Source organism: Planktothrix prolifica NIVA-CYA 540, from assembly GCF_963864145.1.
GTDB lineage: Bacteria > Cyanobacteriota > Cyanobacteriia > Cyanobacteriales > Microcoleaceae > Planktothrix > Planktothrix agardhii.
The window spans coordinates 192,144-249,814 of the sequence record NZ_CAWLTW010000001.1 but is presented as its reverse complement, the minus strand read 5'-3'; the positions used below and the strand labels follow the sequence as shown (position 1 = coordinate 249,814).

The window sequence follows — 57,671 nt, the reverse complement described above, 5'->3', positions numbered from 1 at the left end:
CTTTAGGAAAATAGCCCCGTTCTATAACATTTTTCAGATCAAGCATTGGATCAGGCATTGTTAGGTGAATTTAAGGTAAAATAATTTTCCGATTTTAGCATACGTTGAAGTGGGAAAGAATTCTTACGGTATCCAATAAAGCGGAGATATTCTGACAGATAAGAGTTTACGAGGCGATCGCCTCAATTATCCATCTGCTAAAGGGTTTACTGAAGGCGATCGCTATTCCTGTGAGTCGTGATTATTAGCCGATCGCCGATCAATTGTATGTTTTGCAGTATTGTGATCGCTGGTTGATTTTTTGCGAAATTGCGATATAAATGTTATGTTTAACGTAACGCATAACACTTGCCTATACCTCAAAAATATAAAGACAAACGCACAGCCAAATTTGCTGCTGGTGATCGTGTCAAAGAATTTCAGGCATTTGAAAGACAAGCATACAAGCGCTTAGAAATCCTAGAAGCCGCACCTAATAAAGAATCCTTGAAGGCTTTGCCAAGTAATCGTTTTGAGGCACTAGGCGGAGATAGAAAAGGACAGTACAGCATCCGCATAAATGACAAATGGCGTATTTGTTTTGAGTGGACAGAAACAGAAAATCGCCCATTTAATATCGCAATTGTCGATTATCACTAAAGGAGAAAATAACTATGGTAAGACCCGCAATTCACCCTGGTGAAATCTTATCTGATGAACTAGAAGAACTGGGAATTAGTGCATCAGAACTAGCGCGATCGCTCCATATACCCACAAATCGGATTACGCAAATTCTCAAAGGGCAAAGAGGTATTACTGCTGACACGGCATTACGTCTAGGACGATGGTTTGGCACTGGTGCAGAACTATGGCTTAATTTGCAAAAAGCTTATGATTTACGCCTAGCCCAAGAGTTAGCGGGAGAAGAAATTCATTCATACGATTCAACCTCGTTCATCTATCAACAATCAGCCGTTAGTTCAAGTTTAGATAGATAAATTTTGGGTATGGGGAATGCGATCGCTGGTTGATTTTTTTGAAGTGGCGATCGCTATTCCTGTGAGTCGTGATTTTTAGTACACAGTCAAGCATAAATCAACTGATACTGTTTACGAGTTTAAACTGACTATATTAGGTTGATAAGCCTTTTATCCTGTCTGTTAAACGACGGTTCACGGTCTAATATATAGTACATCTTACTGACTGAGAGGACTGATAGTTAAGGCTGAGGGAGTTGATATATCTTGTGATGTCTTTCCCACCAAACCAAATAAAAATGTCCTTCTAGCCTTACACCCCAAGCTCTGACTGTATTAGCAAATCTAAAGCGAAAAGCCGTGTCGTACTCCTCTAAACCTATTTCAATCCACCTATTCTGAGCTTCTTTCACCAAAGTAATTAGCTCTTGAGAGTGATGCTTAGGTACGCTTTTGCCGCCCTTTGCAGGTGTCTTTTGCTCAAATAAAATTTCAGACCAAGTTGATTTTTCTAACGAACTGAGATTTGGAAGTATTTGAGTTTGCCATTCTTCCTCAGTCCAACACCTTTGCTCTTGCCATGACCACTCTCCCTCTAAATCAGATATAGTCGTACACCACGTCAAATGGCAGGCTTTTGAAAATGCTTCTTCGTTAGGAAGATATACAAACTTGTTTCTACTTGGATTTTCCTGAACCTTAACGACCTTCAAGGCAAGCTCAGGTATTGGCGCTATTTTCACAGTTTTAGTCGCCAAGTTTTCCACGCTAGACGAAAATTTTACTGACTTTGCTCTGTGCGCCTGAGCTTTTTCCTCTTGCCTTTGTCTCCTCTTCTCAGCTTTTGAAGGTTTGTCCGTCATAGGCTGGAATAATATTCATGTATTGCAGCTAAGGGGATAAGGTTATCACCCCTTTCTGTAGGTTTCAGATCGCCTCTAGCGTCTTTCCAAGGAGACTCCATGTGAGTTAACTCGCTTAACCACTGCCCACTCTTGTCTTGAAGTGCCTCTAGCACTTTGTCAATAGAGTCTTTCTGATTAGGAGTTAAAGCGTCAACATTTCCATCGGCAAAGGTATCCTTATTAACCTTAAATTGACCTCGATGATAAGAATACAGAACTTGCACCACAGGTCCATTAGCCCAAGCCTGAATATCTTCCTCAAATAAGGGGCTTTCATCCCACACAAGAGACCAAGCCTGACTGTAATAAACAAGCTTTTGAAGCTTCATCGCAGTCATCTCTCCTGTTTTGGTTAGGATATATTTCGCCACATCTACAGCGCGTGCCATATTGTTTCCCTTTTAGCTTTTAGCGAATTATTCCATAATTATAGCACACAAGAACATTGGGCTTTGGTTGCGATCGCATCAACAATCTATCTTCTAAAGGCGATCGCACTTAGTTTGATTATAAATTGCTCATTAGAGAATAACGCATTTTACCAGACTCGTCTTTTCGCCATATACAGATCGGAGTCCAAATGACTGTTACATAATTATTGAATTGATCGCGATAGTCTTGGGAAGAAATTCCCATTTTTCTTGCCGCTTTGACCAGCATCCTTCCAATTGAAAATCCAATTTTACGAATAGCTTCATCTTCATCATCTTCTTCAGACTCCATCAGTGCATCCATATAAGCATCAAAGATGACCGACAATGAATCTTTTAGGCTAAGATCGAACTGAAAAAAATCTGCCGTGTGCCAATAAACTTCACTGCCTTTGAACTTTTTCAGGAGTTCTAAATTTTCATCAGTTGGCTCAAGAATAAACTTATTCATTAGACATCTCCAGAAATTAGGATTTGGTTACGGTATATCAAGGCTTCTAACATAATTCTTGGAGATGTCTATTCAATAACCACATAGTTAAATAATAGAATTAACCCCAATAAATCCAAAATCATTTATCTGGTTAAATAAATACCTATATAATGTTACCAAATCATCCCCAAATTTAACACAAAACCCTTTAAAACATCTTCCCCTGAAACCGTAGCAGGAGAATCTAAAACCTCAACCTCTTTTCCTGATCTATAAATCTCTACTTGACGAGATTTACGATTAATTAATATACCCAAACCCACACCATTATCTATATATTCTCTCATCTTTTCCTGTGTAGTCTTCAAACTATCACTAGGAGAAAGTAACTCAATCACAAAATCAGGATTAATAGGGGGAAACTTTTGTTTTTCCTCATCGGTTAAAGCATCCCATCTTTCTAACTTAATCCAAGAAGCATCAGGAGAACGATCTGCACCATTTGGTAATTTAAAACAAGTGGAAGAATCAAAAGCAATGCCAGTACTATCAGCATCAGTCCAATTAAATAATTGTTGATTTAGTCTACCGTTACGATTTCCCGTTTCTCCTCCCGTTGGTGGCATAATTATTAATTCTCCATTTGCATTTCTTTCAAATCTCAATTCGCGGTTGTTTTGACATAGCTGAAAAAACTGCTCATCAGTCATTTCTATTAATGATTTCAAATTGACAGTTAAAGCATTCATAGTCCTATCCTCATTGAATGTTCGGGGAGAAATTTTAACTATCTCATATCCTATTCTATATTAAGTAGTTGCACAAAATAAATTACCTAGTTGAGAAAGGGAACAGCCCCCAAACCCCCCGTGCACGGGGGGCTAGGGGGGAGGGAACAGGGTAGAGGATGTGTAATTAATTTTGTTTAGGTACTTATTAGTTAACAATTAATAATATAGCAATCTTAAATGATTTGCGATCAGAATATAGAACCCCACCCTAGCCCTCCCCTTACTAAGGTGAGGGTTGGGAGGGGTCGAGATAGATGGAAATATTACAACTGATTTAGGATTGCTATATATCGCTAGTTTTTCATCAACGCCGCTTGGGTCAAAAGTGACTCGGCAAAGGCGATCGCTTCTTGGGCCGATTCCCCACTGGCCAATTGAGCCAATTCTTCCCGACGTTGGGGGGAAGTTAACTGAGTCACCCGGACGACGGTGCGGGTTTCTGGAGCCTGGGAATTGGGTTCTAAGTCGGTTTGGATAGTTTCTTTGATTACCCGAAAATGATGATCTCCCATGGCCGCAACTAGGGGCTGGTGGGTGACACAGAGGACTTGATGGCGTTGACTAAGTTGGTGGAGTTTCTGAGCGATCGCCGTGGCCACTCGTCCCGATACCCCGACGTCAATTTCATCAAATACCAAGGTTCCTGACCCGGCAATTTGGGAAAAACAGGCTTTCAAAGCTAAGAGAAACCGACTCATTTCTCCCCCGGATGCGATCGCTCCCAAGGGTTGCAGGGGTTCTCCGGGGTTGGGACTAAAGCAAAATTGAATCTGATCCGCCCCCATAGCAGTCGGGGAAATCGGATGAATTTCGGCTTGAAATTTAACATTATTCATCGCTAAAGGTTTGAGTTCTTTGAGGAGATGGGTTTCTAATTGATGGCCGGCTTCTTGACGGAGGTTAGTCAGATGTTGACAGGTTTCTTTTAGGGCTTGAACTGCCTGTTGATAGGTCTGTTCTAAGGATTCAATTGATTGATCTTCATCTTCTAAATCCTTTAATTCTTCTTGAATGCGATGATAATATTCGATCACTTCTTCTAAAGTTTGTCCATATTTGCGACAAATTTGTTTTAAGTCTCGAATCCGATCTTCTACTTCTTCTAAGCGTTGAGGATCGGATTCTAATTGTTCACCATAACTGCCAATTTGTCTTCCGGCTTCGGTAATTTGAGCCACCGCTTCACTGACTATTTCTAAAATGGTTTGGAGTTGGGGATCATATTCGACTAAATCACTGAGTTTGTTTTCCGCTTGGCTTAATAAATCCGTTGCCGCTAACCCGGTTTCACTTTGATAAAGGGCTTGATAAATTTGATAACTTTGTTGTTGAAGTTCAACAATATGATTTAGCCGTTGATGTTCTATTTGTAATTGTTCTAATTCTTCGGCTGTGGTTAAATTAGCTGTATCTAATTCTCGAATTTGATAGGTTAATAAGTCCAATCTTTGTAACCGTTGTTGTTCAAATTGACGGCGTTTTTCTAAGGCATGGCTACAGGTTTGAGCTTCGCTATAAGTTAATGCTACAGCTTTTCTAGCTTCGATTAAGGGTTGACCTCCATAGAGATCTAACCATTCTTGTTGAAGGTCGGGTTGACCGAGTTGTAAGGTTTGTCCTTGGGCGGTAATTTCAATTAAGCGATCGCGGAGTTGTTCAATTAATTTGCGATTAACTAATACCCCATTTACCCTAGATCGGCTGCGAAGTTTATCTCCGGTAATTACCACTTCTCGACTACAAACAATTAAACTGCCATCGACTAAATCAATTTCTTGTTCTGTTAACCAATTAAACCATTTTTTTTCGATCTCAAATGTTCCTTCTAATAGGGATCTTGTAGCTCCTGTTCTAATGGAACGACGGTCTACTTTTCCCCCTAAAATTGCATCAACAGCATCTAAAATAATTGATTTTCCGGCTCCGGTTTCTCCGGTAAATACATTTAAACCAGTACCTAAATCTAAATCTAAATGATCAATTAAAGCAAAGTTTTCTATTTTTAGGGAAAGTAACATATTAATCAGTTATCAGTGATCAGTTATCAGTTTTAGGAGTAATTTTTATATTCATTACTTCAATCTTGAGCCACCCGTCCGTACAAGTTATTAGTAAATCATTGATCTAACTTGCTGGAGCTAAAGTTAAAATAATCCGAGTTATAATTTGTTGATTTTCTCCTGATTCTATTAGGAATTTTCCTGCCATTTTTTCTAACATTTGTTGACAAATTAAAAGCTGTTGACCTGGGGGAGAAGCTAAGGGAGAGGGAGCAAGTAAATCGGGAGAATGACCCACTTTTAACTCCAGAATCAGTTGCGGATTGATTGTACCATAATCTGTAATCATTAGTTGTAATTGATGATCATTTAAAGGTTGAGTGATCATCTCAATGACGCCACCTGGTTCAGCGCGGTGACAGGTGGTTAATAATATTTCATAAAAAACCAGTTCTAATTTAATATGATCGCCAATAACATTAAAATTTTCCTGTTGTTTAATCACTAATTGGATTTGTTTATTTCTAATAATAGCATTGATTCTTTCTCGCACCCTTCGCAATAAATTAGTAATTGGAATAATATCATTTTGATGATGAAGTCGCCATTGTTCCTGTTTAATTAAAGAACTGGTAGAAGCTAAAGCACTTCCCATTTGACGGAGTAATTGTTGATAGCGTAAATGGGAAAGTTGGTTTTTTTGTGGATCGGTTGATTGAAATGGAGATTGATTTAATTCGTTTAATTGTTTCAGTCCTCCGCCCACGGTTCGATACAATTCTTCTAAGCGCCGTTGTTTGTACCAATTTAGCCATTGTAATTCTTCGTGTTGAGTTTTTAAGACCTCTTGAATTCGTAAATAGCGCCGTGACCAAGAAAATTGTGTCACTAACAAATTAAGCATAGTTAAAGATATTCCTGCTTCTGTTTGAATTTGCTCAGGATCAGCAATAATTAAAATACCTGTGGGATTATGTTCAGAAGCGGTATAAAGGGTGGTAACTAAAATTTTCTTAACCGGGCTAGTAAACCATTGTTGAGTGTATATCGACAACTCCTGTACGGGCCACCAAAACAATTCTTTTGTTGATAATGCGTGTTGAATTAAAGGATCTTTGGCAATAGAAATTAACCGATCAGAATTAATTAATAATTCCGATTGACGGGCAACACAATTAACGATTTTTGCTTTTTTTGTCCCTTCAATCCATGTTAATAATACAACTAAAGGACTTTGTAATAATTGTGCTATTTTTTCTGTAAATTGTTGTTCTAGGTGTTGTAATTGATGAGTTTTTTGTAGGGCTAACCAACAACAATCTAAAGCCTGATGAAATTCTTCCTGAGATTTAATTTGTTGATTTAACTTCCATTGACGTAAAATCACGCTCAATTGTTGACTAACAATTTTAACTAATTCCTGTTCGGCTCGATCCCAAGTTCTAGGAGATTCATGACCTATTAATAACAACTCTTGAGGCATATTTTCCTGTTGATATTTTTCCGAAGTCAAACAAGAATTAATCGGGCAAAGAATTAGCGATCGCACTCCGGCATCTTTGAGTTGATTGCGCCAAGATTTTAATTTTTCATCTTCATCATAATTTTCAATTAGCAAAATTTCATTCTGATTTTTTAAAGATTGCCAATCTTGGAAAGTCAGAGAATCTAAAGGCGAAAAAATTGCGTTTCTATTTAAAGGATAATATTGATAAATAATCTCAAATTTTGCCGTTTTAAGATGACGCTTAATTAATAAAAACCGTCCCGCATTTAATCGCTGACACAATAGATTAGCGGTAGTTTTTAAAGAAAGTTGCCAATCTTGATCATCAACAATAGCACGGGTAACTTTAGCAGTTAAGGATTGATCTAATTCCGCTTGTCGAATTTTAACTTCCATTTCCGCTAAGGGAGCAGTTAGGGAAATTAATTGTCCCACACCCCGCAAAAATTGTTTTTCATTTTCCTGCCAAATCCTCGGATTTTGACCTTCAACGGCAATAAATCCTAACATTTCTTGATTAAAAAGAATCGGAACCGCTAATAGGGAACGGGCGCGAATTTTCTCCATTAATCGTTCCGTTGTATCCGCTCTTAAGGAACTATAAGACTCTCCAATAGACACTAAATGATCGGAAGTTAACGCTTGATAAAATTCCCCTAAATCCTGTACTGTTACCCCCGAAGCCGATTGTTTCATTAAACTGACACTGGGAAGTTTTTGTTGATTACTCGCCCGCCGCCAAAAATAACGACCTTCTCGATAATACCAATACACATTGGTGCGCGTGGGTTCAATAAATTCATGGGTTGTTTCTACCGCTACTTCCAAACATCGATCTAAAGTATTCAGGGTTCTAAATTGAGTTAAAAGTTTCAAAAAAGGTTGGTCAGGTCTTTTGGTTTGTTGATACATCCAAGTGGTTTCAATTTGAAATAAAGAAGTCGCTAAGGTTCCTAAAACCATCGAAATTAGTTCTTTTTCCGTTGAACTCGGAGAAATTCCCCACTCGGTTGATCCTAATAAAACCACACCAAAACAGCGATCTTTATAGCGCATGGGGAATAAAATTGACCCCTGAATATTAAAGGCTTGGGCAGCTTTTTGCCATCCTCCAGCGCGAGTTTCTGACCGCAGATCGGGGACAACTAAAGGTCGCATTTGAATTACTAACTGTTCGAGTAAATCTCCAGGAGATAAGACAAATCTTTGTTTGATTAACCAATTATCTTCCGTTGGGGTAACTCCTCCTTTGCCAATTAAACGATGATCTAAACGATCATATAAACTAATCCAAATTAAACTATAATTAAACTCGGTTTTTAAATAGTTTAAAATCGTTTCGATTAAAACATCAACATTGTCTTCATCTTGTAGGGTCTGGAGAACACGCCCCAATGTCATGATGGGTTGCTCTAATGCGGTCGATTCTTCAAATTGACCCATAATAAACTCCCGAATTGTATATTTTAATTAACATTAAAAACTAAAATTTTAATTAAGATCCTAAACCTGTGCAGTTTTCTGGTATAGGGGAAGAAAAATACTCTACCCGTTGATCTGGCTGATGCTTCTATCTTACCCTTAATATTTCACCATTTTGCTCAAAAAATAGACTAAATTTAAAACTGGGAATTAAGACCTAAGCATAGGAGACTATTTTGGATATTTACCGCAGCGCCGTTAAACCCCTTTTATTTTATGGACTCAAAATTGATCCAGAATGGGCCCATCATCGCGCTTTAGAAGTCTTGAGTTGGATTGACCAAAATCAGTCTAATTCACCCCTAAATTGGCTAGAATCTCAACTTAAACCATCATTCTGTTTACAGGATATCCGTTTACAGCAACAATTGTGGGGTTTAAATTTTGCTAATCCCGTGGGTTTAGCCGCCGGGTTTGATAAGGATGGAGTTGCTGCTGGAATTTGGCAAAGTTTGGGTTTTGGATTTACGGAATTAGGGACAGTTACCCTCCATCCGCAACCAGGAAATCCCCAACCTAGATTATTTAGATTAGTTGAGGATGAAGCCATTTTAAATCGCATGGGATTTAATAATCAAGGGGCGGAAATATTGGCGCAACGGTTAGAGGAAAAACATCAACAAAAATTTATGATTCCAGTCGGAATTAATTTAGGAAAATCTAAAATTACTCCTTTAGAAGAAGCCGCCGAAGATTATTTAGGGAGTTTTAAACTGTTAAAAGACTATGGGGATTATTTTGTGGTTAATGTTTCTTCTCCTAATACCCCCGGATTGCGATCGCTCCAAGATGCGGAACAATTAAGTAAAATTATAGCGGTTTTAAATACTGAAAATACAGATAATAAACCAATTTTAATTAAAATAGCACCGGATTTAGAATGGGATGCGATCGCCGATGTTGTTAATTTATCCCAAACCCATAAATTAGCCGGAATTATTGCTACTAATACTACCATAAAACGCGACGGATTAAAAACCCAATGGCTACCCCAAACCGGAAGTTATATTACCCAAGAAGCGGGAGGAATTAGTGGTGCACCCCTAAAAGAAAGATCAACAGAAGTAATTCGTTGGATTCATCAAAATACCCAAGGACAGTTACCTATTATTGGGGTTGGGGGAATTTTTACCGCCGATGATGCTTGGGAAAAAATTACAGCAGGAGCTTGTTTAATTCAAGTCTATACGGGTTGGATTTATGAAGGGCCAGGAATGGTAAAAAGCATATTAGCAGGACTGTTAAAAAAATTAGATCAATATGGGTTAAATTCAATTTCTGAGGCCGTTGGTTTCAAACCTTAACTAAAGGCAAGATTGCCTATTCTTTATTTCCTATACCCTCGCTCAAGCCGCTAATATTGCCGAAAAACTTAAAGATTTAGTGCATCAGTTTCGGTTTATTTGGAATCACAAAACCTTTTAACTTTAATGAATGAAATTTGGGATATAAATTTATGCTCAAACCTCAGATTTCTCACCAATGGAAAGTTCGCTATCGCCTGATTTTATCGGCTTTATTTTCTTTAATAGTATCATTTTTTCTGCCATCTTGGTTTAGTTTATCCACTCGGATTCTATCATTATGGAATGCGGGAATGATCTGTTTTTTAATCTCAACTTGGGTATTAATGGTGCAAGCAATCCCCAAAACAATGCGCCGCAATGCTCAAAGCCAGGATGAAGGACGATTAGTAATTTTGAGCTTAATTACGGCTTCTGCCTGTGCTAGTATATTAGCAATTACTTTTATATTAAGAGAAACAAAAGATCAGAATATTAATATAATTATTACCCATATAATTTTAGCGGTGATCACAATTATTGGATCATGGTTACTGGTTCATACAATTTTTGCGATTCACTATGCCCATGAATATTATCAAGACCATAAAACTCTCAGTAATTCTCCAGCAGCAGGACTAGATTTTCCCGAAGATATAGAGCCTGACTACTGGGATTTTTTATATTTTGCTTTTGTAATTGGCATGACCAGTCAAGTTTCAGATGTACAAATAACTTCCCGGTCATTAAGGCGTTTATCGCTATTTCATGGCATTCTTTCCTTTTTCTTTAATACCGTAATTGTGGCGATGAGTATTAATATTATTGCGGGTTTAATTTAATATAATCCCATAGAAAATTGATGCGATCGCCTTTTAAAAAAAGCGATCTTACCTTCATTCCCTAAAAAATTTCCTGAAAAAACACCTTCATTGCTTCAAAAGAACGACGATCAGAATCGGGATTATAAGCTACTCCTTTAGAGGGATCATTCCCCGATTTTGGATTAGTAAAACTATGCACCGTTCCACCATAATTTACCATTTGCCAATCTACATTTCCCTCCCGCAATTCCTGCTCAAATGCCTTAATATCCTCTTGAGAAACTAACGGATCATCCGCCCCATGTAAGACTAAAACTTTGCTTTTAATTCGTTTACCATCCTGGGGATTAGGACTATCTAAACCACCATGAAAACTCACCACCCCATCAATATCTGCACCACTTCTTGCCAATTCTAAAACCGTTGTTCCTCCGAAACAATATCCAATCGCGGCTAACTTTTCAGAATCAGTTTGAGGTTGTTTACGAAGTTCTGTTAAAGCAGCATTAACCCGTTCCCTTAATAGTGCCCGGTTACTGCGATAAAGGGTCGCTTGAGTTTTAGCTTCCTCTGCGGTTTGGGGTCTAATTCCTTTGCCATAAATATCCGCAGCAAAAGCGACATAACCCAGACGTGCTAGTTGTTCTGTACGACTTTTAGCATATTCATCTAAACCTTTCCATTCATGTACAACTCAGAATGTTCATAAGCATCGGAAATAGACTATTAACTCAATTTTGGTATTATAGCAACTATAGTGAATCTCAATTAGTTGTATAAATCACCTAAAATCACAAAAGAGTAGAAGCGAGGTCTTCTCGCCCCAACAATAGAATCTAGGTTTTTTTAGGGTTTATAATCTTGACTATTCTATTATCTTTCGTTCTGCTAATCTTAATTTAGCTGAACGAGAACGGTGATTATTATTCAGTTCATCGGGTTGGGGTTGAATCGGTTTTTTAGTTAATACCTGTAAAATAGGAGACTCTTTAAACCGATGTTTAACGATTCTATCTTCTAAACTATGAAAACTAATCACTCCAATTCTACCCCCAGGTTTTAACCAATATTGCGCTTGGTCTATAAATTTTTCTAAACAAGTTAACTCTTGATTCACCGCAATTCTTAATGCTTGAAATACACGGGTAGCCGGATGAATTCGTCCGTGACGATAACTCGCCGGAACACAACCGCCGATCGCATAGGCTAAATCCGTTGTGGTTTGAAACGGCCGTTTTTCTACAATTCGTTTAGCAATTCGTCTGGATAACCTTTCTTCCCCATAATGATGAAAAATATCCGCTAATTGCTTCTCATCCCAATGGTTAATAATCTCCGCCGCTGTTAAAGATTGTTGTTGATTCATTCGCATATCTAAAGGCGCGGTATGGCGAAAACTAAACCCACGTTCTGGCTGATCAAACTGATAGGAACTCACCCCTAAATCTGCTATAATTCCATCAAATTGTTTAGATTTGGGGTTATATTGAGTAAAGTTCCCTTGCCAAAACTGCACTCTTTCCAAGAAAGAAGGATCTGTTTGTTCAAATTTAACCCGGGCGGCAGCGATCGCTTCTTGATCCTGATCAATTACTGTTAACTGGATATTCTCCCCCGCTTGTAACAATAACAAACTATGTCCGCCACCGCCAACGGTTGCATCCAGATATTCCCCCCCCGCACAAATTTCTAACCCCGCAATTAATTCCCGACTCAACACAGGAATATGGACAAAGCCTGTCCTGAGCTCTGTCGAAGGGGGGGTTTGAGTATTTTCTTCCACTGTTTCGATTTCAGACAATGTAATTATTCCTATAGAATGGTTATTATCAATATAGCGTTTTATACAAACTGATATAAAATTTTAAAGAAAACACTCAGATGATATTCAGCATCACTATGTTCTGAATAAAATTTTCCTATCTCTAATAGTAATTGATCTCTGTAAACTTCTGGTGAACGACTCCAATCAGGAGGGGGTTCAATTTTACGCCAAAAGTTTTTAGCTTTTATTAGGGTTAACAACGCATAAATTAATTCATTTTTGCAAGTTAGATCTTCAGTAGAGTTAAATTTTTGAATCCATGAAGTTTTTAATTCGGTGGTATCAGTACAGTTTAAACCTGGACAATAGTTGATTCTTTGACAGGCGGTTATCAGATGATTTTTTAAATCAGGATCTTGATTAATTAATTCAGCCATATCTTTATAGATATCTGTTAGTAAAAGATTGTTTCCTTTATAAAGGGGAACAGGAAGCATCACACAACTATCAAACGTTTCTTGCAATTCAGGTATAATAAAATAGGATTCTTTATGAATTAAGCCTGTTACCCAAATTCGATGCTTTGGTGCAGTTTGCTGATTAACTTTTAATCCTTGATAAAGGTCATAAAAGATGGTTTCAGTATCTGGAAATTGATAATTATGACCAATCTCTTTAGATTGAAGGTCTAAATCAACAATAGAAAATAGTTTTGTAGGGTCTAAATAGGAGTTAATCGGATTTTGTTCATGTAAATCTAATAAACTAAAATAAGTATTAATCACATCTTGGCGATCGCCACAATTAAAAAATTGAGGTCGGTATTGACTCCATCCTTGAGGGATACAAGCTTTATAAAAGTTCGCATCAGGTATCCGCTCCATTTCTTTATAGCTTTCCGGTGAACGTCTCCCCCCAAGTTCGGGAATCTTCCCTTCACACAAAACTAAAATTTTATTTTCAATCCTGTTAGATTTAAGAATAATTTTACAATGTTCTTGTAATTCCTCTGGGTTCAGACTCATGTTACTCAATACTAATTTTTATTTTTAATTAATTTCAGCTTAATTGCTTTAACGTGAGCAGGGGTTAATGCCTCACATAAGTCGTAAGAGTGGGTTGCTAAAATATATTGGTTGCTGGGTTCCCATTTTTCTAAATCTGAAATAATTATATATTGCCAGTCTGGATGTAATGTAATTTCAATTTCATCCATTAAAACAATAGCATCTTTTATTTCATTATGTTTTAGCCAAACATAAATACTGAGTCTTTTTAATTCGCCACGACTAAGATCTTCGGGATATAGGTCTACTTCTTGACCCTGTTTATCTAATTTAAAGGTTATTTGGTTTAAATCTGGAGAAAAATAGATTTTTTTATTAATCAAAATTGAATTTATATCCTGCTTCAATAAAGTTTCATAGTAATTACTGTCTTCTCTATCTTTTATTGCATTTCCATCTTTGTTTCTAGCATCTATAAATAATTGATTTACCAGATCTACTGCGAGAAAATCATAAGTAAAAAAACCTGGGATTTTTGTTTTTAAGGAATTTATGTTAGAACAGTCTTTTTTTTCATAATCATCTTTTTTTTCAGAAAATAACTTTCTATATTCTCCATTCATAAATAGAAAATCTTGTGTTATATGAGAAGCAAGAAATACTTTTCTTGACAACTTATCCAAAAAAAATCTAGCTTCATTAGAAGACAAATTCCCTATTTTACAAAGTAATGATTTGTCTTTAACTAATTGATCTTTAGTTGAAGAATAAGTACAAATAAACAATAAATTTTCTCGTTCCCAGTCATCGTCATCTAGCAGCCTGCTTATTGATTCAATAGGTAGTCGTAAAAAACGATTATTTTTAGAAGAAATAGAAATCGGCAGTTTTTTGTTGTAATCCTTGGAATTTATTTTGGCATTTATTGCATCAATGGTTTGATGAGAAAAAAACTCGATAGTGTGGATCTTAGAACCGTCCCAAATATCGAAGATAGCTAAAATAGTTTTCTCTGATGACTGATTAGGATTGAATCTATGAAGTAAATTTTGTAAAAAAATCGTTCTCTCGTCAGAAGCAGAACAGTGGAGAAGGGTAAAAATCAACTGTAAGAGTGTACTTTTCCCCCCTCCATTCTGACTTCCTAGCGGAAAAATTTGAGGAAAGAAATCTTTTTCAAAGGTAATATCTACTTGATTTAAAGCCCTAAAATTAGGAACTTGAACTCGTAGTAAGTGCATACTAGACTCCTGATGAATGTGGAGTTAAAACGATACCTTAATAAAATATAGAATACAACATTGCGATCGCCAACAACCTAATCATATATCCTATAATTAGAACAAAAATCCCCAAAAAGCCATAAATCCGCGTTAGGGAACACCGATAAAAGTATGAGTAGAATTGAAACCCGCACAGAACCCATGGTCTTGAACATGGGGCCACACCATCCCTCCATGCACGGGGTCTTACGGTTAATTGTCACCCTGGATGGGGAAGATGTGGTGGACTGTGAACCCGTGATAGGGTATCTGCATCGCGGTATGGAAAAAATCGCCGAAAGTCGCAGTGTTGTCATGTATGTCCCCTATGTTAGCCGATGGGACTATGCCGCCGGAATGTTCAACGAAGCGGTAACGGTGAATGGCCCGGAACGATTGGCCGGAGTTACCGTCCCCAAACGGGCGCAATATATTCGAGTGATTATGCTGGAACTCAACCGCATTGCTAATCACCTATTATGGCTTGGCCCATTCCTGGCCGACGTCGGCGCCCAAACACCCTTTTTCTACATTTTCCGAGAACGGGAACTCATTTATGACCTCTGGGAAGCGGCCACCGGATACCGGATGGTAAATAATAACTATTTTCGGATTGGGGGAGTAGCAGCCGATTTACCCTATGGTTGGGTGCAGAAATGTCGAGATTTTTGCGATTATTTCGGGCCAAAAATTGACGAGTACGAACGCTTAATTAGCAATAACCCGATTTTCCGACGTCGGATTGAAGGTTTAGGAACCATTACCCGGGAACAGGCGATTAACTGGGGATTATCCGGCCCAATGTTACGCGCCTCTGGGGTGAAGTGGGATTTACGCAAAGTTGACCACTACGAATGTTACGACGAGTTGGACTGGGATGTGCAGTGGGACACGGGAGGAGACTGTTTAGCCCGCTATTTTGTGCGGATTCGGGAAATGCGAGAATCCCTCAAAATTCTGTATCAAGCCCTCGATGCTCTCCCCGGTGGCCCCTACGAAAATTTAGAAGCCCAACGGATGATGGCCGGGCCGAAATCCGAATGGAATGGTTTTGATTATCAATTTATTGGTAAGAAAATCGCCCCCACTTTCAAAATTCCTAAAGGGGAACATTATGTAAGAATTGAAAGTGGCAAAGGGGAACTAGGTATTTATATCATTGGAGATGATAATGTCTTTCCCTGGCGGTTCAAAATTCGGGCGGCGGATTTCTGCAATTTACCGATTCTCTCGGAATTAGTTCGAGGGGAAAAAATCGCTGACTTGGTAGCCATTCTCGGTAGTATCGATATTATTATGGGTTCGGTTGACCGTTAGGAATAATTTGTTTCAAAGTTGGGTCAGAAAGAATAAAAAATTAGCGATCAACGAATGATTTTATCATCCGGCGATCGCTAATTTTTTTGAAAAAATCTAATCTTAATCAATCTAATAGAAAAGGGAAACTACTTCAGATATTTTCAGTCCCCGAACCACTGTTGGCTCCCGAATATACAATCCCGCGCTCCATATCTAAGGTCAGAATCACCCCATCTCGAATTAAGCGGGTGGCATTATTTACCCCAACAATCACAGGGACTCCTAACCGTAAACCAATTACCGCCGCGTGACTGGTCAAACTATCGGCTTCGGTGACCACACCCCCCGCCTTTCGCATCACATCCACAAAATCGGCACTGGTTTGAACCGTGACCAAAATTTCCCCGGCATTAAAATCAGCCAACTCTCCAGCACTACGGGCAACCCGCGCCCGTCCAGTCACGCAGCCCTGACCCACGGCCGTTCCCTTCCCCAAAGCAGCCGTCACCACTTCTACCTTAATCAAATCCGTAGATCCGGCAACCCCCTGTAGAGTTCCCGCCGTGGTCACAACCAAATCTCCATCGGCCAGGAGATTTTTTTCCCTAGCCACATTCACAGCAGCTTGAAATGTTTGGTCAGCCGAAGGTAAATCCAAAACCAATAGCGGTTTCACCCCCCAAACTAAACTCAACTGTCGGGCTACTTCAACGTGGGGGGTAATGGCTAAAATCGGGGTTTGGGGTCGGAACTTCGAGACATTCCGAGCCGTAGACCCAGTTTTAGTTAAGGTCATAATCGCCGCCGCGTTCAACTGGTGAGAAATTTGTGCTACCGCCTGACTAATGGCATTAGGAATAGAACGTCCGGTATCTTCTACTTTAGAAACATTGCGGGTCGCCCCCTCCTGTTCAATCCGCACCGCAATCCGGGCCATGGTCGCCACCGCTTCCACCGGATAGTTACCCACGGCGGTTTCATTGGAGAGCATCACCGCATCGGTACCATCTAAAATCGCATTAGCCACATCGGAAATTTCCGCCCGGGTCGGTCGGGGATTATTCACCATGCTATCTAACATCTGAGTCGCGGTAATCACCGGAATTCCCATGCGGTTAGCGGTGATAATTAACCGTTTTTGTAAAATCGGCACATCCTCGGCGGGAAGTTCCACCCCTAAATCGCCTCTGGCCACCATCACCCCATTACACAAAGCCAGAATTTCTTCCATTTGTTCAATGGCTTCGTGTTTTTCAATTTTGGCAATCACGGGAACATCTTTCCCCGCACTCGCAATTAATTCTTTAATTTCTAAGACGTCCTGGGGATTTCTGACGAAACTTAAAGCTACCCAGTCCACTCCTTGGTCTAAACCAAACATTAAGTCCTTGCGGTCTTTTTCGGTCATGGCTTTAATGGAGAGATAAACCCCAGGAAAATTCACCCCTTTACTATTAGAAAGAGTCCCGCCTACAACCACACGACAATATAAGCGTCCTTTTGATGGTTCGACTTTCTCTACGACCATTTCCACTTTACCGTCATCGAGGAGAATCACCGCCCCATTTGGGACTTCATCGGCTAAAGGTTTATAGGTCACAGAGGACATTTCTTGGGTTCCCACCACGTCTTCACTGGTGAGAATAAACTGATCATCCCGGTTCAGAATAATCGAACCCGTCTCAAATTTCCCTAATCTGATTTTTGGGCCTTGGAGATCTTGTAAAATCCCCACGGGTTGATTCAGTTCAAAGGCGGTTTGTCGAATCATCCGAATACTGCGTTGATGATCCTCATGGGTATTATGGGAAAAATTTAAGCGCAGAGTCGTTGCACCCGCTTCAATCAATGCGCGGAGAACTTCAGGCTTCTGGGTAGCAGGGCCGATTGTAGCGACTATTTTAGTTCGATGCAGTAGATTTTGCGGTTGCATGACTCAATTAAAGATCTAGGGGATTGTCCGTAGAGACGAGCCACGGCACGTCTCTCTCTCTACAGATCATAAACAGAATTTAACCATGTCAGGGACACATCAGGATCAGGAATTACGAATTGGTAATGGGTAATTGGTAATTGGTAATAGGTAATGGGTTTTGGGTAATAGAAAGAGTTTACCTCCCCTGTTCCGGTGTTCCGGTGTTCCCTCTTAATCTATTTAGGAAAATAACGGGGGTTTAAGCGTGATCCGGTGCCGCCATCGTTGGGGTCGAGGAATTGACGTAGGGGAATACCAGTAGAACGAGTTCTTGGCCGTCCTAAAGCCCCTCGAATGATGTCTCCGGTACTTTTTTCATTCACCAGGGTATTGATGCCTTGGGTGCTTTGGCCACTGTCGGCAATTACGAGGTTTTGGAAAATCCGATCGCGCACAAATAGGGGATCTTCCCCAGGGGGCACGGTTAAGACAATCCGACATTGGGGAATATCTTCGGTCGTGGCGCAGAGGGTATTGTAACCATTCTCAATTGCTGTGCTGATTTCTGCTAATCCATCGGGACGATAGGACTCTAAACGGCGACTAATCTCTCCACAACGGCGTTCCGGTGTCCATCCGCCCCCCATATTGCTAGGAACTGCCCAAGCATAGCCTTGATTGGGTTGGCTGACGGGATAATACATGACCGTATATTGACCGCCAATTACTTCACATCGAAACCGAGCAATTGCCGTGTCCCCGGTTTCCACTTCCACTTGAGGAATTAGGGGGCCTTGATCCGTGGGCTGAGGTTGGGGGGCTGGCGGTTGGGTGGTATTGGTAGGGGGAACCGGAATCGGTTGGGGCGGTTGGGTTGTGTTGCGGGGAAGTTGCAGCAGATCGGTCAAACTGGGTAAAGATGGCCACCGAGGTTTGGCGTTAGCCCCGGTCGCAGAACCCAGGATTGATAGGGTAATTGATAAACCAACAAATCCGACTAAGGATCTACGCAGTAGTAAGCTAGACATAAATATTTTCTCCTGGGGATAAAATTGTGGTATTTTAGGCAATTACGTTCGGGTTTAGTGATTTTATAAATCTTTACAATTTGTTACTTTTCTCATAAAATACTCAGGTGTGAAACTTCAAGGAGTGCAAACTGTAATGTCGGAGGCAAGCAAGCCACTGACAGTCCCCAAGGAATACCTCGCCGCAGAGGATGGTTTTAACACCACGCTACTGATGTTTTTCGGTGCGGTAGTAATGGTGATCTGTTCCACATTGGGATACTGGCTTTGGGGTTGGCCAGATTGGTGTTGTTTTTTGATTAATGTTTTGGCGCTGCACCTTTCGGGGACAGTGATCCATGACGCATCCCATAATTCTGCCCACAAAAACCGGATTTTGAATTCGGTATTAGGACACGGTAGTGCTTTGATGTTAGGGTTCGCTTTTCCCGTATTTACACGGGTGCATATCCAACATCATTGCCATGTTAATGATCCAGACAACGATCCTGATCATTTTGTTTCCACAGGTGGCCCCTTGTGGTTGATTGCGGCACGTTTTTTTTACCATGAAGTGTTTTTTTTCAAGCGCCGACTTTGGAAAAAATATGAGCTTTTGGAATGGTTTTTGAGTCGCTTATTTGTAGTGACTATTGTTGCTATATCTATTCATTATGACTTCCTTGGCTATATTCTGAATTTCTGGTTTTGTCCGGCTTTGGTTGTGGGAATAGCTTTGGGTTTATTCTTTGATTATTTACCCCATCGTCCATTTCAAGAACGGGGTCGCTGGAAAAATGCTAGGGTGTATCCGGGTTCGGTTTTAAATCTGTTAATTTTGGGGCAAAATTACCATCTGATTCATCATTTGTGGCCGTCTATTCCTTGGTATTATTATAAGCCAACCTATGAATTTATGAAGCCCCTGTTAGATGAAAAAGGTTCTCCCCAAACCTTGGGAATATTAGAAGGAAAAAAAGACTTTTGGGGTTTCCTCTATGATGTCTTTTTGGGAATCCGTTTTCATCATAAATCCTCCCATGAGAATTAACAATTTATCCCTGAAATTCAATGGATTAATGATTGAGAATTAAGAATCGTAATTCCGCTATGATTCTTAATTCTTAATTTGTTTTTATAGATAAAAATGTTATAGAGGTACGAATTACAGTTAGGACACTTCTAAATCCAGCAAACTCATTCCCTATTCCCTGTTCCCTACCGCTAAAACCATGGAAAAACCAGCTATTCAAAAGCCACAACCTACTATTCCTGAAAAAAGTCTCTGGAATCAAATCCGAGAGAATATTGTAATTTTAGCGATCGCACTGGGATTATCATTATTAATTAGAACTTTTGTGGCTGAACCTCGATTTATTCCTTCGGATTCGATGTTTCCGACCTTAGAAATAAATGATCGCTTAGTCATAGAAAAAGTATCCTATTATTTAAAATCTCCCCAATTTGGTGATATTATTGTTTTTACTCCTCCTTCGCAATTACAAGAAATTGGCTATGGGGCTGATCAAGCCTTTATTAAACGAATTATTGGTAAACCGGGTCAAATCATTGAAGTTAAAAATGGTCGGGTTTATATTGATAATGAACCCCAATTTGAACGTTATATTGCTGAAGAACCCCATTATCAATTATCCCCAGTCAAAGTTCCTGATAATTCCTATTTTGTCATGGGAGATAATCGCAACGATAGTAATGATTCCCATGTTTGGGGTTTTCTTCCCAAGGAAAATATTATTGGTCGCGCCGTCTTTCGTTTTTGGCCAATTGAAAGATTTGGCGGAGTTTAGAATCAGCGTGCTTCGATTTTCTGGGATATTTTAGATTATAGCAACCGCCAAGGCAGTTAAGACACCAGACGGATCTTGGAACCCAGACGGTAAAGTGTTTTCCCCCTGTTCCCTCCCCCCTAGCCCCCCGTGCACGGGGGGTTTGGGGGCTGTTCCCTGCTATACCACAGATTAAAATCCGTGAAATCCGTGAAATCCTCTTAAATCAGTGATCCCAAATATTTAGAAATAGCATCGTTAAAATCTTCAATCATGATCGGTTTACTCAGATAATCATTCATTCCTACTTCTAAACATTTTTGACGATCGCGCTCCAAAACATTAGCCGTAACCGCAATAATCCAGGGTTGAGTTTGGGAAGATTCACGAATCATTTTGGTGGCGGTTAAACCATCCATTTCCGGCATTTGCATATCCATTAATATTATATCATAGGATTGTTTTTTTAACAATTCTAATACTTCTAATCCATTGTTAGCAATATCAGCATCATAGCCAAAAGTTTTCAGCAGTAATAATCCAAATTCTTGATTAATCTCATCATCATCGGCGATCAAAATTTTTAATTGCGATTGATCATAAATTTTTTTGATTTGAGGTAAAGCGGGATTTGTTAGTAAATTAATCTCGCTCTCAGAAGCAAGTTTTAATTGTAGGGTAAAATAAAAGGTTGAACCTTGGGTTTGAGGTTCTTCGGGCTCTAGGAAAAAATCTGGGGGAGGATTTCCGCCAATATTCCCCTGACTTTCCACCCAAATTGTTCCTGACATTAAATTCACTAAATTTTTACTAATTACTAATCCTAAACCCGTACCGCCATATTTACGATTAATAGAGGTATCTGCTTGGTTAAAGGGTTGAAATAGATCATTGATTTTATCGGAATTAATCCCAATTCCTTGATCTTGAATTGAGATAATTAACTGATATTTCTGATCAGAAATAGGTTGACCAATTATATTAATATAAATACTGCTATTATCAGTAAATTTAACCGCATTTCCTAATAAATTTAAGAAGATTTGTCTCAATCGATCACTGTCTCCTAAAAAACCATCAGGAATATCAGGATCAATCGAATAGGTGAAGTGAATTTTTTTATCTAAAATTTCTCTCTGGAGGAGATCAGAGACCGACTGAATGACAGTTCTTAAAACAAAAGGATGTTCTTCTAGTTCAAAATTCCCCGATTCAATTTTTGATAAGTTAAGAATATCATTAATAATAGTTAGGAGCAGATTCCCACTATCCCGAATCATATCAACTAATTTTTTTTGTTCCGGGGAAAGATCGGTCATTAATAAAAGTTGAATGATCCCAATCACGCCATTCATCGGGGTACGGATTTCGTGACTCATATTAGCTAGAAAATCAGCTTTGGCTTTAGTTCCAGCTTCCGCGCCTTCCTTGGCTTCGGATAGGGCGATTTCGGCTTGTTTGCGATCGCTAATATCTAGCATTGTTCCATAAATATTTGTGATCTGATTCTCTTGATTATAACCGGGCTTCCCAATAGCATTAATATGCCGAATTTCCCCATCATGACAACGAATAATTTTTATATCTATATCATAAGCAATCCCTTGGGTTTTGAGTTGTTCTAAAGCCTCTAAAAATCTAGCTTGATCTTCAATATGAATGCGAGTAATTAACTGGGCTAAGGTGGGTTCTCCTAAATTAAAATCAAAACCAATAATCCTAAATAATTCCTTGGAACTGAGCATTTTTTCAGTCTGGAGATTCAATTCCCAATTTCCCAGATGGGAAATACTTTGAGCTTCTTCTAGGCGATCTTTTGCTCTTTTTACCTCTTTTTGAATCTGTTGTTGTTCGGTAATTTCTGTAATTACCCCCCCGACTCCAGACTGTCCATCTTCTAATAAAACCGGATAAAGACTACCGATCCAATATCGAGTTTGTAAAAACACCGGGGTTAGGGTTTTAAATTCTACATTTCTCAGGGTTTCACCCGTTTCTAAGACTTGACGCATCAAAGGTTCATAAATATTTGCCCATTCAGGAAATAACTCCTGTACGGTTTTGCCAATATGTTCTACTGCGGACAAATTATTAATCTTGGCGAAGTTTTCATTAACTTTAACAAATTTTAGATTTTGATCCAGTAAACATAATCCCACGGGACTATTAATATAAATATTGTCTAACCAATTATTACTGGCTTGGAGTTGATTTTGAAATTTTTTTAACTCATTAATATTGACAAAGGTAACAACTACTCCATCATTGTGATTATTTTCCCCTTTATAGGTGTGCGCTCGCATCAAGAGTTGTTCTTGAGTCTTTTGGTTGATCACTTCTAATTCTATGGGAATTTGAGATACCACAAAATTCGATAAAATTTCAACTAAGTTAGGACAGTCTAAATTATGGGTAAAATGGGTTAGGGGGCGGTTAATATCAGTGGGAAGAATATTAATAATATTACTGGTCGTCGGGGTAAATTTTCTAATATTCAGATCATTATCCAGAAAGATGACTCCGATATCGGTACTGCGAAGTAAATTATCAATATCGCTGGTTAGTTCGGTGAGTTGTTGAATTTTAATCTGATATTCTGAATTAACGGTATAAAGTTCTTCATTTACCGACTGCAATTCCTCATTGGTACTTTGCAATTCTTCATTAGAAGCCAGTAATTCCTCATTGGTAGCCTGTTGTTCTTCATTGGTTGTTTCTAATTCTTCAATAGTCGCTTGTAAATTTTCTCGGGTTTGTTGCAGTTCATATTCTAATTCAGTGATTTGTTTAACGGTTTCAATATCAACCTGAAACTCAATTTGATTGGATTTGTTTTCTAATGTTGTTTTTACCTCCAATAAAACCAACATAAATTCATTAATGATTGGGTATTTATTGGGAAATGCTATCTTTAAATTTAAGGTCTCATTCACCCCATTTCTAAACAAATTAATTCCCGTATATAAAATATTTTGTTGTTCCCGTTTAGCACGGTGAATAGCTGTTTTCATGGGTAATTTTAAAGGAGTGGGAACCAGTTCCGTAATATCTAATTTAGGCTTGCCCGTGGAAAAGGATAGTAAATCTGCACCATTATGAAAAATATGCAGCAATTGGAAGTCTTGATTGATTAATACACAGGTCAGACGTTGTTCTGCAAAACAAAGATTAAAAACCGAATCTAAAATCCGTTCATACTGAAAAATATTGCAATTAGAGACGGGTGGTATCGTAACTGGAGCTAATAGTGTTGGGTGGGATGCGGGCATTAAACTCAGTTGAACTTCTCGGTGTTTGCGGAAGATTTTCCATCTTTGATTGATATGAATAAATTCTGTTTCCATTTCTCCCAAGGTTTCGGCATTTCCTAAAAATAAAATCCCTTGGGAAGTTAAAGAAAAAAGCAGTAAGCGTAATACTTGTTGCTGAAGTAGAGGCTGCATATAAATCAGCACATTCCGGCAACTAATCAAATTCATTTTAGAAAAACCCGCATTTTTAGTTAAATCATGGGGGGCAATAATTAACATCTCGCGTAAATGCCGTTTAACTTGATAGGAGCCGGATTTATAAGTAAAGTATTTCTCTAAACGTTCAGGAGTAATATTATTTTTAATACTTTCGTTATACGTTCCTTGAGATGCTACTTCCAGGGCTTTACTATCGAGGTCAGTGGCAAACATTTTGACGCTGATCTGTTTATTAGCCGCCTGAATTGCTTCATCAATTAATATAGCTAAGGAATAGGCTTCTTCTCCGGTAGCACAGGCGGGAACCCAGACTCGGACTTGTTCTTGGGGTTCTAAAGATTCGATTAACTCTGGTAAAACCTGCTGTTCCATTAATTCCCAGGCGGGAGAATCTCTAAAGAATTGGGTGACGCCAATTAATAAGTCTTGACGGAGTAATTTTCTTTCTGTTTCTGATTGGTTTAATAAGACAATATACTGAGTCAAATCCGGGGATTGGGTAATACCAGAACGATTCAGAATCCGACGACTTAGGGTACTAATTTTGTATTGACAAAAATCAATTTTTTCGTATTTGGATAAAATACCGAGGATTTGTTCAAATTCTTCGACGGGAATTAAATCTCCGGCTTTGACCTGAGAAATGGGATAGTTGAGGGAATAGCCGACTAAACTATAAACCGCCTGGGCTAAATCCTGCGGGGATAAAATCCCATCCAAGCAATCACAAGGTATGACACTACTCGGCATACTGGTAAATTGGGCGGTTTCTGGGGATTGAACTAGGGTGATTCCGCCTTTTTGACTAATAACTTGTAATCCTTCTGTACCATCGTTTCCAGTTCCAGATAGCAGGATTCCGATCACTTTTTCTCCCCATTGCGCGGCGAGGGATTTGAAGAAAATATTGATCGGATCATTTATCCGCTCGGAAGGATGTTGTTTTAATCGTAAGTAATCTTTTTCGACTGTTAAAGTGTGACGCGGGGGCAATACATAGATATGATTAGGATGTAATTGTGCCCCATCTTTTATCTGTTCAACTTCTAAGGAGGTACGCCTTTGAATTAATTCTGGCATCAAACTAGGAAAATCGGGAGAAAGATGTTGCAAAATTACAAAAGCCGCACCGGGATTATTCGGTAAGTTGGTAAAAAATTCTTCTAAAGGTTGTAAACCTCCGGCTGATGCACCTATGGCTACCACAAAAAACTTTTCTGGCTGTTCAGGGCTATTATTCTGGGTGTTTTCTTTCATATTAACGAAGGTAATTAAAAGGGATTGGTACAGGAATTGAAATTTTATTTCTTAGTCAGATAATTTTCTATGAACACATAAACAAATGGTTTTCAAAAATTAAAACGTTAACTTAAATAAACACTTTTGTCAATACATTTGAGTTTTTTTAATTATTTTTTAATATTCATATTAATCGCTCCTTACTGATACAACACTCTTGTAGGGGCTTAAATCCCCATCAAAATTATACATAATTTCAGATAATATTTGTCAAATCTAATACAAATCCTGGTAAAATATTTTCTCCCGATAAAGATTGGGGAGATGGGATAATTTCTACTATTTGATTAGGGCGATAAATTTCTACACGCTGATTGTGTCTATCTAGTAACCATCCTAATTTTGTCCCATTTTCTATATATTCTTGCATTTTTGCTTGTAGCTTTTCTAAGGAATCAGTTTTTGAGCGTAATTCAACAACAAAATCAGGAGATAATGGGGCAAATTTTTCCTTTTCTGCTGTGGTTAAAACCTCCCATTTTTGGTTACTGACCCAAGCAGCATCGGGGGAGCGATTTGCACCATTTGGAAGTCTAAAACCCGTTGAAGAATCAAAGGCTAATCCTAAATTATTTTGACAACTCCAGATTTCTAATTGAGTGCTAATTTTAATATTCCGGTTGCCAGTTTCGCTACCTGTAGGGGGCATAATAGTTAAATCTCCCGATGCACTGCGCTCAAATCTCAAATCCCGGTTATTTTGACATAGCTGAAAAAACTGGTCATCTGTTAGTTCAATAGTTAACTCAAAGGGTGTGGGTATTGTAGCAGTTTCCATGATTTTATCCTAATTTAGTCCTCTGTAGGGGGACGGCACGCTTCGCCCTACGATGAATTTGATTTTAAGCAATTTAGACAACTGATTTGGACTGGCACATATAGCAATCCTATTTGAGTTGTGTTCAAAATTCCTGATCAAAAGGGAACACCGGAACAGCCCCCCCAAACCCCCGTGCACGGCAGGGCTAGGGGGGAGGGATCTGGGGTAATACTTCTGGCTGTTTCATATCAGTATTGAAATGTTACAACCTATTTAGGATTGCTATATATATCAAAATTATACATAATTTCAGAGAATATTTGTCAAATCTAATATAAATCCTGGTAAAATATTTTCTCCCGACAAAGATTGGGGAGATGGGATAATTTCTACTATTTGATTAGGGCGATAAATTTCTACACGCTGATTGTGTCTATCTAGTAACCATCCTAATTTTGTCCCATTTTCTATATATTCTTGCATTTTAGCCTGTAGCTTTTCTAAGGAATCAGTTTTTGAGCGTAATTCAACAACAAAATCGGGAGATAGGGGAGCAAATTTTTCCTTTTCTGCTGTGGTTAAAACCTCCCATTTTTGGTTACTGACCCAAGCAGCATCGGGGGAGCGATTTGCACCATTTGGAAGTCTAAAACCCGTTGAAGAATCAAAGGCTAATCCTAAATTATTTTGACAACTCCAGATTTCTAATTGAGTGCTAATTTTAATATTCCGGTTGCCAGTTTCGCTACCTGTGGGGGGCATAATAGTTAAATCTCCCGATGCACTGCGCTCAAATCTCAAATCCCGGTTATTTTGACATAGCTGAAAAAACTGGTCATCTGTTAGTTCAATAGTTAACTCAAAGGGTGTGGGTATTGTAGCAGTTTCCATGATTTTATCCTATATATCAAAATTATCAGATTACCTATTACCTATTCCAAAATTGACTATCGCCCATTTTTGATCGCTCATTGCTCACTACCTATTAATATTTAGCTAACAGAAAAGGTAATCATTAGCAAAATAACAACGAACAAAACCGCCCCCGCTCCTAAGAAAATATATCGTTTTTGTTGTCGGGTTGAGGGATATTCCGAGGGGTAGATATCAGGCTCGACCGCAAAGTTATTGAGCAAACCTTCATCATCTTTAGTGTAGCCCGTTTCAGCGGCAATATCAGGAGATTGGGGATCATTTGTGGGAATTTCAGCAGGATTGAGTTCGCTACCGTCGCTGCGATGCTCTGGGTTGGGGTTAAGGGTTTTCCCTGTTATTTTGGAGTTGGTCATGTTGCCATCTTATTCAATTTATTCTGCCATTATAGTCTATTTGAACAATAACAGGTAATAGGTAATAGGGAATAGGTAATAGGGAATAGGGAATAGGTAATAGGGAACACCGGATAATACTTTTGACTGCTTCATGCCAGTATAATAAATTAACTCCATTTTAGGATTTTAAATGAAAGCACAAGCCTATGATCGGATTAAAACATTAGTGGATATTCCCGCAGATTTGGGAAAATCCCTAATTCCCAAGGGAACAATTGGAACAGTAATCGAATGTTATGAACATCCTAAAGAGGGATATGCGGTTGACCTGACTATTCTTAGTGAAACCGGAGAATCGGGTTTTGAATATGAAAATGTAATTCTGTATCCTGAGCAGTTTTCTGTAGTCAATGATACCCCGGAAATGGGGAATTTTATTTCGGTTTTTGGCGATATTAGTTATGAAGTCCCCCAAGTAGTTCATGAGCAATCAAATTCACCAGAAACCCCAGTAGAGCAAACGACTCAGGAGTAACATAAAACTCAAATCACAACTTGTTAAATTTTATCTAAAACTGTCTCATAATTATGCTATATTTCCCTATGGAGTGTTTAAAATCATTCATTCCGTAGGGAAATATCAATTTCAATCAAACTTATGAAACGAATATTAAAATACAGTTTTATCTTATTTTTTGTCGGAATAATTTTAGCGATCGCACCCCCCAGTTTAGGATTATTCAATCCTGAATTTAACCTAAGAATTATCCATAGCAATGATCATCATGCCCACTTAGAACCCGTTACCGTTAACGACAAGGAACTAGGCGGCATTGTCCGACGTAAAACCCTGATTGATAGTTTAAAAACCAAAAATTCTCAAGAAACCCTCCTCCTAGATGCCGGGGATATTTTTCAAGGAACTTTATATTTTAATCAATATTTAGGTCAAGCGGATTTACCCTTTTATAATCAGATGAATTATCAGGCAGTTACCCTGGGAAACCATGAATTTGATCGAGGACAAACTGTTTTAGCTAATTTCATTAAAAAAGCCAAGTTTCCTATGCTTTCGGCTAATCTTGAAATCGCGCCTAATTCTCCCTTGGCGGGGTTAGTAAAACCTTGGGTAATTCTATCGGTTAAAGGTAAAAAAATCGGGGTATTTGGCTTAACCACAGAAGCTACAGCTAATATGTCAAGTCCAGGGGAAGGAGTACGTTTTACTGATGCTATTCAAGCAGCAAAAAAAGCGGTTTCTGAGTTAAAAAAACAAGGAGTGAATAAAATTATTGGGTTAACCCATATTGGCTTAGAATCGGATTTAGAACTGGCTAAAACCGTCAATGATATTGATATTATTATCGGCGGACATAGCCACACACCGTTAGGTTCGATGCCCAATGCTAAACAACCCTATCCTATTGTTGAAACCACACCAAAGGGTAAAAAAGTTTTAGTAGTCACGTCTTGGGAATGGGGGAAATATTTAGGGGATTTAGAAGTTAAATTTAATCGCCGAGGAGAAGTAATTTCTTGGAAAGGAACACCCCATGCTATTGATGATCAAATTCAACCGGATGCCAACTTTGCCAAACAGTTAGAAAAATTTTCCGCTTCCCTAGAGGTCTTACGTCAAACTATTATTGGAAAAACCTTAACTCCCTTAGAAGGAAGTCGAGATTTAGTTAGAACTCAAGAAACTAATTTAGGTAATTTAATTACCGATGCCATGTTAAATAAATTAAGACCCGATGGCGCTCAAATTGCCCTATTAAATTCTGGAGGAATTCGGTCTAGTATTCCCGCCGGAAATATTAGTGTTAGTCAAGTGATTGAAGTCATGCCTTTTGGGAATACAATTGCTCGTTTAGATTTAACCGGAGAACAACTCAAACAAGCCTTAGAACATGGTGTCAGTCAAGTGGAATTAGGAGAGGGAAGATTCCCCCAAGTGTCAGGATTAAGGTTTATTTATGACCCCAAAGCTCCGGCGGGTGATCGCGTTATTTCCGTTACTATTGTTGATCAATCGGGACAAGAAAAACCCATAGATTTAACTGCTACCTATCGAGTCGTTGCGAATAATTTTATGTCGATTGGGGGAGATGGTTATGAGGTGATGAAATCGGGTAAAAATCAAGTTGATACGGGATTTTTATTGGCGGATGTGGTGATTGATTATATTAAAAAGCAATCGGAAATTAATGTGGAATCGGGCGATCGCATTACAGCTAAGGAATGAAAAATCAATAAATGGATTAATGAGTGATTTGAGGTTGGGAAAGTTAAGACGCCATTTAATTATGTTTTCTCCTGGTGATATTTAACCATCAAAAATAGCGTGCTTGCGTAAGTCATGGCAGATATACGCATAGCGCATCTGCGTAAGTCCTGTTGAACTTAAATCTGGACTTCCCTTTGATTGCTGATTTCTGCTATGATCAATAGGTTGAAAACAGTACACCTTAACATAATGCAAGATTTAGGGCATGAATCAACGGAAAACAATAGCACTCAAGAGGAAGAATCTTTAACCATTGAACAAGCGATCGCTAATCTTAGCCATGAAGAATTAGGACATCGCTATTATGCGGCTTGGTGGTTAGGACGTTTTCGAGTGAATGAACAGGGGGCGGTAGATGCCTTGATTTTAGCTTTAAATGATGAATCCGATCGCACTGAAGAAGGCGGTTATCCCCTACGCAGAAATGCGGCTAGAGCTTTAGGAAAACTAGGAGATAAACGGGCAGTTTCGGCATTAATTGAATGTTTAGACTGTGCTGATGTTTATGTTCGAGAGGCGGCGGCTCAATCCTTAGAACAATTAGGGGATGAGCGTTGTGTTCCCGTCTTAATAAAATTATTAGAAGGGGGATTAGAAGTCGCTCAATTTGTCCCTGGAAAACCCTATTTAGTTCAACCCTATGATGCCATTTTAGAAGCATTAGGCAGTTTAAAAGCCACCGTTGCGATACCGTTTGTTCAACCGTTTGTAGAACATTTCGTGCCTAAAGTTCGGTATGCGGCATTCAGAGCAATGTATCAATTAACGGGCGAAAATAGCTACGGAGAACGGTTAATAGAGGCGTTAAAAGGCAATGATTTAACCTTACGCCGCACCGCCTTAATGGACTTAGGGGCAATTGGATATTTACCTGGGGCAAAAGCGATCGCCGAAACCTTTGCAGAAAATAGTTTAAAATTAATTGCTTTAAAAGGAGTTTTAGAATATCAATTAACCGATACTTCTGATTTTAATTTGTCTGAATCAGCAATTGAAGTCATGGAATTAATGGATTATTTATTATAAAAAATATTAGCTAATAGTAAAAATATGACTGTACAAATATTAATTCAATCTGTTGAAAAAGCTGATTCTGCTGCCTCTTTATTTAAAGCTGTTTCTGCCTTAGCTCAAGCTAATTCTGTTGAAGCAATTCCGACATTAATTACCGTTTTAGGCTATAATAATCCTGGGGCTGCGGTGGCTGCGGTGGATGGATTAACTCAGTTGGGTGAACCTGCGGTTATTCCCTTATTAGAACAATTGGATGGTTATAATTATGGGGCAAGGGCTTGGGCTATTCGTGCCTTATCAGGTATTGGTGATCCTCGTGGTTTAGAGGTTTTATTAGAATCCGCCGGGAGTGATTTTGCTTTAAGTGTTCGTCGGGCAGCTACCAGAGGATTAGGGAATATTCACTGGGATAAATTACCTTTTGAACAACTTGCTGATGCTCAATTTGAAACTTTTAAAATATTACAAAAAACCGTAGAAGATCCCGAATGGATTGTTAGATATGCGGGTGTTTTTGGGTTAGAGGGTTTAGCAATAGCTATTCAAAAAACTCAACCAGAATGGTTGAATAAAATTCAAGAACAGTTACAACAATTAGCAAATATTGATGAAGTTCTGGCAGTTAGAGCTAGGGCAAAATGGGCAATTCAAAAAATTAAGAATTATTAATTACGAATTACGAATTAGGAGTCAATGAATTAGCCCGTAATTCTTAATTCTTAACTCGTAATTCTTAATTCTTAATGTTGCCAGAGGTCTGAACATCGGGAGATAAAAATAGTTAACCCAGAGTAAAATCGGAAGAATTAATGTTTGTAGATACCACACCTTTAAAGATAGCTAAAAACTGCATTAGTTGATCAATATCTGAGGAAAATTTTAGTTTTCCTTCTTTCTCGTTCTGTTTGGCTAATAAATAGTTTTGATAAATTTCGTCACGTTGCTCTTCTCTTAAAAACTGTTCCAAAAGAGATTGTATCTCTTTTTTTTTCGCCCAATGATAGGGTTTTAATAGCTTCTACGACTTCACTAAAGGTCATATTTATCTCCTTAAAAATTTTATATTTTTGTTTCTATAGATAGTTTATCAGCGATCGCCTCTAACTCAAAACCGATACACTGATCGCTGTCTCATTTTAGCTTTGCGATCGCATCTACGGTTACAGCTTAAAGTGCAATCTGGCTTCTGGTTAGTGCTACCAGAGAAAAGCAATTCTGGGTTTCCTGTTGTCAACCCAGCCTACGAAGCGGCGATCACACTACCACTCATTAAAATCAACCTGATTACAATTGAATAAATTATTGTTTTTTGTAAGGAACAATCACAGTATCTAGCATTGGAAAATGTTTTTGATTCAAAGTTACTAAGTGAGCTTGTTTAACTTCAGCAGTAGCAGCAATTAACGCATCAGCCAGTCCTACACCATGACTTTTTCCATAATCTCGGCGATATAATCCCCCTTTAATAGCAATTTCTTCATTAATAGGCACAATTTCAAAGGCAAGAAAAAAGGTATCTAACACCTCTCTTTCTTTCCCTTCCCGAACGCCTGAATAAAGTTCAGCAACAGTAATACTTGAAATTAAAATAGATTCTTCTATTAAATTTTCCAAGTAAGTAACAGCTTGCGATCGCCCTCGTAAAAAGTCGATTAAAACATCGGTATCAATTAATAAAATCTTAGGCATATTGACCAATAAAAATTGTTAAAATCTCTGCCATTCCTGACGTAATTGTTTTACATCAGGGATATCTATATCTTCTCGATCAGCCCATATTCCTTTGGCTTTTTGTATTAATAAATATCGAGTTTGCTGTTGATAGTCTTTAATTAATCGTTCAACTGCTTCGCTAATTAATTGACTTTGAGTTTTCCCCGTTTCGCGTGAAATTTCAGCGAGAGCATTTTGCAGGGGTTCATCTAAACTAATTTTAGTTTCAGGCATAGATTTTAGAAAGTGGAAATGATATTTTAATTATAGATTAACTTTAGGGATAAGAAGTTGTACTCGCCAGATAATTTACACTCCTCAAAATCTGACTTAATACTTCTTTCCCTGGTATCGCTTGAACTATACCAGTCCATATTTCATCTCGACGCTGTTTTGCTCCTGTTATCCATAGCGTCTGTTCTGTTTTTTCCTTTATTTCTTTATAGTGATCCGTTGGCATAATAAGGACAGAAATGCTAGGATATTCGCTCTGTAGGGAAAATCAGGCAAGAGTTGAGAATAATACGACGGTGTTCTCCACCTCTACCCGTAATTTTAATCATCGCATGGGTAAGGGAGCAAGGGTATATCTGGGTTCGGCGGAATTGGCGGCAGTTATCTCAATTTTGGTGAGATTGAAGGTTTTGAGGATTTCGGACGGGTGATTCCTCTGGATCAGATGCCTAAGTTAGAGGAGGTTGTGGTATAGTATAATTACTGGGATGGGTTGCCCTAACTCACCCCTTCAGTTACTTTATATATAAAGTAAAACTCATTAAAAAATTAATTGATATGAAGTTAATTATTAAAAATTTAGGAGCAATAAAAAATAATACTCAAGAGATTGATTTAGCAAAAGATTTTTTTGTTTTTGTTGGACGTAACAACAGTGGAAAAAGTTATGTCGCTCAATTATTATGGACAATTTTTAATCAGGATGTAATTGAAAAATTTGCTGAAGATAATTTAGATCTTATTCAAGATAATGTTATTGAAAATGAAGTTGAAGTAAATCCTAAATTAATTTGTGAAATCATTAAAAAGTATAGTTCTTTTCTAGAAGATTACCTCCGAAGATATACATATGCTTTCAATATTGGAAAAGAGTCAAAATATTTAAGGATAATTATTGAGTTTATTTATGAAATATCAGAGCTAAAAAAAATAAAATTACAAGACGATAACCAGAAAGAGTTATCTGAAGACTTTTTTGATTCGGTATCGAGAAATATTTCTCCTGAAAATTTAATTCAACAAAAGAAAACTTTTTTAATTACCAGTATAATTAGAATGTTACTAAGACATCATCATAAAACTTTCTTCTTACCTGCTAGTCGTAGCTTTCTTCCCATATTTTATAGTTATATTTATAAAATTAAAAGAGAAGAAGGAGAAGAAATTGCTAAAAATTTACAAACTTTAAGTGAAATGATGACAAACAATGAAGGAAGAATTGAATTATCAGTATATCAAAAAGAATTGAATACTAAACTTCAAGAATTGAATACTAATTTTGAGAAAAGACCTTGTAAACAACCAATGAATCAGATTATTGATTATTTATGTTCTTTCAATGAGAATCAAGAAATAAAAAATCAAGAATTTTATCTCAATATGGTTCAAAAACTACAAGAAATTATGGGTGGTGAAATAACACCTCTGAGTCAAGAAGGAATTGCACCTATAGAATTTTATTTTAAATTGGATGTTAATGGTAATAGTTTACCGATGTATTTAGCTTCTTCTTCTGTTAACCAATTAACCCCTTTATATTTATATCTTAAATATTGGGTAGCGGAACATAATAATTTTTTGATAATGGATAAACCAGAAGAAAATCTACATCCTGAAAATCAAATTAATTTATTAAACATATTGTTACAATTTGTTAGTGCAAGAGATAATAAAGTCTTAATAACAACTCATAGTCCAATTTTAGCTAATGCGATTAATAATTATATTTATTTAGATGTTTTAAAAAATGAATATCAAATTAATGTAAAAAATATTATCGAGGAACATCAATTAAAATATGTTGATGCTGATGTTTCAATCGCCAAAGAAAAGGTAGGAGTTTACTTTTTTACTGGGGATAAAATTATGGAGTATAAAAGTGGTGATTATAGTATTTATTTTAGAAATTTTAAAGAAGTTGAAAACAATTTAGAAAAATCACTCCGTATTCTGACTGATTATATTGACCGCGAGGAGGATGAGTCTGAAAATGAGTAAAAAGCCGAAAAACAGAAAAAAATACTGTTTAAATAATCCTCAAAATCAAGATTTTCTGTCCCTTAGAGATGAATTACATCAAGCTTTAGCTCAAGAAGAATTTATCATTGAAATTAACAATTTTCAAGACGAAACAATCCAGATTATTGAAAGTAAAAATGAAGAAAAAGATGAACCAACACTAAGAAAAGTATTGATTAATGAATTAAATTATTCTGATGATACATCAACAATTGAAAGAATTTGGAAAATTGACTTAGAAAAAGAGTTAGCTGGTATTTCAACTAGCAGTAAAAAAACTGAATGTGCTATTTTAATTTTAAAAAAATATGAAAGTAGTTATCAATTAAATATTCTTTTAATTGAATTAAAATCTTCCCTAAAAGATCAGGAATTAAAAAACATTGAAGAAAAATTTAGTTGTTCTATGACGAGATTATATATGCTACTTGTTCTCAATAATCACTTAAATTCAATTAGAGGTTATGATGAAGCAACAATATATATAGATTTTCAGGGAATTTTATTTTATAAAGATGGTAGATTTACAGATGATGATAGTCAATTATATAATATTTTAAAAACTCCTGATAAATCAGGAAAATTAACTTGTAAGACAATTTTAAAAACGGAAGATAAAATTAAAATTAAATGTGTTCAAGTTTTAAATGATGATGTAATTACTATCAGTTTACAGACTTTATTATCTAATTAATATCTTAATTGTTTGGAAACAAGGTGGGCATTGCCCACCCAACAATTTAAGATTTAAACTTCTCGGTAATTCTTCGCATGGCTTCCTCTACGTTTTCCCGACTATTAAAAGCAGAAATACGGAAATATCCTTCACCTGCCGCACCGAAACCAGAACCCGGAGTTCCCACAACATTACAGGTTTGTAATAGCTTATCGAAGAAATCCCAACTTGATAAACCTTGGGGAGTTTTTACCCGTTGCCTTAGAGCAGGCGTGGGAGTTCCGTCATGATTTAACTAGGTATTAATTAGCTAAAATATATCATAAAATGTATTGCGATCGCTCTTTCCAATATCCAGGTTTTCGGCTAGAGTGCATAACGGCTAAAATTAAAATATAATCTGGTTCTATAGTGTATAAAATTCCATAGGGAAATTGACGAGTTAAGCAGCGACGAATATCTTCATCAACGATAGGATAACGAGTCGGTGATTCAATAATCTTGAAAACAGCTTGTTCAACTATGTTAATAAAGGCTTGTGCTAACTCAACTCTAATATTGGCATAATATTCGACTGCTTCAGAGTATTCAGCCAGCGCTGCGGGATGAAAAACGTATTTCATTTGTCCAATAACCGTCGAACGTGACTTAATGCTTCTTCCCCTGGTATGGGTTGCACTATACCAGTCCGAATTTCATCTCGACGCTGTTTTGCTTCTGTTATCCATAGTGTTTGTATCGTTTCATCAATATCAAACTCCAAACTTTCGACTAATTTCTCGACGAGAAGCACTCTTGATGCACTGGGTAAAGACAATGCTTCTGTAATTAATTCTTCAAGGGTTCGCATAATCCAAGTTCTGCCATTAACTGTTCATGAGAAATATTATTATGGCGTTCATAATGACGCTTTTTCGTTGTACTAATAGGAATATCGGCTAACGTTAAGAGAGGTAAAGTTAACGCCTCTTGAAAAGCTTTAATATCTTTAGCTAATGCTTCTAAAGATTGACCGATGGGTTCTACTGCATTTTGTGTACAACTGATAATTGAGCCATCTTCGGCATAGAAGACTTCACGAATGATATAGTCACCATTAGGTTCTTGAAAAACACGATAATTCCAGTTCATCATTCTATATCCTCCTGTTGACCTTGAAAGAAAAAAGTATTACCTCTTTTTTCACCAATTCGTTGAACGTCTACAATAAAAACCTGTTCATCTACATCATACAACACTCTAAACTCACCAAGTCTCAATTCCCATTCAGCGATATTATTAGGTCGCATTTGCTTGCGATTACGAGTTTCAAGAGTGGGTTCATAACGTAATTGTAAGCTAATTCCTTCTAAAATCTGTTGTTGTTCATACTTTTTAAAAAACCTTAAGTCTTTTAGGGCTTGGGGTGTGTATTCAATATCGTACATAAAAACGAAGGTGGGCAAAGCCCACCCAATATTTTAAACCTTAAACTTATCGGTAATACGACGCATGGCTTCCTCTACATTTTCCCGACTATTAAAAGCAGAAATACGGAAATAACCTTCCCCCGCAGCACCGAAACCAGAACCAGGAGTCCCGACAACATTACAGGTTTGTAAGAGCTTATCAAAGAAATCCCAACTCGATAAACCTTGGGGTGTTTTCACCCAAACATAGGGGGCATTTTCTCCCCCATAAACGCTTAATCCGGCCGCGGTTAATTGCTCCCGAATAATTTGGGCGTTTTCCATATAAAATTGAATTAACGCCTTAACTTGAGCTTTTCCTGCTTCCGAATAAACCGCTTCCGCCGCCCGTTGAATAATATAAGAAACGCCGTTAAATTTAGTGGCTTGACGACGATTCCATAACTTCCATAATTCCACATCGGAACCATCTTTAGCTTTAGCTGTTAAGGTTTTTGGAACAACAGTAAAGGCGCAACGAGTTCCGGTAAATCCGGCGGTTTTGGAGAAGGAACGAAACTCAATAGCGCAATCTTTTGCTCCTTCAATTTCATAGATAGAACGGGGTAAATTAGGGTTAGAAATAAACGCTTCATAGGCCGCATCATATAGTATAATAGAACCATTGGCTTTAGCGTATTCTACCCAGGCGGTTAAGTGTTCTTTTGTTGCCGTTGCTCCGGTGGGATTATTGGGAAAACAGAGATAAATTAAATCAACTTTTTGGGTGGGAATAGCAGCAGTAAAATTATTTTCCGCCGTAATTGGAATATAAACTAATCCCCCATATTCTCCTTTTTCATTTGCATCTCCCGTATGTCCTGCCATCACATTTGTATCGACATAAACGGGATAAACCGGGTCAGTCACGGCGATAATATTATCGTTTCCAAAAATATCTAAAATATTTCCGGTATCACATTTTGAACCGTCAGAAATGAAGATTTCATCGGCGTCAATATCGCAACCTCTGGCTTTGAAATCGTGGGCGGCGATGGTTTCGCGTAACCAAGCATAACCCTGTTCGGGGCCATAACCTTTGAAGGTGTCACGGTTGCCCATGTCTTCGACGGCCTGAACCATGGCTTGACGACAGGCTTGGGGTAAGGGTTCGGTGACGTCGCCAATGCCTAAACGAATGATTTTGGCGTCGGGGTTGGCTTCTGCAAACCCATTCACCCGGCGGGCAATTTCGGGAAACAGATATCCGGCTTTGAGTTTGAGGTAGTTATCGTTCAGGGTTGCCATAGTTGATTACAAATGCAAAATTTAGGGTGTAATTTCAGTGTTCAAAAGTCACTTAATTTTCTATGATACAAGGGTTTGGGATCGGCTTTTTAAACTTTTGTCCAGAGGGCAAGACCACCGCCTCTACCTCTAGCTGCAATTAGATTAGGAGTAATCACAAAAAAGGCAAAAAAGGCTTGTTTTTTAATGGAATCTTGATAAAATTGTTGGGCATTACTTGAGGTTCCGGGCATTTTACCATCATAGATATTTAAGCCAAACAGTTTAGAAGTAAGATTGGTAAAATCGAAGGCGAGAATATTCTTTTTTTCTAAGAATTTAGCGGGGCCAGTTAGGGTTAAATTAAACTGATTTAACTGAACGCAATTTTGAATAATTCCGGCGTCTATTTCTGTGGGTGCTTCTATTGTTAAGAGGGGATGGGGATATCGAGAATAGATAATTTGTAGATTCAAAAAACTAGGAATATAAAATCCACTTCCTTTAACAAATCCGGCTTGTTTACGGATTTTCTGGGTTCCACTTACCCAACAAAGTCGCCAATTTCCGACCAAGGATTCAAAGCTATGCTTTTCTTTGGTTTTTTTGGCTTGATTTTCACATCTAATTAAGGTTTCAGCGATAATAGAAGAATTTGGCTTTTCTCCTTTACCTGTTAACACAAATTGAGCTACTTTTTCTAACAACAAAAGATCATCATTCATAGGATTTAGTTTTCTAAGTATTAGCGAGTGTTGGTTATGAGTATTAGCGAGTGTTGGTTATAAATACCAGCGAGTGAGGACACTCGCACTGCGTTATAATCAAATATTAATTAATAGCAGTGCGAACGTCCTCGTTCGCTAGATTATAAAATTGTTAACTAAATTATAAAATTGTTAACTAGATTATAAAATTGTTAACTAAATTATAAAATTATTGGCTAAATTATAACTTAAGTTTTTTCTCCTTCTATAATATGGGGTGCATTTCGAGAGATTAACCAAGTTATAAAACCTCCGGCGATCGCTAATCCTGCTAAACTTAAAAATACATTAGATAACCCAATTAAGGTTTCGGCAAATCCCGCCAAAGCTAAGGGTAAACTCAAGGCAATATTAATCGCATTATTCTGAAGACCAAAGACTTTTCCTCGCATTGCTTCGGGGGTTTCGGCTTGAATTGTGGTTTGCATCGGAATCGCCACAATTGCTCCAAAAATTCCTAATAATAAAATTAAGATCAAAGTCGGCCATAATCGTTCATTAAATAGGGATAATCCCCCTAATGATCCAGCGACTCCAAAAGAACCAATTAACGCCAATTGGAAATGGGTAAATCTATGACCTAGATTACCCAGAACCGTTGCACCAATGCCCATTCCAGCCCCTCCTGCGGCTAATAGAAAGCCAAATTGGGAGGAACTAATCTCAGGAATGATTTCCGCTAAACGCACGGCTAAAACCGCTAAGGCGGCAAAAATTGAAAACAGAATAATTAATTGTAATAAAGCATTTCTAATTAAAGTATGATTGCTTAAATAACGAATTCCATCGCGTAAATCTTCTAAAATATGAGGTTGTTCATGGTCAGAATTATTATTTTTTTCTTGGGTATTTAAAAGCATCAGAATTAACCCAGCAATTACATATTCTCCCCCGACAATTAATTCTTTCCCTATAGATTGTAAACCGATTTGATTGGAAATTAAATCCGCTAGGGCTAATAAAGGTTCTCCCACCGCAAACCCCACAATAACCGACGCCATCATGGTTGTTGTATAAAGAGAATTAGCGGATAATAAATGACGTTTTTCCACAACTAAAGGAATCGCCGATTGTTCAGCCGGGGCAAAAAATTGAGTTAAGGTAGAAACTAAAAAAGTGGTGATTAATAAAATATAAAACCCAACGGGTAATTGACCGAATTGTTGATCTTGAAATAGCCATAAAATTAGGGGTAAAGCCATAACTAAACCCCCGCGTAATAAGTTAGTAATCACTAAAACCGCTTTTTTTGACCATCGATCTACAAATACTCCAGCACCCGCCCCAAACAAAATTGCAGGAATGGTAAACGCCATCATAATTGCTGATACCCAACCACTAATGGTTTGATCAGCTTGTTGAAATCGAGTCGAAATAATTGCAATCATTAATACTAAATAAACTTTATCTGCTAGTTGAGAAAAAAGTTGTCCACTCCAAAGGGCGAGGAAATTTTTGTTTCTCAGGACGGGTAAAAATCCCCGTTCTCCTTCCTCGGTAGGTTCGGGAACAGGACTATTGTGATCGGAATGATTGTTTTCATTGTCCAATTTTGCGGAACTAGACGGGGTAATTTCTATCAAGGAGTCAGTCTCCCAATCTTTCATAATGGCCAAGGGGTGATGGGATTTAAAGTTTTTTTCTAAATCTGGCGATCGCATATATCGTTATTCTAAAAGCAGTCAGACTTGAGCGAAAATTGACACTCTCTACCTAACATTTTAGTGATTAATTGGATCAGTGGCATGACTAATATTAGAATGGGGGATCAATAATAAATTGGTGGGTAAAGGTATCAATCAGCGACCCGGAACGGATCGAACACCCTAAATGATATTCTGTATATTGTCGTAACGTCCGTTCTACGGTCATCCAGTCCCCAGCCAAAATCATTTCACGCGACATCACCGGGTCAAGGAGTTCGGGTTGGGCCAAATGTTGCAGAATGGCTAACTGTCCGGCGGTGAGTTTCGTATTAATTTTAAGTTGAGGTTGAGGAACACTTTCTATGGTGTAAAGATTCCCAGAATCTTGAACTGTAGGGGTTTTTGAGGTGACTGGAATCGGTTTTTGGGGTTTAGGACGGGATGGAGTTGGTGATGGCGTCCACTCCGATAAATTAATAATTCCCCCAGTCTCAATACTAAACCCAACTCGCCAATTTTCATCGGTAAAATTAGGAATAAGTAGCCGTTGACTTAAACAACATAATTGAACTTGAGGTGCTGTTCCCCCCAGGGCGAGAAGATGGAAAATTCCTTGGGTTAAACAGGCAATAATTTGAGTGGAATTAGCAATTAAATGGGAATTAGAAAGGCTTTGTAAACGGTTTAAATGTTCATTAAGTAGGATAAATAAATCCTCTTGGGGATGGTCGCTGAGGGCTTGACTTAGGACTAATTCTGCTAAATATTGACTAGCAGCTAATTTACCTAAATTTTTACTTAAGCCTGCATAGGTGGTGACGGTTTCGGCTTGGGTTATTCTATCAAGCGATCGCCCTTTTGCAATTAATAATTGATTCACAACAAATAATTCACTCCGTCCTCCTAACGGAGATTTTGCTTTTCTGGCTCCGGGTGCAATGGCTTTAATTAATCCAAATTCCTGGGTTAAAATGGTTAATAGTCGATCGGATTCTCCAAAGGGTTGAGCTTTTAAATTAATCCCCGTAGCACTATAGGTTTTACTCATTAAATTTTGGCTATTAACTATCTTTTTGGGTTTCAGTTTTCAAAATCTCAACGGCGCGAGAAGTTCCTAAACGAGTGGCTCCCGCGACAATTAAATCAACAGCTTGTTGGTATGTACTAATGCCGCCGGAGGCTTTAATTCCGATGCGTCCTTTGGTAACAGATTTAATTAGTTCAATATCTGCAACCGTCGCCCCACCATACCATCCCGTACTGGTTTTAATATAAGCAATTCCCGTATCCATTAATACCTCAACCGCTAGACATTTTTCCTCCTCTGTTAGTACACTGGTTTCAATAATTGCCTTTACTGTTTGTCCGGTTTCTTCACAAATTTCGGCAATTTCTCGATGCAATTCTTCGGTTTTTCCAGTTTTCAGCCAACTTAAATTAATCACCACATCCAATTCCGTCGCGCCATTTTCAACGGCTTCCTGAGCTTCATAGAGTTTAACCTTGGAAGTTGTGGCTCCGGTAGGAAATCCGATCACTGTAGATAATTTTGTGGATTTTCCTTGTAGCAATTCTTTAGCTAGTATAACATAACTGGGAAACACACAAACACTAGCAAATTTATATCTTTCTGCTTCATAACAATACTGTTGAATTTGTTCCGGGGTTGCGGTTTGATTCAGTAAGGTATGGTCAATATAGGGAGTAATATCTAATCCATTAGGATTAATAGATTTAGCCATAAAATTGATTGTAATTCAGTGATACATTAATTCTATTATATAGCTATTTTGGCTTATTTATCTTTGCTAAAATTATTCCCATATTTTATATTGTTCTAAGTCCGCTCTTAAAATATCTTTGCTCAAAACTAACTGGTAATGTTTTTCTTTAACAATCCTAATTTGCTCATCTTCTAGGGTTAATTCAAACATAGCAATAACATTATCTTGCATAAATTGGGTAGATACGGGACGACAAATCAAATCAGGGAATTTACTGATACAACAGCTTATATCCTGTTTTGTTTGAACAACACCAAGCTGATCAGATCCTCCTTTAGCTTGAACTGGAATGACATATTGTGCACCATTTTGATTTACTCCTACATAAATTTCATCTATTTCAATTTGTCCAATATTAGGTACTGTAGTTCTCAGATGATTTTGTAAGGAATATGTTGTAATTCCTAGAAAAATATCTATTAATCGGTTATAGCGTACCTTTGCTAGTAATGCTTGTTCATCAGTTAAAGCATACTTACTAATAATTTCAGGTGTCGAGTCAGGAATTTTTATACAAATTAGATTGGGGTTAGGAGTAATTCGATTAATTGGACTCAGTTTAAATCTATAAACTGCTTGTCCTGCTAACTCAATAACCCATTCTAAACCATCAGGTGCAGTATCAGATATTACTGTTGGAAACTTTCGCCTAAAACGATAAGAATATAAAACATCACCTAAATTTTTAGGAGATGGGATATTGAGACTTTGAGCAACTTCAGTAAATTCAGAACGACTGAATTCAAAATTAGTTATACCTTCTTGATAATGCTGTCTAAATATTTCAGCAATAATTGCATCATATCTTCCTGATTTCTTGCTTTTATCTGCCATAAATTATTCACCCTTATTTCCTCTTTTTCTAGGCTCAATTACATGAGGATCAACATTATAGCGTTTTGCCGCTTGGGACATATTCAAATATAATAACGCATCATCACCTAATTTTTCCTTTTCCGTTGGTTGACTAGGAATTATTTCCAAAAGTTTGATAATTTCCCCCGCCACGGCTTTAGCTAATAAGGGCGGAACCGAATTTCCAACTTGTCGAAAACCGTGCCATTTTGTACCTTGAAATCTAAACCAGTCGGGATAGGAATGTAAGCGGGCGGCTTCTCTCACCGTAATACATCGAGGGGTATAGGGATGAATTGGACGAGGGGAAGTAAAGGCGCCTCGGTTACTGGGTGTTCCGGCTCTTAAAGTGTTACATAAACCTTGAGGATGGAGTTTATGAAATCGACTGATTTTTTCGGTTTTCCCCCATTCCGTGGCTTCAAATCGTGCGGTAGAGGTGGGAGAATGTTGCGATCGCAAACTACAAGTTAACAAATTTTTATCAAAAATTCTCGGATAAGAAAAATTATCCTTAACCGCAAGTAATCCTCGCAATAATTGAGCATAAAAACTTGATTTTTGATATTCGGCTATGGTATAATCTTTTAAGAATAATTCAGGATATTTTTCAATAGTTGGTAAATCTCCTATAGCATCCCAAACCGTCGGACAGGGAGAAAAGTTATTAAAATTATACTCAATTTTAGGATTAACTTTTGGCGATTTTGTCACGGGTTGAGGATAACCAGGTAGGGGTAAACCTTTTCGCGATCCTAGAATAAATAAACGTGATCGATCTTGAGGTACACCATAATAGGAAGCATTTAAGACTTGATAGTTTTCTATGACTTGATAACCCTGACTTTGCAGCTTATCAATAATCTCAGTAATAAATTGTCGATGTTTTCCCACCGTTAAACCCGGAACATTTTCCAAAACAAAATATTTTGGTTGTAATTCATCAACTAACCGAATAAAATGAAACATCAAACTATTTCTGGGGTCATCAAAAGCCCGTTTTCCAATTAAGGAAAAACCCTGACAAGGTGGCCCACCAAATACTATATCAATCTCTCTATTTCCAATATCAGAATCCTGTCTAATTTCTAATCCTGTCAGGGTTTCAATACCTTGACAAAACACCTTCCAAAAGGGGAAATTATATTCATGGGTAGCACAATGAATTGGGTCAATTTCCACGGCGGCTAAAACATCAAATCCAGCCTGTTCAAAACCGAGGGTCATACCTCCCGCACCCGCAAATAAATCTATAGCAATCGGTCGTTTTTGAGTCTTCACAGTCAATTATTTTTACTTAAAAATGTTAAATTAGAGTCTGATTTGTTGTTATCACTGGCTAGGATATATTAACATCAGGCGACCAAGTTTGGATCACCCGCCCGTTAATTTGTTGCCCTAACCAGGGAGTATTAATAGAGCGAGATTTGAGGGTATTTGCATTAACAACCCAAGAAGTTTTAGGATCAAATAATATCATTTCTGCGGGTTGATCCGGTTGAATAGAATAGGGAGTTTGTTGTAAACAAATAGCTGGGTTACTGCTTAAAAATCTCCATAAATCTAAGGCTGACCATCGCCCCGACTCAACAAAGGTTTCCCATAATAGAGGTAATGCTAATTCTAACCCAATCATACCTGGGGGAGCATCGGCAAAGGCAACGGTTTTTTCTTCATAACAATAGGGGGTATGATCAATGGCGATCGCATCAATAATTCCCGTTTCCACTCCTTGAATTAAAGCCTGTTGATCCGATGGATTTCCCAAGGGAGGATCAACTCTTAAATTAGGGTTGTATGGGAGAGGAATAGAAGTAAGAATTGTTGGATCTTCCTCTTCTAAGGGTCGATTCCAAATCCGATTAATAGATGTTGTATTTAACAATAAGTGTATCCAAGTTGTACTGGCGGTAATTGGTAAATTACGAGCTTTAGCTTGGGCTATTAATTCTACACTTCGGGCTGTAGAAACCCGCATAATATGAATAGGAGTTCCCGTTACTTCCACTAATTCTAATATCGCGGCTAAAGCTGCGGTTTCAGCAAATTGAGGGATTCCGGGCAAACCACATAATATAGAATCATGCCCCTCTCGCATGACTCCATTAACTGCTAATTGGCGATCGCAAGCATATAAAGCCAAGGGTTTATTTAAAGGTTTTAAATATTCTAATATTCTTCTTAATAACGCTAAATTTTCCAGAGGTTTACCATCAGCAAAACCCACAACACCAGTATCCGCTAATTCACTTAATTCCGTCATTTGTTGACCCGCCACATCTTGAGTTAATGCGCCCCAAAGATATAATTTCGGACGCTGAAACTCAGAATTGAGAATAGCAACTTTTTCAGATCGTTGTTGTAATAATGTCACCGTTGCCGGGTTATCAATTGCTGGAATAGTATTAGGTAAAATCCCTAATCGAGTAAATCCTCCAGCAGCAGCAGCATTTAATAAAGAATTTAAGTTTTCCCTTTCTTCAAATCCAGGTTCCCCACTCTGACTATATAAATCAACTAATCCCGGCCCTAAAATCAACCCTTTACTATTAATAATAATGGTATTTTCAGGATAATCATTAATTTCAGATTCAATAGTTTTAATATAACCATCAATCACTAAAATATCAGCAATTTGATCCCGTTTAGAAACCGGATCAATCACACGAACTTGCTTTAAAAGTTGACAATTCATATTCGAGTATCAGGTGTTGGTTTTAGGGTGCAGTAGAGACGTGCCACGGCGCGTCTCTCTCTCCACACAGTCAACCTATAACGCTCCCGCCGCCGTTTTATCGAGAATACTACCCGATAAATGGCTAGTAATATTATCAGCTTGTAACACAGGTAAACCCTCAATTCCTTGGGGATAATCAATTACTGTCACCGCCCCATTACCTTGTTTAAAGTTCCAAAAATGATCCGGAGGCAGATTAAATAATTGACACAAAAGGGCTTTATTAATGGCATCATGGGCAACCACTAATATAGTTACATTTTGGTGATTATAGGTTTCAACAATCTGCTTCCAAGCGATTAAAGAACGTTGCCAAACCTGTTGTAAATTCTCACCTTCAGGCATTTGAACCGTTTGCGGTGCTATTTTCCATTCCTCTAATAATCCGGGGTAAGATTGTTCAATTTCCGCCTCAAATTTACCTTCCCATAAACCATGACTAATTTCACAAAATTCCGGTTCTAATTGTAACTCTATCCCCGGATGATTTTGTAATATAATTTCTGCGGTTTCCTTGGGACGTGCCATGGGACTTGTTACCGCAAAATCAATTTTAATTTCTTTGAGAAATTCCGCCGCTTTCCGAGCTTGTTCTCGACCATTATCATTCAAAGGAACATCAATTTGTCCCTGGAATTGACCCATGCGGTTCCATTCCGTTTCCCCATGTCTAACTAATAATAATCGCGGCCCTTGATGACCCGGACGCACAGAAGGTAATTTATGACCAACGTGGGTTGTTAAGTTCATCGACTCCAACTGAACATCCGCAGGTTTCGGTAATTCTCCGGGGATAATATTAGTAAAATTCAAAATACTAATCCCACAGTTAGACTGTTGTACACTTTGATAAAATTGCGGTTGAATTCCTAAAGCCGTCGCAATCAAACAACGATTAATTCCATTATGAGCCACTAATAAAACCGTTTGATTTTGATGACGGGCTAAAATTTCCCGCCAAAATTGTTTAGCCTGTTCAAATAATGCTAATACGGGAAAATGTTGTTTTTCTCCTTCAGGAGTTGAAACCAGCATCGAAAACTCATGGGGCGAGTCGTGCCAGGTCTGATACTCTTGGGGAAACTGTTCCATCACCGCTTGACGTTCCATCCCCGCCCACAGGGGAAGATCAATTTCCATTAACAGGTCGCTGGGCTCTAATTTAGGGGGGTCAGACAGGTAGGTGACGATGATTTGGGCTGTTTGTTTCGCCCGTTGCAGGGGACTGCAATAGAGAGCATCAAACTTTAAACCATTCAAGGCATCACCGACTTTTTGCGCGGCCACAGAACCTTTCTCTGTTAAAACAGAGGCATCCAAGCGACCTTGAATTCGACTTTGGGCATTATAGGTACTTTGACCATGACGGACAAGAATTACACGGGTCGTCATTGTTAAATTGAGGAGTGGGAATTTTGGACTCTGGACTGAACCGAATTTAAGCCAGATGTGATTGTACCGCGTTTCGGACAGCATCGGTTAAAATGTTGAGTTTATGGCTCCAACTCGGCAATATTTTATTCTCAAGTTTTGAAATCATGACACCCAAACGCTGGATTTTAGCAATTTTAACCTTATTAGCAATTAGCTTTTTGGGTTTATCGTTACTCAATAGTTGGACTCAACCCCAAATTCAAAGCCGTTTAGAATTGTATCAAACTAATTTACTGCTTCATGCTTCCCAATGGCAAGGTAAGGGAACAGAAGCCGATAATTCAATTATATTACGCGATAATTTAATTGGTAAAACTCCGGTACAAGAAGCCCTTAAACAATATCAACAAGTACAAGAATCTGCTGCAAAAAACTTAGCTAAATTTCGAGAAAATAATGAACAAATAGCAGCAAGCTCTTTACAGGAATTAGAACAACTAAATCGAGATTTACAACTGAGAATCGGGATTTTAAAAACTCAGTTAGGATCTACTGACCAAGCCATAGAAACCTGGAAGACTTTGGTAGAAACAACCTCGGAAAAACTTCCTGCATCCGGGGATAAAAATAGTATAATCAAAACCGCAAAAACAGCACAGGTGTTAATCGGATTATGGCAAACTCCCGCCCGATTATTCCCCGATGCCGAACCAATTTTACAAAACTATTTAGAGGGTTGGTTTCGTTATCAAGCCTTAGTTAAACTCTATACGTTACAACAGCGTCCAGAAGCCTTAGTAACTTTAGAAACCCAACAACAGGAACGCTCTGAACAAGCAATTTTTAAGTTAATGATTGTTAGTGCTATTCCAGGTATAGGATTAATCCTGGGATTATTATTAGCTATTGTTTTAGGAATTCAATTAATATTTAAAGGCAAGGATTCTGTTTTAGCCACTAATATGGATGTGGCTTGGTTAATTCCTTGGAATGGAGAAATTATCTTACAAGTTTTTGTAGTGGGTTTTTCTTTATTGGGGCAATTCTTTATTCCCCTAACTTTAAGAGCGGTTTTTCAAGGCTTAAATCTTCAACCCAGTAGTTTTGATGTCAGGAGTCAAGCGGTTTATATTTTAATCACCTATCTATTATTAATGGTAGGAGGATTTTCGGTTTTATATTTCTCGATTAAATCCTATTTCCCCTTACCAGAAGGTTGGTTTACCTTCAAACTCAAAGATAATTGGTTTGTTTGGGGTTTGGGGGGATATTTAGTCGCCTTACCTTTGGTGATTTTAGTGTCTTTAATTAATCAGAAATTTTGGGATGGACAGGGAGGGAGTAATCCTTTATTACCAATTGCTTTAGAAAGTCGAGATAGTGTGGCTTTAGGGATATTTTTTATCACTGCATCCATCGCGGCACCGATCTTTGAAGAAACTATGTTTCGAGGATTTTTATTACCGTCTTTAACCCGTTATCTTCCCCTGGGAAGTGCAATTATTTTAAGTGGATTTCTCTTTGCCGTGGCGCATTTTAATGTTTCGGAAATTTTGCCCTTAATGACGTTAGGAATTGTTCTAGGGTTTGTCTATACGCGATCGCGCAATTTATTAGCCCCCATGTTCATGCACGGATTATGGAATAGTGGCACTTTATTGAGTTTATATGTTTTGGGCAGTGGCGGAAGTTAGAAAGTTGACATCCGCCGTTAATAGACAGCTTAATAAAAAGCCGTCCTAGAAGGACGGGGTTTTAAACCCATTTTTCTGATAACTGATTTGGACTAGCTATATTAACTATTGATCGGGTTTAATATAAGTCGATAGACAACTATTGATGGCATTTTTAATTTCTGAATCTTGCTTAATTTGTTCTTTGCTCAACTTCCCTAAAGACTGTAATTTTTTATCGGGAAGTTTCAGTAAATTATTCAGGGTGCAACGACAATACTGTTCTCCTTTTTCTGGCTCAAGACCAAATTGACTTACCCCTTGTAAACAGCCTTTCATGTATTCGCTACTAAAGACTTGTGCTTCTTCATTCGTTAAGGATAACGCCTGATCAGCCGGAATGAAAAAACCAGCACCTAGCAATAAGACCATTAGGGGCTGGAAACGACGAAAAGCAAAAGAAGTCAACATTCAGATCAATAACTGTAGAGGTGGATTCAGCAATTACTTTCAATTCTAGCTTAAGTCGGAAAATCAACAATTAACAAACAGGTTTGTCGATACGGAAAAATCAGAGGACGCAAACCCCTGAATTTATCATGGTAGAGACGCTAAGAACAGGATATCGCTTTGCAGGCTTACGCAGAAACCGGGTTTCTTTGGTCTTGTGCGATAGATGACTTTTTAGGGCTTGACATCTTAAATGAATTGCAATACACTTACAATACAAACAAATTAAAATTCAGCCTATCAACTGCTTTCATGCCCAAAAGAGGGCAGTTGATTTTTATAAACATCTAAAAATTAATCATCACAATTAACTAACTCCTATTTATGACTCAAAAAATTGCAATTATTGGGGGCGGTTTTAGTGGGGTGATGGTGGCAATTCATCTCCTCCAAAAAGCTAACCATTCTTTACAAATTTATTTAATAGAACGCAGAAATCAATTAGGCGAGGGGATTGCCTATAGCACTCCTTTAGATCATCATTTGCTCAATGTTCCTGCCGGAAAAATGAGTGCTTTTGTGGATCAGCATGATAATTTTTTACAATGGATGAATATTCATTATCCAGATAAATTAATTACGGATAAAACCTTTGTTACTAGAAAATTTTATAGTGAATATCTGCGCTCAATTTTGCAAGATGCTGAACAAAAAGCTCGGGCTGGAGTTCTTTTTTATCGGGTTTTAGATGAAGCGATCGCTATTGACAAAACACCCAGCAATTTAATTATAACTTTAAAAAGTGGAGAACAACTATCCGTTGATCAATCTGTTTTAGCCCTAGGCAATTTTCCGCCTCAAAATCCGGCTATTTCTGACCCTTCATTTTATCAGAGTTCCCGTTATGTTCCTTGGGCTTGGTCTGAACCTCAATTCCCCTCGATATCAACCCATGAACCCCTATTATTAATCGGATCGGGATTAACCGCTATTGATATTATTGCTACTCTAAAAGAGCAAAACCATCAGGGTAAAATTTATGTTATCTCTCGACGCGGTTTATTCCCCCAACCCCACGCAAAAGTCGAACCCTTACCCCCATTTTTAACCCCAGAATCTGCCCCCAAAACCACAAGAAAATTACTTCATAAAATTCGAGAAGAAATTGACAATGCTGCTAAAAAAGGATATAATTGGAGGGCAGTAATTGATTCTTTACGGGTTGAAACTCAATCAATTTGGAATCATCTTTCACCCCCAGAACAGGCTCGATTTTTGCGCCATGTCCAACCCTATTGGGAGGTTTTGCGGCATAGAATTGCACCCGATATTCACCAACAAATCCAAGAGTTATTCAATAATCAACAGTTAATTTTATATGCAGGTCGAATTTTAGAATATTCTGAAAATTCCGATCATGTAGACGTGATGATTCGTCAAAGACACAATCAAGAATTATTGAATTTACGAGTTACTTTAGTCATTAACTGTACTAATTCAGTCGGTGATTATCAGAAACTTAACAATCCTCTACTGGGTAACTTATTCAAAAGCGGTTTAATTCGTTCTGACTCATTAAATTTAGGTTTAGATGTCACCAAAACTGGAGCATTAATTGATCAAAAAGGTAAAATTTCTCAACACCTATATACTTTAGGTACAGCCTGCAAAGGATCTCGCTGGGAAACCACCGCAGTCCGAGAAATTCGAGAACAAGCAGAAAATTTAGCAACGGAATTGTTAAACTGAATCTAACAATTTTATAGCAATCCTATTTGAGTTGTATCCAAGATTTCGGCTTAAAAGTAAACACCGGCTGTTTCATATATCAATCCGCGTCAAGATTGTAATATTTTAATACTGATATGAAACAGCCAGAAGTATTATCCGGTGTTCCGGTGTTCCGGTGTTCCGGTGTTCCCTTAAATAATATCTGAAAAAGAGACAAATTGAAGTTGCGCGGGAGAAACTCCTTTGACTAAACCTAAAACATTCCCGGTTTTAGCTTCTGTAATAACTGTCACCGATGCTGATTCAATTTGAAAATCCAAAGTTCTAATCTGACCCAGAGGCAAAGGGCCACTACTATCATAATCTCGGCGATCGCCATAGGTAATGGTTTTTTCAGTTAATACAATATCATTAACCGTTAACCCCCCCGTTAACCCTATCTTATCCCCTTGGACGCTATTGTAATCAAGGATAAAATCAGAGGTAATCTCGTCAAGACCATCAACATTACCGCAACCACAGTCTACTACCGGAGGGGTAGCAGTATCGGTGCGTAGGACAAATACATCCGCCCCTTCACTGCCCCAAAGCCGATCCACGCCCAAATCACCGATCAGGGTATCATTTCCCGCCCCACCGACTAAGGCGTCATCCCCTTGACCCCCTCGCAGTAAATCATTATCTGCATCCCCAAATAGATAATCATTGCCCAAATTACCACTGAGCAGATCATTCCCCGTACCCCCATAAAGCACATCGGAGTCCTGACCCCCCCACAGGGTATCATTTCCCCCTTGACCTTCGAGGGTGTCATTTCCCCGATTTCCCCTCATTGCTTCTGAGTCTGTGGAGCCCCGAACATAATCATCTCCCCCCAAGGCGGCTAACCCGTTGGGATATTTAGAGATCCCTAGGGGGTTACTTCCGAGGACTCCGGGGGCAATTTCAACGGTATCGGCATTTTCCGTTAATAAAAATAGCCCTGATTTCAGATCTCCAGGGGTTAAAGGTTGGGAGATTACCGGAATATTGGAATGATCCTCCCCTGCGTGTCTCGGTGCTCGGATGCTCACGGATTCTGTTTCTGATGAGATGGATTGCATATTGTTTGATTTGAGTTAGATCATCAATATTATAGATTTACCCAATTTGGGAGTTATTTTATCCTTTTTTTTATTAAGAATTTTATATCTTCTCCATTGTCCATTAGCTATTCCCTATAACGGCACGAAAAACCCCTATAATTTAAACTGGATTGAACAGATGAATATTCAAGGGTCATAAAAGAGGTAATTAGATTATGAGTTATGATTATGATTTGTTTGTGATCGGTGCAGGTTCCGGTGGATTAGCTTCTTCCAAACGGGCGGCTTCCTATGGGGCAAAAGTGGCGATCGCTGAACATGATTTAGTCGGGGGAACCTGTGTAATTCGGGGTTGTGTTCCTAAAAAATTAATGGTTTATGCTTCCCAATTTTCCTATATGTACGAATATGCTCAGGGTTACGGATGGGGAGAAGTTGAACCTAAATTTGATTGGAATAAATTAATTACTGCTGTTGATACAGAAGTTAAACGTTTAAGTCAACTGCATATTAGTTTTTTAGAAAAAGCCGGAGTTGAACTGATTTCTGGTTATGCTAAATTTATTGATCCCCATACGCTAGAAGTAGGAGACAAAACAATTACCGCCGATAAAATTTTAATTGCGGTCGGTGGAGAAGCGGTTAAACCCGATATTCCTGGTATTGAACATAGTATTACTTCCCGCGAGATGTTTTTACTCCCAGAACAACCTCAAAAATTTGCCGTTTGGGGTGGGGGTTATATTGGGGTAGAATTTGCTAGTATTCTCAAAGGATTAGGTAGTGATGTCACCCAAATTATTCGCCGAGATTTAATTTTAAATGGGTTTGACGAGGATATTAGAAAGAATATTCAAGAAGGCATGACCAATCATGGAATTAAATTTTTAACCGAAAAAGTAATTAAAAAAATTGAAAAAACAGATGCTGGATTAAAGTTGTCTTTTAAGGGAAAAAACTCAAAATCCTTAACCGTAGATGCCCTGTTATGTGCTACTGGACGCCAACCTAATTTAGCCGGATTAGGGTTAGAAAATGCCGGGATAGAAATTAATAAAAAAGGCGCAATTGTCGTAACAGCCGATAGTTGTACCAATCAACCTAATATTTTTGCCGTGGGAGATTGTACCGATCGGATGAATTTAACCCCGGTAGCGATCGCCGAAGGACGAGCTTTTGCCGATACGGAATTTGGTCATCAACCCCGATTTATTACCCATGAAAATATTGCCACGGCGGTTTTTTCCTATCCCGAAGCTGCTACCGTAGGTTTAACCGAAACCCAGGCCAGGGAAAAATTTGGTGATAATATTAAATGTTACACGGCCCGTTTTCGTCCCATGTTCCATAGTTTTACCGGGTCAGAAGATAAAATATTTATTAAGTTAATTGTGGAAACGAATACCGATCGGGTTTTAGGTGCCCATACTGTCGGAAAAGATGCGGCGGAATTAATTCAAGGAATAGCGATCGCGGTTAATATGGGAGCGACCAAAAAAGACTTTGATAATACCATGGGAATTCACCCCAGTAGTGGAGAAGAATTTGTCACCCTTTAAACAATTACGAATTAGGAATTAGGAATTAGGAATTAGGAATTAGGAATTTAAGAGTTGATAACTCGTAATTCGTAATTCCTAATTTGTCATTTATTTCTATTTCTGCCATTTCCTGCTAATATGGCTAAATCAGTTTCTCACCGTTGGGGAAGTTGCCCGTGCGTATTCCACTCGATTATTACCGAATATTAGGCTTACCGATTCAAGCAACTCCAGAACAACTGAAGCAAGCGCACCGCGATCGCACTTTGCAACTTCCGAGACGGGAGTATTCTGATTTAGCGATCGCCGCGCGCAAACAGTTGATTGACGAGGCTTATGCTATTTTATCGGATGCCGATCAGCGAAATGCTTATGATATGGGGTTTTTAGCCAAAACCTACGAACCCGAATCAGAAGTTAAAACTCCGGCCTTCGGGAAACGGGTCACCCCCGAATCCACCGCCCTCGAACCCGTGATCGATGCCCATACCCCCAGTATTGAGATCGAAGATCGACAATTTGTGGGGGCTTTATTACTCCTGCATGAATTAGGGGAATACGAATTAGTGGTGAAATTATGTCACCCCTATTTGAATACGGGAAGTATTGGGTTAAAAGATGGCCGTTTTGGGGAAGCCTCCCTAATTGTTCCCGATATTGTTTTAACCGTCACCAGTGCCTATTTAGAACTGGGTCGAGAACAATGGCAACAAGGACAATATGAAAATGCCGCTTCTTCCCTAGAAGCCGGACAAAATCTATTATTAAGAGAAAGCTTGTTTGCCAGTTTAAGAGGTGAAATGCAAACGGATCTCTACAAACTCCGTCCCTATCGGATTTTAGAATTACTCCAACTCCCCCTAGAAAAAGCCGCAGAACGTCGCAAAGGACTGCAACTCCTCCGGGAAATGCTCCACGAACGTAGCGGTATTGATGGTCAAGGGGATGATGGGTCAGGTTTAGGCGTTGAAGACTTTCTGCGGTTTGTGCAGCAACTCCGTCGCCAGATGACCACCACCGAACAACAGGGGTTATTTGAAACCGAAGCCCGTCGCCCTTCGGCCGTTGCCACCTATTTAGCCGTTTATTCCCTAATTGCCCAGGGGTTTGCCGAAGCCCAACCTGCCCTAATTCGCAAGGCTAAATTAATGCTGATGCAGTTGGGGCGTCGGCAAGATGTGCATTTAGAAAAAGCCATTTGTGCCTTATTGTTGGGGCAAACCGAAGAAGCCAGTCGTTCCCTAGAATTAAGTCAGGAACGGGAACCGATTGCTTTTATCAGAGAAAATTCCCAGAATTCCCCCGACCTGTTACCCGGATTATGTTTATATGCGGAAAGCTGGTTACAGGATGAGGTGTTTCCCCATTTTCGGGATTTGCTGGATAAGTCGGTATCCTTGAAGGATTATTTTGCCGATCCCCATGTCCAGGCCTATCTCGAAGCCCTACCCAATGAAACGGGCAGCCCTTCTAATGAGTGGGTGGTAGTGCAACCAAGACGTCCGCCGACAAACCCAGGTTCTGGATCAAAGTCCATGACCCCAGCCTCCGGTGCAACGGAAACGAGTCCTCAACTCACCCAGGCTTCTTTAGACGCTTTAACGGCCACTTTAGCCGCTAGAAATATGGGGGTATCGAGTGCCAATCTCCAAGAACCCTTAGCCCCCTCCCAACCCCCAGCCAGTGTTCGGACTGCGGTAGAAACGGGTTCTACGGCAACATCTTTGCAAGGAAATCACAAAATTCCTGAATCTTCCCGTCGCGGTGCTTCCGAAACTTCCCCACAACCGCTCCCAGACCCGGCGGCGTCGGCTAATGTCCCTCCAACTCCCGCCTCCAAAAACGCTTCTAGCTCTGCCAATAGCAGCAGTCTGCGTCGGATTCAACGGAAAAATGATTCTAGTCAATGGCGTCGGTTATTAATTCTAGGTCTGGGAGGGTTATTCGGACTTTGGTTGCTTTGGTTCTTACTTTCCAGGGTTTGGGGAGCCTTCGCCGATGTTTTGGGCTGGTCTGGGCCAACTTTGAAAGGGGAACAGGCAATGGTGCAGTTAAGCCAGCCTCCCTTACCGATTCCTGAACCGACACCCGTTACCGCCGAACCGGAAAAAATCACTCCCGAAGTGGCGGAAGCCAAACTGAATCAATGGTTATCGGCAAAATCCGCTGCCCTGGGGCCAGAGTATCAAGTTGAGGGGCTGCGGGAAATATTAGTTGATCCAGCCTTGGCCCGTTGGGTGGCTATGTCACAAAATATGAAACAAGATGGTTCCCATCGCACTTATAAACACAACGTCAAAGTTAGTGAAGTCCAGATGGATCAGACCAATCCCAACCAAGCGATCGCCATTGCCAATGTTCAGGAACAAACCCAGTTTTTCAGTCGCGGTCAGGCCCAAAATACTGAGGATGCCTCTTTACAGATTCAGTATCGGTTTATTCGCAAGGATGGAGCTTGGCGCATTGAAGATTGGCAAGTGATTCGTTGATGGAAATTTCCCTCTTTGATCCCCAAAGAGGTTTTTTTTACCTCCAAATGTCAGGGTTTCATGACATAATGATCCCCAAAATCCCGAAAACTGTGTATATTTACTTATCAATATCCGTTTACCCCTTGACCAAACTTAATATTTTCTGCAATATGGTGAGTAATCAAGCGATCCCCATGATCCCTAAGAATTTCTACAGAGTTATCAATCTGCTGTTTAAGCCAATGGAGATCACTCTTTTATGTCAAAGGAACGCCCACCTTTAGAAACTATGACACTGCGGCAACTTCGCAAAGTAGCAAGTGAATATGGCATTTCTCGCTATAGTCGAATGCGTAAATCTCAGCTTTTAGAAGCTATCGAGGAAATCGAAAGTCAGAAGTTTGGAACCCCTAATCCATCTCGCGCATTGGAGGCACAAGAAGAAGTGGAAGTTGCAAAGTTTTCTCTAGCCGGTCAGAACTATCAGATAGCTGATTCCCTATCCTCCGTGGATGAGGGTTTAGCCGACTTACCCGGTGGGTATGGTGAAAGTCAGATTGTCATGATGTCCCGAGATCCTGAGTCAGCCTATACTTACTGGGACGTTTCTAACGAACAGAAGGAAATGTTTCGACGCCAAGGAGGGCAACAGTTAGCCCTGCGGATTTATGATGTTACTGATATTGATTTAGACTCTCAAAGTCCCCATAGTATTCAAGAATATCCCTGTGATGAGTTAGCGAGGGAATGGTATTTACCCATACCAGTCAGCGATCGCGACTATGTTGTTGAAATTGGTTATCGCTGTGTTGACGGTCGTTGGTTAGAATTAGCTCGTTCTGCGGCGACTCGGATTCCTCCGGTTTATCCCACAGAATGGATTGACGATCAGTTTATTACCGTTTCTTGGGAAGAAGAATTAAAAGGGAAAACCTTCTATGAGTTCCCTGTCCCCAAAAAATCCTATGTTCTGGCTGGGGTTCATAGCGATGTATTTGGGTTATCCAAGGAAGCAGAATCCAAGCGGATTGCGGGTTCTTTCTTTGGTTCGATGCACCAAGTTGTTAAACCCGAAAAGGCTCTGAGTTCTTTTATTTTCCCCTCCGGCGTGGGAATGTGGGCTTCAGGTGTTGGTTATACGGAGTCCGGGGCTGGATTAGGTTATACCCAATCTGGTGTTGGCTATACTCAATCCGGTGTTGGCTATACTCAATCTGGTATTGGTTACACTCAATCGGGTGTTGGTTATACGGAATCCGGGGCTGGATTAGGTTATACCCAATCTGGTGTTGGCTATACTCAATCCGGTGTTGGCTATACTCAATCTGGTATTGGTTATACGGAGTCCGGGGCTGGATTAGGTTATACCCAATCTGGTGTTGGCTACACTCAATCGGGTGTGGGTTATACGGAGTCCGGGGCTGGATTAGGTTATACCCAGTCTGGTGTTGGCTATACTCAATCCGGTGTTGGCTATACTCAATC

53 protein-coding genes and 3 pseudogenes (1 of these 56 only partly in view) are annotated in these 57,671 nt (G+C 38.7%); 19 read left to right on the top strand and 37 right to left on the bottom strand.

Annotated elements, in window-relative coordinates:
* Positions 1–58, bottom strand: the beginning of a protein-coding gene (locus tag AC559H_RS01095; RefSeq protein ID WP_071782765.1) for an RNA-directed DNA polymerase. Its footprint begins 1,769 nt before the window's first position; 58 of the gene's 1,827 nt are visible here — the first part of the coding sequence; the start codon lies at positions 56–58; its stop codon lies off the left edge, out of view.
* A 290-nt stretch (positions 59–348) separates the two neighbouring features.
* Here AC559H_RS01095 and AC559H_RS01090 point away from each other — a divergent pair, with 290 nt between their 5' ends.
* Positions 349–639 (top strand): type II toxin-antitoxin system RelE/ParE family toxin, encoded by a 291-nt coding sequence (locus tag AC559H_RS01090; RefSeq protein ID WP_199918689.1) that lies wholly within the window; start codon positions 349–351, stop codon positions 637–639.
* Between the two features lie 14 nt (positions 640–653).
* Positions 654–977: a HigA family addiction module antitoxin gene (locus tag AC559H_RS01085; protein WP_051319823.1), complete on the top strand. Its 324-nt coding sequence runs from the start codon at positions 654–656 to the stop codon at positions 975–977.
* A 221-nt stretch (positions 978–1,198) separates the two neighbouring features.
* Here the strand turns inward: AC559H_RS01085 and AC559H_RS01080 are convergent, their stop codons facing one another.
* The 6 genes from AC559H_RS01080 to AC559H_RS01055 all read right to left on the bottom strand — a co-directional run bounded on the left by AC559H_RS01080 (position 1,199) and on the right by AC559H_RS01055 (position 8,466).
* A complete protein-coding gene (locus tag AC559H_RS01080) occupies positions 1,199–1,819 on the bottom strand; it encodes a hypothetical protein (protein WP_026787470.1) in 621 nt (206 codons plus the stop codon).
* The gene (locus tag AC559H_RS01075; RefSeq protein ID WP_026787471.1) at positions 1,816–2,250 is read right to left on the bottom strand and encodes a Panacea domain-containing protein; all 435 of its coding nucleotides are present in this window, start codon (positions 2,248–2,250) and stop codon (positions 1,816–1,818) included. Before AC559H_RS01075 ends, AC559H_RS01080 begins: the two co-directional genes overlap by 4 nt.
* Positions 2,251–2,368: 118 nt before the next feature.
* The gene (locus AC559H_RS01070; protein WP_026787472.1) at positions 2,369–2,743 is read right to left on the bottom strand and encodes a hypothetical protein; all 375 of its coding nucleotides are present in this window, start codon (positions 2,741–2,743) and stop codon (positions 2,369–2,371) included.
* Positions 2,744–2,898: 155 nt separating this feature from the next.
* Complete coding sequence (locus AC559H_RS01065; RefSeq protein ID WP_026793452.1) at positions 2,899–3,474, bottom strand: Uma2 family endonuclease; 576 nt, start codon at positions 3,472–3,474, stop codon at positions 2,899–2,901.
* 335 nt (positions 3,475–3,809) lie between these two features.
* The gene (recN, locus tag AC559H_RS01060) at positions 3,810–5,534 is read right to left on the bottom strand and encodes a DNA repair protein RecN (protein ID WP_026793451.1); all 1,725 of its coding nucleotides are present in this window, start codon (positions 5,532–5,534) and stop codon (positions 3,810–3,812) included.
* Positions 5,535–5,640: 106 nt separating this feature from the next.
* The gene (locus AC559H_RS01055; protein WP_026793450.1) at positions 5,641–8,466 is read right to left on the bottom strand and encodes a GAF domain-containing protein; all 2,826 of its coding nucleotides are present in this window, start codon (positions 8,464–8,466) and stop codon (positions 5,641–5,643) included.
* Between the two features lie 215 nt (positions 8,467–8,681).
* On the opposite strand from AC559H_RS01055, the gene AC559H_RS01050 reads away from it, so the two are divergent.
* Entirely contained in the window at positions 8,682–9,809 is a 1,128-nt protein-coding gene (locus AC559H_RS01050; protein WP_026793449.1) for a quinone-dependent dihydroorotate dehydrogenase, read from the top strand.
* A gap of 152 nt (positions 9,810–9,961) precedes the next feature.
* Complete coding sequence (locus tag AC559H_RS01045; protein WP_036833872.1) at positions 9,962–10,630, top strand: DUF1345 domain-containing protein; 669 nt, start codon at positions 9,962–9,964, stop codon at positions 10,628–10,630.
* Between the two features lie 61 nt (positions 10,631–10,691).
* Here AC559H_RS01045 and AC559H_RS01040 read toward each other — a convergent pair.
* The 4 genes and pseudogenes from AC559H_RS01040 to AC559H_RS01025 all read right to left on the bottom strand — a co-directional run.
* Positions 10,692–11,294: pseudogene (locus AC559H_RS01040) on the bottom strand (dienelactone hydrolase family protein); the annotation flags it as partial.
* Between the two features lie 183 nt (positions 11,295–11,477).
* On the bottom strand, positions 11,478–12,395 hold the full coding sequence (gene rsmH, locus AC559H_RS01035; RefSeq protein WP_026793448.1) for a 16S rRNA (cytosine(1402)-N(4))-methyltransferase RsmH: 918 nt from the start codon (positions 12,393–12,395) through the stop codon (positions 11,478–11,480).
* 59 nt (positions 12,396–12,454) lie between these two features.
* Entirely contained in the window at positions 12,455–13,402 is a 948-nt protein-coding gene (locus AC559H_RS01030; protein WP_026787480.1) for a hypothetical protein, read from the bottom strand.
* 11 nt (positions 13,403–13,413) lie between these two features.
* The gene (locus tag AC559H_RS01025; RefSeq protein ID WP_026793447.1) at positions 13,414–14,625 is read right to left on the bottom strand and encodes an AAA family ATPase; all 1,212 of its coding nucleotides are present in this window, start codon (positions 14,623–14,625) and stop codon (positions 13,414–13,416) included.
* A 153-nt stretch (positions 14,626–14,778) separates the two neighbouring features.
* Between AC559H_RS01025 and AC559H_RS01020 the strand changes: the two genes are divergently transcribed.
* Entirely contained in the window at positions 14,779–15,963 is a 1,185-nt protein-coding gene (locus AC559H_RS01020; RefSeq protein ID WP_026793446.1) for an NAD(P)H-quinone oxidoreductase subunit H, read from the top strand.
* Between the two features lie 133 nt (positions 15,964–16,096).
* Here AC559H_RS01020 and pyk read toward each other — a convergent pair whose 3' ends face one another.
* Positions 16,097–17,878, bottom strand: a complete 1,782-nt coding sequence (pyk, locus tag AC559H_RS01015) for a pyruvate kinase (protein WP_026793445.1) — start codon at positions 17,876–17,878, stop codon at positions 16,097–16,099.
* Positions 17,879–18,096: 218 nt separating this feature from the next.
* Complete coding sequence (locus AC559H_RS01010; RefSeq protein WP_026793444.1) at positions 18,097–18,888, bottom strand: COP23 domain-containing protein; 792 nt, start codon at positions 18,886–18,888, stop codon at positions 18,097–18,099.
* A gap of 136 nt (positions 18,889–19,024) precedes the next feature.
* Between AC559H_RS01010 and crtR the strand changes: the two genes are divergently transcribed.
* Positions 19,025–19,918 (top strand): beta-carotene hydroxylase, encoded by an 894-nt coding sequence (gene crtR, locus AC559H_RS01005; protein WP_026793443.1) that lies wholly within the window; start codon positions 19,025–19,027, stop codon positions 19,916–19,918.
* 181 nt (positions 19,919–20,099) lie between these two features.
* On the top strand, positions 20,100–20,675 hold the full coding sequence (gene lepB / locus AC559H_RS01000; protein ID WP_051319696.1) for a signal peptidase I: 576 nt from the start codon (positions 20,100–20,102) through the stop codon (positions 20,673–20,675).
* A 200-nt stretch (positions 20,676–20,875) separates the two neighbouring features.
* Here lepB and AC559H_RS00995 read toward each other — a convergent pair whose 3' ends face one another.
* The 4 genes from AC559H_RS00995 to psb34 form a co-directional block, all read right to left on the bottom strand.
* Positions 20,876–25,381 carry a chemotaxis protein CheB gene (locus tag AC559H_RS00995; RefSeq protein WP_026793441.1) on the bottom strand — a complete coding sequence of 1,502 codons (4,506 nt, stop codon included), beginning with the start codon at positions 25,379–25,381 and terminating at the stop codon, positions 20,876–20,878.
* 238 nt (positions 25,382–25,619) lie between these two features.
* Positions 25,620–26,201, bottom strand: coding sequence for a Uma2 family endonuclease (locus AC559H_RS00990; protein WP_026798413.1), 582 nt, complete (start codon positions 26,199–26,201; stop codon positions 25,620–25,622).
* A gap of 291 nt (positions 26,202–26,492) precedes the next feature.
* Positions 26,493–27,074: a Uma2 family endonuclease gene (locus tag AC559H_RS00985; protein ID WP_026798412.1), complete on the bottom strand. Its 582-nt coding sequence runs from the start codon at positions 27,072–27,074 to the stop codon at positions 26,493–26,495.
* A 101-nt stretch (positions 27,075–27,175) separates the two neighbouring features.
* Positions 27,176–27,472 (bottom strand): photosystem II assembly protein Psb34, encoded by a 297-nt coding sequence (psb34, locus tag AC559H_RS00980; RefSeq protein ID WP_026793440.1) that lies wholly within the window; start codon positions 27,470–27,472, stop codon positions 27,176–27,178.
* 172 nt (positions 27,473–27,644) lie between these two features.
* Between psb34 and AC559H_RS00975 the strand changes: the two genes are divergently transcribed.
* The 4 genes from AC559H_RS00975 to cpcF all read left to right on the top strand — a co-directional run bounded on the left by AC559H_RS00975 (position 27,645) and on the right by cpcF (position 31,424).
* Entirely contained in the window at positions 27,645–27,989 is a 345-nt protein-coding gene (locus tag AC559H_RS00975; RefSeq protein WP_036833144.1) for a hypothetical protein, read from the top strand.
* A gap of 123 nt (positions 27,990–28,112) precedes the next feature.
* Entirely contained in the window at positions 28,113–29,699 is a 1,587-nt protein-coding gene (locus AC559H_RS00970; RefSeq protein WP_026793439.1) for a bifunctional metallophosphatase/5'-nucleotidase, read from the top strand.
* 231 nt (positions 29,700–29,930) lie between these two features.
* A complete protein-coding gene (gene cpcE, locus AC559H_RS00965; protein ID WP_026793438.1) occupies positions 29,931–30,767 on the top strand; it encodes a C-phycocyanin alpha-cysteine-84 phycocyanobilin lyase subunit CpcE in 837 nt (278 codons plus the stop codon).
* A gap of 24 nt (positions 30,768–30,791) precedes the next feature.
* Positions 30,792–31,424 (top strand): C-phycocyanin alpha-cysteine-84 phycocyanobilin lyase subunit CpcF, encoded by a 633-nt coding sequence (cpcF, locus tag AC559H_RS00960; RefSeq protein WP_026787490.1) that lies wholly within the window; start codon positions 30,792–30,794, stop codon positions 31,422–31,424.
* A gap of 112 nt (positions 31,425–31,536) precedes the next feature.
* Here cpcF and AC559H_RS00955 read toward each other — a convergent pair whose 3' ends face one another.
* The 4 genes from AC559H_RS00955 to AC559H_RS00940 all read right to left on the bottom strand — a co-directional run bounded on the left by AC559H_RS00955 (position 31,537) and on the right by AC559H_RS00940 (position 32,928).
* Complete coding sequence (locus AC559H_RS00955) at positions 31,537–31,722, bottom strand: hypothetical protein (RefSeq protein WP_330949682.1); 186 nt, start codon at positions 31,720–31,722, stop codon at positions 31,537–31,539.
* 332 nt (positions 31,723–32,054) lie between these two features.
* Complete coding sequence (locus AC559H_RS00950) at positions 32,055–32,444, bottom strand: type II toxin-antitoxin system VapC family toxin (protein WP_026793437.1); 390 nt, start codon at positions 32,442–32,444, stop codon at positions 32,055–32,057.
* An 18-nt stretch (positions 32,445–32,462) separates the two neighbouring features.
* Positions 32,463–32,702 (bottom strand): ribbon-helix-helix domain-containing protein, encoded by a 240-nt coding sequence (locus AC559H_RS00945; protein ID WP_026793436.1) that lies wholly within the window; start codon positions 32,700–32,702, stop codon positions 32,463–32,465.
* A 43-nt stretch (positions 32,703–32,745) separates the two neighbouring features.
* Positions 32,746–32,928, bottom strand: coding sequence for a hypothetical protein (locus AC559H_RS00940; protein WP_036833141.1), 183 nt, complete (start codon positions 32,926–32,928; stop codon positions 32,746–32,748).
* A gap of 4 nt (positions 32,929–32,932) precedes the next feature.
* Between AC559H_RS00940 and AC559H_RS00935 the strand changes: the two are divergent.
* From AC559H_RS00935 to AC559H_RS00925, 3 genes and pseudogenes are all read left to right on the top strand, one after another.
* Positions 32,933–33,177 (top strand): annotated as a pseudogene (locus tag AC559H_RS00935) (hypothetical protein); the annotation flags it as partial.
* A gap of 83 nt (positions 33,178–33,260) precedes the next feature.
* The gene (locus tag AC559H_RS00930) at positions 33,261–34,700 is read left to right on the top strand and encodes an AAA family ATPase (protein ID WP_026793435.1); all 1,440 of its coding nucleotides are present in this window, start codon (positions 33,261–33,263) and stop codon (positions 34,698–34,700) included.
* Positions 34,693–35,415 (top strand): hypothetical protein, encoded by a 723-nt coding sequence (locus AC559H_RS00925; protein WP_026793434.1) that lies wholly within the window; start codon positions 34,693–34,695, stop codon positions 35,413–35,415. Before AC559H_RS00930 ends, AC559H_RS00925 begins: the two co-directional genes overlap by 8 nt.
* A 46-nt stretch (positions 35,416–35,461) precedes the next feature.
* On the opposite strand, the pseudogene AC559H_RS00920 reads toward AC559H_RS00925, so the two are convergent.
* From AC559H_RS00920 to AC559H_RS00855, 14 genes and pseudogenes are all read right to left on the bottom strand, one after another.
* A pseudogene (locus tag AC559H_RS00920) lies at positions 35,462–35,650 on the bottom strand (aminotransferase class I/II-fold pyridoxal phosphate-dependent enzyme); the annotation flags it as partial.
* 67 nt (positions 35,651–35,717) lie between these two features.
* Positions 35,718–36,020, bottom strand: a complete 303-nt coding sequence (locus AC559H_RS00915; protein WP_026793433.1) for a type II toxin-antitoxin system RelE/ParE family toxin — start codon at positions 36,018–36,020, stop codon at positions 35,718–35,720.
* Complete coding sequence (locus AC559H_RS00910) at positions 36,017–36,247, bottom strand: addiction module protein (RefSeq protein ID WP_026793432.1); 231 nt, start codon at positions 36,245–36,247, stop codon at positions 36,017–36,019. Before AC559H_RS00910 ends, AC559H_RS00915 begins: the two co-directional genes overlap by 4 nt.
* Positions 36,226–36,531, bottom strand: a complete 306-nt coding sequence (locus tag AC559H_RS00905; RefSeq protein ID WP_036833140.1) for a hypothetical protein — start codon at positions 36,529–36,531, stop codon at positions 36,226–36,228. The genes AC559H_RS00910 and AC559H_RS00905 overlap by 22 nt, the downstream gene beginning before the upstream one ends.
* The gene (locus tag AC559H_RS00900) at positions 36,528–36,824 is read right to left on the bottom strand and encodes a type II toxin-antitoxin system RelE family toxin (RefSeq protein WP_026793431.1); all 297 of its coding nucleotides are present in this window, start codon (positions 36,822–36,824) and stop codon (positions 36,528–36,530) included. Before AC559H_RS00900 ends, AC559H_RS00905 begins: the two co-directional genes overlap by 4 nt.
* 33 nt (positions 36,825–36,857) lie before the next feature.
* Positions 36,858–38,093, bottom strand: coding sequence for an LL-diaminopimelate aminotransferase (locus AC559H_RS00895; protein ID WP_026793430.1), 1,236 nt, complete (start codon positions 38,091–38,093; stop codon positions 36,858–36,860).
* 89 nt (positions 38,094–38,182) lie between these two features.
* A complete protein-coding gene (locus tag AC559H_RS00890) occupies positions 38,183–38,797 on the bottom strand; it encodes a hypothetical protein (RefSeq protein ID WP_026793429.1) in 615 nt (204 codons plus the stop codon).
* Positions 38,798–39,027: 230 nt separating this feature from the next.
* Complete coding sequence (locus AC559H_RS00885; RefSeq protein WP_081692286.1) at positions 39,028–40,500, bottom strand: MFS transporter; 1,473 nt, start codon at positions 40,498–40,500, stop codon at positions 39,028–39,030.
* A 94-nt stretch (positions 40,501–40,594) separates the two neighbouring features.
* Positions 40,595–41,533, bottom strand: a complete 939-nt coding sequence (gene recO, locus AC559H_RS00880; RefSeq protein ID WP_026787499.1) for a DNA repair protein RecO — start codon at positions 41,531–41,533, stop codon at positions 40,595–40,597.
* 13 nt (positions 41,534–41,546) lie between these two features.
* On the bottom strand, positions 41,547–42,227 hold the full coding sequence (deoC, locus tag AC559H_RS00875; protein ID WP_026787500.1) for a deoxyribose-phosphate aldolase: 681 nt from the start codon (positions 42,225–42,227) through the stop codon (positions 41,547–41,549).
* 72 nt (positions 42,228–42,299) lie between these two features.
* Positions 42,300–43,103 carry a hypothetical protein gene (locus tag AC559H_RS00870; RefSeq protein WP_026787501.1) on the bottom strand — a complete coding sequence of 268 codons (804 nt, stop codon included), beginning with the start codon at positions 43,101–43,103 and terminating at the stop codon, positions 42,300–42,302.
* A gap of 3 nt (positions 43,104–43,106) precedes the next feature.
* Positions 43,107–44,405, bottom strand: coding sequence for a DNA cytosine methyltransferase (locus tag AC559H_RS00865; RefSeq protein WP_026793428.1), 1,299 nt, complete (start codon positions 44,403–44,405; stop codon positions 43,107–43,109).
* A gap of 58 nt (positions 44,406–44,463) precedes the next feature.
* Positions 44,464–45,819, bottom strand: coding sequence for a dihydroorotase (locus AC559H_RS00860; protein WP_026793427.1), 1,356 nt, complete (start codon positions 45,817–45,819; stop codon positions 44,464–44,466).
* Positions 45,820–45,894: 75 nt separating this feature from the next.
* Positions 45,895–47,253: a histidine phosphatase family protein gene (locus AC559H_RS00855; protein ID WP_026798411.1), complete on the bottom strand. Its 1,359-nt coding sequence runs from the start codon at positions 47,251–47,253 to the stop codon at positions 45,895–45,897.
* Between the two features lie 146 nt (positions 47,254–47,399).
* On the opposite strand from AC559H_RS00855, the gene AC559H_RS00850 reads away from it, so the two are divergent.
* Positions 47,400–48,929 carry a CPBP family intramembrane glutamic endopeptidase gene (locus AC559H_RS00850; RefSeq protein ID WP_026798410.1) on the top strand — a complete coding sequence of 510 codons (1,530 nt, stop codon included), beginning with the start codon at positions 47,400–47,402 and terminating at the stop codon, positions 48,927–48,929.
* A 105-nt stretch (positions 48,930–49,034) separates the two neighbouring features.
* Here the strand turns inward: AC559H_RS00850 and AC559H_RS00845 are convergent, their stop codons facing one another.
* On the bottom strand, positions 49,035–49,379 hold the full coding sequence (locus AC559H_RS00845; protein ID WP_026787506.1) for a hypothetical protein: 345 nt from the start codon (positions 49,377–49,379) through the stop codon (positions 49,035–49,037).
* A 363-nt stretch (positions 49,380–49,742) separates the two neighbouring features.
* On the opposite strand from AC559H_RS00845, the gene AC559H_RS00840 reads away from it, so the two are divergent.
* Entirely contained in the window at positions 49,743–51,107 is a 1,365-nt protein-coding gene (locus AC559H_RS00840) for an FAD/NAD(P)-binding protein (RefSeq protein WP_026793424.1), read from the top strand.
* 173 nt (positions 51,108–51,280) lie between these two features.
* On the opposite strand, the gene AC559H_RS00835 is transcribed toward AC559H_RS00840, so the two are convergent.
* Positions 51,281–52,192, bottom strand: coding sequence for a calcium-binding protein (locus AC559H_RS00835; RefSeq protein ID WP_051319695.1), 912 nt, complete (start codon positions 52,190–52,192; stop codon positions 51,281–51,283).
* 197 nt (positions 52,193–52,389) lie between these two features.
* On the opposite strand from AC559H_RS00835, the gene gor reads away from it, so the two are divergent.
* The 3 genes from gor to AC559H_RS00820 all read left to right on the top strand — a co-directional run.
* The gene (gene gor, locus AC559H_RS00830; RefSeq protein WP_026793423.1) at positions 52,390–53,733 is read left to right on the top strand and encodes a glutathione-disulfide reductase; all 1,344 of its coding nucleotides are present in this window, start codon (positions 52,390–52,392) and stop codon (positions 53,731–53,733) included.
* A 158-nt stretch (positions 53,734–53,891) separates the two neighbouring features.
* Complete coding sequence (locus tag AC559H_RS00825) at positions 53,892–56,204, top strand: IMS domain-containing protein (RefSeq protein ID WP_026793422.1); 2,313 nt, start codon at positions 53,892–53,894, stop codon at positions 56,202–56,204.
* A 241-nt stretch (positions 56,205–56,445) separates the two neighbouring features.
* On the top strand, positions 56,446–57,671 hold a 1,226-nt coding region (locus AC559H_RS00820; protein WP_071783040.1), incomplete at its 3' end, for a DUF4912 domain-containing protein.

Excerpts from the sequence above, each read along its gene's own strand:
- AC559H_RS01070 (WP_026787472.1), bottom strand. The coding sequence starts at position 2,743 with ATGAATAAGTTTATTCTTGAGCCAACTGATGAAAATTTAGAACTCCTG.
- AC559H_RS00975 (WP_036833144.1), top strand. The coding sequence starts at position 27,645 with ATGAAAGCACAAGCCTATGATCGGATTAAAACATTAGTGGATATTCCC.
- AC559H_RS01075 (WP_026787471.1), bottom strand. The coding sequence starts at position 2,250 with ATGGCACGCGCTGTAGATGTGGCGAAATATATCCTAACCAAAACAGGA.
- AC559H_RS01085 (WP_051319823.1), top strand. The coding sequence starts at position 654 with ATGGTAAGACCCGCAATTCACCCTGGTGAAATCTTATCTGATGAACTA.
- AC559H_RS00845 (WP_026787506.1), bottom strand. The coding sequence starts at position 49,379 with ATGTTGACTTCTTTTGCTTTTCGTCGTTTCCAGCCCCTAATGGTCTTA.
- AC559H_RS00870 (WP_026787501.1), bottom strand. The coding sequence starts at position 43,103 with ATGGCAGATAAAAGCAAGAAATCAGGAAGATATGATGCAATTATTGCT.
- AC559H_RS00850 (WP_026798410.1), top strand. The coding sequence starts at position 47,400 with ATGACACCCAAACGCTGGATTTTAGCAATTTTAACCTTATTAGCAATT.
- recO (WP_026787499.1), bottom strand. The coding sequence starts at position 41,533 with ATGAGTAAAACCTATAGTGCTACGGGGATTAATTTAAAAGCTCAACCC.
- AC559H_RS00895 (WP_026793430.1), bottom strand. The coding sequence starts at position 38,093 with ATGGCAACCCTGAACGATAACTACCTCAAACTCAAAGCCGGATATCTG.
- AC559H_RS01025 (WP_026793447.1), bottom strand. The coding sequence starts at position 14,625 with ATGCACTTACTACGAGTTCAAGTTCCTAATTTTAGGGCTTTAAATCAA.
- AC559H_RS00940 (WP_036833141.1), bottom strand. The coding sequence starts at position 32,928 with ATGCCAACGGATCACTATAAAGAAATAAAGGAAAAAACAGAACAGACG.
- cpcF (WP_026787490.1), top strand. The coding sequence starts at position 30,792 with ATGACTGTACAAATATTAATTCAATCTGTTGAAAAAGCTGATTCTGCT.
- AC559H_RS00930 (WP_026793435.1), top strand. The coding sequence starts at position 33,261 with ATGAAGTTAATTATTAAAAATTTAGGAGCAATAAAAAATAATACTCAA.
- AC559H_RS01065 (WP_026793452.1), bottom strand. The coding sequence starts at position 3,474 with ATGAATGCTTTAACTGTCAATTTGAAATCATTAATAGAAATGACTGAT.
- AC559H_RS01080 (WP_026787470.1), bottom strand. The coding sequence starts at position 1,819 with ATGACGGACAAACCTTCAAAAGCTGAGAAGAGGAGACAAAGGCAAGAG.
- AC559H_RS00915 (WP_026793433.1), bottom strand. The coding sequence starts at position 36,020 with ATGAAATACGTTTTTCATCCCGCAGCGCTGGCTGAATACTCTGAAGCA.
- AC559H_RS00900 (WP_026793431.1), bottom strand. The coding sequence starts at position 36,824 with ATGTACGATATTGAATACACACCCCAAGCCCTAAAAGACTTAAGGTTT.
- AC559H_RS01020 (WP_026793446.1), top strand. The coding sequence starts at position 14,779 with ATGAGTAGAATTGAAACCCGCACAGAACCCATGGTCTTGAACATGGGG.
- recN (WP_026793451.1), bottom strand. The coding sequence starts at position 5,534 with ATGTTACTTTCCCTAAAAATAGAAAACTTTGCTTTAATTGATCATTTA.
- AC559H_RS00860 (WP_026793427.1), bottom strand. The coding sequence starts at position 45,819 with ATGAATTGTCAACTTTTAAAGCAAGTTCGTGTGATTGATCCGGTTTCT.
- AC559H_RS00910 (WP_026793432.1), bottom strand. The coding sequence starts at position 36,247 with ATGCGAACCCTTGAAGAATTAATTACAGAAGCATTGTCTTTACCCAGT.
- AC559H_RS00950 (WP_026793437.1), bottom strand. The coding sequence starts at position 32,444 with ATGCCTAAGATTTTATTAATTGATACCGATGTTTTAATCGACTTTTTA.
- AC559H_RS00840 (WP_026793424.1), top strand. The coding sequence starts at position 49,743 with ATGACTCAAAAAATTGCAATTATTGGGGGCGGTTTTAGTGGGGTGATG.
- AC559H_RS01030 (WP_026787480.1), bottom strand. The coding sequence starts at position 13,402 with ATGAGTCTGAACCCAGAGGAATTACAAGAACATTGTAAAATTATTCTT.
- AC559H_RS01045 (WP_036833872.1), top strand. The coding sequence starts at position 9,962 with ATGCTCAAACCTCAGATTTCTCACCAATGGAAAGTTCGCTATCGCCTG.
- AC559H_RS00855 (WP_026798411.1), bottom strand. The coding sequence starts at position 47,253 with ATGACGACCCGTGTAATTCTTGTCCGTCATGGTCAAAGTACCTATAAT.
- cpcE (WP_026793438.1), top strand. The coding sequence starts at position 29,931 with ATGCAAGATTTAGGGCATGAATCAACGGAAAACAATAGCACTCAAGAG.
- AC559H_RS00945 (WP_026793436.1), bottom strand. The coding sequence starts at position 32,702 with ATGCCTGAAACTAAAATTAGTTTAGATGAACCCCTGCAAAATGCTCTC.
- AC559H_RS01010 (WP_026793444.1), bottom strand. The coding sequence starts at position 18,888 with ATGTCTAGCTTACTACTGCGTAGATCCTTAGTCGGATTTGTTGGTTTA.
- AC559H_RS00995 (WP_026793441.1), bottom strand. The coding sequence starts at position 25,381 with ATGAAAGAAAACACCCAGAATAATAGCCCTGAACAGCCAGAAAAGTTT.
- AC559H_RS00835 (WP_051319695.1), bottom strand. The coding sequence starts at position 52,192 with ATGCAATCCATCTCATCAGAAACAGAATCCGTGAGCATCCGAGCACCG.
- pyk (WP_026793445.1), bottom strand. The coding sequence starts at position 17,878 with ATGCAACCGCAAAATCTACTGCATCGAACTAAAATAGTCGCTACAATC.
- deoC (WP_026787500.1), bottom strand. The coding sequence starts at position 42,227 with ATGGCTAAATCTATTAATCCTAATGGATTAGATATTACTCCCTATATT.
- crtR (WP_026793443.1), top strand. The coding sequence starts at position 19,025 with ATGTCGGAGGCAAGCAAGCCACTGACAGTCCCCAAGGAATACCTCGCC.
- AC559H_RS00970 (WP_026793439.1), top strand. The coding sequence starts at position 28,113 with ATGAAACGAATATTAAAATACAGTTTTATCTTATTTTTTGTCGGAATA.
- AC559H_RS00890 (WP_026793429.1), bottom strand. The coding sequence starts at position 38,797 with ATGAATGATGATCTTTTGTTGTTAGAAAAAGTAGCTCAATTTGTGTTA.
- psb34 (WP_026793440.1), bottom strand. The coding sequence starts at position 27,472 with ATGACCAACTCCAAAATAACAGGGAAAACCCTTAACCCCAACCCAGAG.
- gor (WP_026793423.1), top strand. The coding sequence starts at position 52,390 with ATGAGTTATGATTATGATTTGTTTGTGATCGGTGCAGGTTCCGGTGGA.
- AC559H_RS00885 (WP_081692286.1), bottom strand. The coding sequence starts at position 40,500 with ATGCGATCGCCAGATTTAGAAAAAAACTTTAAATCCCATCACCCCTTG.
- AC559H_RS00925 (WP_026793434.1), top strand. The coding sequence starts at position 34,693 with ATGAGTAAAAAGCCGAAAAACAGAAAAAAATACTGTTTAAATAATCCT.
- AC559H_RS00990 (WP_026798413.1), bottom strand. The coding sequence starts at position 26,201 with ATGGAAACTGCTACAATACCCACACCCTTTGAGTTAACTATTGAACTA.
- lepB (WP_051319696.1), top strand. The coding sequence starts at position 20,100 with ATGGAAAAACCAGCTATTCAAAAGCCACAACCTACTATTCCTGAAAAA.
- AC559H_RS00985 (WP_026798412.1), bottom strand. The coding sequence starts at position 27,074 with ATGGAAACTGCTACAATACCCACACCCTTTGAGTTAACTATTGAACTA.
- AC559H_RS01055 (WP_026793450.1), bottom strand. The coding sequence starts at position 8,466 with ATGGGTCAATTTGAAGAATCGACCGCATTAGAGCAACCCATCATGACA.
- AC559H_RS00905 (WP_036833140.1), bottom strand. The coding sequence starts at position 36,531 with ATGATGAACTGGAATTATCGTGTTTTTCAAGAACCTAATGGTGACTAT.